A 55,309-nucleotide genomic window follows, 5' to 3' on the forward strand; every position below is an offset into this window, starting at 1 on the left:
CCATCGAGGCGCGGACCGTCTCGACCGCGAAGGGGTCGGCGCAGTCGTCGACGAGGATCAGCCCGCCCGCGCCGACCGCGTCGGCGGTGCGCAGGATGGTGCCGATATTGCCCGGATCGCGCAGTTTCTCGCCGACGAACCAGAGATCGGCCTTCGCGCGGTCGAGCGAAGACAGCGCGGTGTCGGGCTGGGCATAGGCGGCGATCAGCGCCTGCGGATTGTCCTTGCCGCTCATCTTCGAGAGGATGTCGGGGGTGGTCAGGATCGCATCGCCGCCCGCCGCCTCGGTGGCGTCGATGATCTCGCGCGCGAGCGGGTGCGCGGCGCCCTGCGGGCCGAAGGCGATCACTTCGGGCAGCCGCCCTTCGTCGCGCGCCTCGGTGATGATGCGCAGCCCCTCGGCGAGGAACAGCCCCTCGGCGCGGCGCGCCTTCTTGTCGCGCAGGCTGCGCAGGAACTTGACGGTGCTGTTTGAGAAGGAGGTGATTTCGCGCGGCATGCGACCGCCCTAGGGCGTCGCGCGCGCAAGCTCAATCCTCGTAGAAGCGGTCCTTGACGAGCCCCGCCAGCTTGTCGAGCGCGGGCTTGGCGTTGGCGCCCTCGACATGGATGGTGATGCAATCGCCCATCGCGGCGCCGAGCATCATGAGCCCCATGATCGACTTGCCGGTGACGCGGTTGCCGTCCTTCTCGACCTCCACCGTCACCCCGTCGCCGATTTCGTGGACGAGGTTGACGAACTTGGCCGAGGCGCGTGCATGGAGCCCGCGACGGTTGGAAATCTTGATCTTCTTCGAAACGGTCATGACGGTCTTCAGGCGGCGGCTTCGCCGAGGATCTCGGACGCGACCGAGATATATTTGCGCCCCGCGTCGCGCGCCGCGGCGACCGCGTCGGCCACGCTCATCGTCTTGCGCGCGCTCTCGAGCCGGATCAGCATCGGCAGGTTGATCCCCGCGATCACCTCGACGCAATTGGCATCGCCCATCAGGCTGATCGCCAGGTTGGAGGGGGTGCCGCCGAACAGGTCGGTGAGGATGATTACCCCTTCGCCCTGGTCGTTGCGCGCGATCGCCTCGGCGATGTCGGAGCGCCGTGCCTCCATGTCGTCCTCGGGCCCGATACAGATGCCCTCGACCGCCTGTTGTTCGCCGACGACATGCTCCATCGCCGTGATGAACTCGGTCGCCAGGCGGCCGTGGGTGACCAAAACCAAACCGATCATGAAACCGCTCTGTCCTTCTTCCGCTTCTCGAACCGGTCGTCGGGCTGCGCTGCAAGGTCGCGATGCCTGATCGACACGTCATGACCCCTCGACCTGAGGCGAATGGCCATGTCTTCCGCCGCTGCCACCGAACGGTGTCGGCCCCCCGTACAGCCGAATGCGATCGTCAGATAATGTTTGCCCGCTTCCCAATAGCGCGGAATAAGGTCAACCACCAATGTTTCAATCCGGTCCATGGTCTGGCCATAGGCTGGATCGGCAGAAACGTGAGTTTTCACGGCTTCGTCGCGCCCGGTGAGCGGTTTCAATTCGGGCACCCAGTGCGGATTGTCGAGGAATCGCATGTCGAAGGTGAGGTCGGCGGTGCGCGCGACTCCGCGCGCGAAGCCGAAGCTGGCGACGGTGATGACCGGCCGCTCGGCTCCGTCGCGAAAGCGGCTGCGCAGGTCCTCGCGCAGTTCGACCGGCTTCGTCGCGGTCGTCTCGATCACCGCATCGGCGCGCTCGCGCAGCGCCGCGAGCAGCCGCCGCTCGAGCCAGATCCCGTCCTCGGCCGGGCGGTCGTCGGCGAGCGGGTGGCGCCGCCGGGTCTCGTCGTAGCGTCGCGCCAGCTCGGTCGAATCGCAATCGAGGAACAGCAGTTCGGCCTCGATCCCCTCGAGCCCGTCGAGCGTCTCGAGCAGCGCGTCGGTCGAGAAACCGCGGCTGCGCATGTCGATCCCCACCGCCATCGGCGGCGGGTCGGCGCCCACGTCCTGCGCGACATAGGGTTCGAGCATCGCCACCGGCAGGTTGTCGACGATGTCCCAGCCCCAGTCCTCGAGCGTGTCGAGCGCGGTCGACTTGCCCGCCCCCGACATGCCGGTGACGACGAGCAGCCGGCGGCGGCGGCGTGGCGCGGGGGCGGGGGTCATTGGCCGACCTCGCGGCGCAGCGCCTGTTCGACGAGGATCGGCGCCGAGGGGGCGCGCGCATCGAGGGCAAGGAGCGGGACGCGACAACCGAGCAAGGTCATTTCCTTTTCGTCGAGGGGGAATCGTTCGATCGGGCTGTCGAGCCCGATCGCCAGCGCGACGGGGACGTCGGCGACATGGGGCAGGTCGAGGATGCCGACCCCGCGGGCCTCGAGCTTGCCCGCGATCGTCGGCGGGGGCGAGGCGTGGAGCGCGTCGTGATCGAGGTGGACGATGGTCCGATCATCGGCGATCAGCTGGTGCCCGCGGTCGATGAGCCGCAGCGCGAGGTCCGACTTGCCTGACCCCGAGGCGCCGAGGAACAGCACGGCGTTGCCGTGGATCGCCACGCTCGTGGCGTGGACGATGTCGCTCGACCCGTTCCTCATGCGCCGTCCCACCCCGGCAGGAGGATGGTGAAGCAGGCGCCCTCGGCGCCGTCGTCGCGATCGCACACCATGATGTCCCCGTCATGGCCCTCCACGATCGCGCGCGCAATAGCCAGTCCGAGCCCCGAATGGCGCCCGAACTCGCGCGTGTCGGGGCGGTGCGAGTGGAACCGGTGGAAGATCGCGTCGCGTTCGTCCTCGGGCACGCCCGGTCCCTCGTCGGTGATGGTCAGGCGGATCATTCCGCCGTGGCGCACCAGCGTGATCGCGATGCAGCCCCGGGGCGGCGAGAAGCTGACCGCATTGTCGATCAGATTGTCGATCGCGCGGGCGAGCCGGGTCGGTTCGCCGAAGACGAGGAAGGGGCCGCTGCCCTGCGTGGTCAGCGAGAAGCGCGCGTTGCCCGTCTCGCGCCGCTCCTCCCACGCGCGGATCAGCTGGCGCGCCAATTCGTCGAGCGGCACCGGCTCGAGCTGGGCCCGGGTGAGCTCGGCGTCGGTCCGCGCTGCCTCGGCGATGTCGCTGATCAGCCGGTCGAGCCGGTTGACGTCCTGCCGGACGACATCGAGCAGTCGGTGGCGCACCTTGGCATCCTCGACCCGCTCGAGGCTGTCGACCGCGCTACGCAGCGAGGCGAGGGGGTTCTTCAGCTCGTGGCTGACATCGGCGGCGAAGGCCTCGATCTTGTCGATCCGTTCCTGGAGCGCGCCCGACATGTCGCTGACCGCGCGCGCGAGCGCGCCAACCTCGTCGTGGCGGCGCGGCAGCCGCGGCACGTTGACCTGCCGGGCGCGCCCGGTGCGCACACGGTGCGCGGCGAGCGCGATCCGGCGCAGCGGCCGCGCGATCGTGCGCGCGAGGAACAGCGACAGGCCGATCCCGATCGCCAGCGCGAAAGACAGGAGGATGGCGAGCGTCGAGCGCTCGCGCCGGACCCGGTCGGTATAGTCGCGGTCGTTGATGGTGGCGAGCAGGCTGCCGCCGCGCGGGGTCGGGACGGCGGCGGAGAAGACGGGGGTGCGGTCGGGCGCCTCGCGCACCCGCGTGACCACCTCGCCGCGGGCCCTGGCGGCGGCAATCTCGGGCCACGCCGCGGCCACGTCGCGGGCGGGTTCGGCGAAGGGCTCGATCGGCGGCGCGGCGACGAGCGCGTTGAACCCGCGGTCGATCACCCGCGCCGCCTTCTTGGTCCAGCGCTGGGTGGCGGGATCCTGCAGTTCGTAGGTGGGCGCGCCGCCCTCCCAGCTGTCGGCGACGAGGCGACCGTCGGGACCGTAGATGCGCAGCCGCGCGCCCTCCGCCGAGCCGAGCGCGGCGAGCAGGTCGAGCCGTTGCTGCTGCGGCACCCGCGCGCTCGCCAGTGCCGCGGCGGCAGCGTCCTTGGCGAGGCTGTCGACCCGTTCCTCGCGCAGCTGCGTGCGATAGGCGTCGAGCCACAGGATGCCGAGCGCGACGATGAGGATCGGCAGGATGTTGACCGCGAGGATACGGTGAACGAGCGTCCAGTAGCGCCAGAAGGCGGGGACATCGCCGCGGGCCCGCCTGCTCGATCCGGTGAAGGGCGGCGCGATCATTCCTCGCCGAACCGGTATCCGACCCCGTAGAGCGTCTCGATCGCGTCGAAGCTGCCGTCGATCGCGCGAAACTTGCGGCGGATCCGCTTGATGTGGCTGTCGATCGTGCGATCGTCGACGAAGACATCGTCCTGGTAGGCGGCGTCGAGCAGCTGGTTGCGCGACTTCACCACCCCGGGGCGCTGCGCGAGGCTGTCGAGGATGAGGAATTCGGTCACCGTCAGCGTCACCGGCTCGCCGTCCCAGCTCACCTTGTGGCGGGCCGGGTCCATTTCGAGCCGCCCGCGCCGGACGAGCGCGCCGGCGTCGTCCTCGCCGCCCTGCTCGCCGTTGCCGCGCGCCAGCTCCTGTCGCCGCAGGAGCGCGCGGATGCGCGCGATCAGCAGCCGCTGCGAGAAAGGCTTGGTGATATAGTCGTCGGCGCCTGCGCCGAGCCCCTCGGCCTCGTCGAGCTCGTCATCCTTTGAGGTCAGGAAGATCACCGGCATGATGCTGAGCGGGGGCTCGGCGGCGCGCACGCGGCGCAGCAGTTCGAGCCCGTCCATCTGCGGCATCTTGATGTCGAACACGCCGAGGTCGGGCGGGTTCTCGGCAAAGGCCCGCAGCGCCGCGGCGCCGTCGGAATAGACGCGGGTCCCGAACCCCTCGGCCTGGAGGGCGATCGACACGGAAGTGAGGATATTCCGGTCGTCGTCAACGAGCGCGATCATCTGCGTCATTGTCATCGGCCTTGGCGGTTTCGCGACGGGAACACAAGATTCTTCGGCGCGTGAACGTTCACAGCCTAGACCCGTCGGGGTGATGGTGCCAGTAGGCGGCTGCACGCGTATGCGGCGGCCGGGACGGCGTCGCCGACTGCAAAAGTTGAAAGGAAATCAAGTGACTGACCGGACGCCGAAGCACCAGCTCGACGATCAGGGATTTGCCACCAGTGCATCGATCCATTGGAACCTCACCACCGCGCCGCTGGTCGAGCAGGCGCTCGCCCGCGACGAGGGCAAGCTCGCCAAGCACGGTCCGCTGGTGGTCGAGACGGGCAAGCACACCGGCCGGTCGGCCAAGGACAAGTTCATCGTCAAGGACAGCGTTTCGGCCGACACCGTCTGGTGGGGCAAGACCAACAAGTCGATGAGCGAGGAGCATTTCGCCAACCTGCTCGCCGACTTCAAGGCGGCCTTGAAGGACAAGGACGAACTGTTCGTCGCCGACCTCTATGGCGGGTCGCAGCCCGAGCATCGCGTCAAGGTCCGCGTCATTAACGAATATGCCTGGCACAATTTGTTCATCCGCACGATGCTGGTGCGTCCCGAGAGCGACGAGCTTCCCGGCTTCACCCCCGAATATACGATCATCGACCTGCCCAGCTTCCGCGCCGACCCCGAGCGCCATGGCTGCCGCAGCGAGACCGTGATCGCGGTCAGCCTCAAGGAAAAGCTGATCCTCATCGGCGGCACCGAATATGGCGGCGAGATGAAGAAGTCGGTGTTCGGGCTGTTGAACTTCCTGCTGCCCGAGGACGGCATCATGCCGATGCACTGCTCGGCCAATATCGGCGCGCAGGGCGACACCGCCATCTTCTTCGGCCTGTCGGGCACCGGCAAGACGACGCTGTCGGCCGACCCCAAGCGCACGCTCATCGGCGACGATGAGCATGGCTGGTCGGACAGCGCGGTCTTCAACTTCGAGGGCGGCTGCTATGCCAAGATGATCCGCCTGTCGGAAGAGGCCGAGCCCGAGATCTACGCCACCACCAAGAAGTTCGGCACCGTGCTCGAGAATGTCGTGATGGACCCGGTCACCCGCGAACTCGACCTCGACGACAACAGCCTCGCCGAGAACAGCCGCGGTGCCTATCCGATCGATTACATTCCCAATACCTCGCAGGATAATCTCGGCCCGGTCCCGCAGAACATCATCATGCTGACCGCCGATGCCTTCGGCGTGCTGCCCCCGATCGCCAAGCTCACCCCCGACCAGGCGATGTACCACTTCCTGTCGGGTTACACCGCCAAGGTCGCGGGCACCGAGATCGGCGTGACCGAGCCCGAAGCGACCTTCAGCACCTGCTTCGGCGCGCCCTTCATGCCGCGCCACCCGACCGTCTACGGCAACCTGCTCAAGAAGCGGATCGCCGAGGGCAAGGTCGATTGCTGGCTGGTCAACACCGGCTGGACGGGCGGCAAATATGGCGTCGGCAACCGCATGCCGATCAAGGCCACCCGCGCGCTGCTCGACGCCGCGCTCGACGGGTCGCTCAACGACGCCGACTTCCGCAAGGATCCCAATTTCGGCTTCGCGGTGCCGATCGCGGTGCCGGGCGTGGACAGCGCCATCCTCGACCCGCGCTCGACCTGGGCCGACAAGGAGGCCTATGACGCCACCGCGGCCAAGCTGGTCGACCTGTTCAACGAGAATTTCGCCGAATTCGCCGACCATGTGGACCAGGGTGTCCGCGAGGCGGGTCCGGTAAAGGCGACGGTGTAGGTCACCGACCGACCCCGTCAGGAGAGCGAGAGGCCCGGTGGAGCGATCCGCCGGGCCTCTTCCCTTGGTGGAGACGATGATGAGCGACGACGCGCCGCGCCTGTTCGCGGGCGATGCCGAGATCGAGCGGTTGGGGGAGGGACTGGTCGCCCGCGACCTCGCGCGCGAGGACTGGACGCACGAGGCGCATCTGGCGGCGACCACCTATCTGCTCCTGCGGCGCCGCGACCTCGACCTCGACGCTGAGCTACCCGGGCTTATTCGCCGCTTCAACGAGAGCGTGGGCGGGGTGAATGACGACAGTCAGGGCTATCACGACACGATCACCAAGGTCTTCCTCGCGGGCATCCGGCACTATCTGGCCACGACGGGCGAGGGGGCGAGCCTTGCCGAAACGGTCAACGGGCTGCTCCAGTCCGACATGGGACGGCGCGACTGGCCGCGCCGTTTCTATAGCGAGGAGCGGTTGTCGAGCGTGGCGGCGCGGCGCGGGTTCGTCGTCCCCGACCTCGCGCCGCTGCCCTAGGCGCGGCGCATCAAAAAGGCCCGCCCGTCAGCGACGACGGGCGGGCCTTCTTTTTCCGGTTGATCGAATGCCTTAGGCGGCGGCCTTCACTTCGCGCAGCGTGATGTCGAAGGTCAGCGTCTCGCCCGCGAGCGGGTGGTTGCCGTCGGCCTTCACGCTGTCGTCGCCGACCTCGATGATGACGAGGTTGATCGGCTGCCCGGTCGGCGCCTGCGCCTGCAGCCCCATGCCGGGCTGGGGTGCCATCTCGGCGGGCAGGTTGGCGCGCGGGATGTCGATGATGAGTTCGGGGCGGCGCGGGCCGAAGCCGTTCTCGCAGGCCAGTTCGACGGTCTTCTGTTCGCCTTCCTCCATGCCGGTCAGCGCGGCCTCGATCGGCGGGAAGATCTCGCCCCCGCCGAGCGTGATGGTCTGCGGCCCGTCCTGCTGGGTGTTGCCGACAATGGTCCCGTCGTCCTTCTTGACGGTGAAATCGATGGTGACGGTGTCACCTTCGCGTGCAGTGGTCATGATGATCCTTCGATGTTCGGGGATGGTACTGGCCCGGGTCGGGGGCGGAGACGCGTTCTCCGCTCCAGGAGCCTTAGGGGCCATTGTCGCAAGCCGGGGGGGCGGGTGTCAAATCGGCGCCCCTAGCGCTGCGTGTCGGGGCATGCCGGCCAGACCGTCTGGCCCGAAATGGCCTTGCGCAGCTGCCCATAGGACCATGTGTTGCCGTCGATGAAGAAGGCCTTCATCGCGTCCCACGCCGGACCCGATCCGTAGCCCAGCCCCCAGCTCACCAGCCGCGTCCTCCCGGAAGCCTCGGGATGGAACTCGATCAGGTTGAACAGATTGCCGCGCGCCGAATAGACCGTGTCATTCATCCAGTCGGCCTCGCGAGCCACGTCGAGATCGGACTGGAGGGTGAGCATGCGCCGGGGCACGTAGTTGACGATCCGGAGCGTGATCGTACCCGGGTCGCCGATGCGCGCGCAGGGATCGTAATGGGTTCGGATCGATCCCCCCGGACGCAGGTCGACAGCGGCAACCGGCGCCATCCAGGCGCCGACCTTGTCAGCTTCGGTGAAATAGGCCCAGGCGTCCTCCACCCCGACGTCGAGCTCGACCTCGTGCCGCACCAGGTCCTGCTGCGGCGCGGCGGTCTGGGCGATGGCCGATGCGGGCAGGAGGGCGAGGGGCGCCAAGGCATTTCGCATCCGTCGCACCATCATCTCGGCCTCCTCGCGCACCTCGAGTGCCGCCGCTTACCATGGCGGGGGGGGGCAGATGAAGGGCCGCGCGCGGCCTCAGCCCGCCGCGATATAGCGGCTCACGTTCTTGGCGAGCACATCCATCGGCACGTCGCCGCCCTTGATGACCGCATCGTTGAAGCCCTTGAAGCGGTAAGCGCTGCCCATCTCCGCTTTGGCCCGGTCGCGTTCGCGGTTGATGGCGATGTGGCCCACCTCGTAGCTGCACGCCTGCCCGGGCCAGCTACAATAGCGGTCGATCTCGGGGGCGACTTCGGCGATCGGGTTGCCATTGGTCTCGTGGAACCACTGCACCGCCTGGTCGCGGCCCCAGCCCTTGGCGTGGAGGCCGGTGTCGACGACCAGTCGACAGGCGCGGAAGGCGATCGACTGGAGATAGCCCAGCTTGAAGACCTCGTTGCCCTTGTAGACGCCGAGTTCGTCGGCGAGCTGCTCGGCATAGAGCGCCCAGCCTTCCGAATAGGCACCGAAGGCGAGCAGCGTGCGGATGAGCGGCAGCTGGTTGGCATATTCGCCCTGCCAGACATGGCCGGGGATCGCCTCGTGGTGGAGCAGGCTCGGGAGCGAGAACTTGGGGTGGATGCTGGTGTCGAGCAGGTTTATCCAGAACTTGCCCGGCACGCTGCCGTCGATCGACCCCGCGCCGCCATAGGCGCCCGGCGCGCCCGGCTCTTCCTCGGGCGGCAGGCGGCGGATCTCTACATTGCCCGGCGCCAGCGTGTCGAAGGCATTGGGCATCTCGGCACGGATGATCTCGAGCCGCTCGTCGAGGAAGGCGAGCAGCTGCTCGCGGCCCGCGTCGGTGTTGGGGAAGAGATAGTCGGGGTCCTCGCCGAGCGCCTTCATCCGCTCGCCCACCGTGCCGCTGGTGTAGCCGACACCCTTCAGGATCGTGTCCATCTCGGCGTAGATCTCGTCGAGCCGGTCGAAGCCGAGCTGGTGGATTTCGTCGGGCGAGAGGGTGGTGGTGGTCGCGGCCTTCAGGGCCCAGCCGTAGAAGTCGCTGCCGTGGGGGCGCGCATCGATACCGGGGGCGCTAGCGGCGAGGGGACGCTGGCGTTCCATCTCGGCGATCTGGCGCTGCATCGCGGGGGCGACCTGCTGCGCGGCGATCGCATGGGCGCGGGCAGCCCAGTCGCCCGCGAAGTCGGCGCGGCGAGCGAGCGAGGTGACGAGCGTGCCGTCCTCGGCGAGCATGTTGGCGCGCGCGGCGCGCATCTGCGGCAGCGCCTTGTCGATGAGGAAGTCGGGGGGGACGAGCCCTTCGTCCTCAGCCGCCATCCGCATCCGCAGCGTCTCGCCGTCCAATTGCTCGGCGAAGCTTTCGAGGCGCGCGAGATAGGCTTCGGCATCGGCCGGCGTCTCGACCGTGTGGCTGCTGTCGAGGAAGCGGGGCACGTCGAGATAGGCGCCCACATTCTGGATCACGACATAGGGGGTGTTGCGCCAGCTGCCGACGGTGGCGTCGCCATAGGGCAGCGCCATCCCCTCGAGCGCGGTGGCGTAGGCCGAGCGCACCACCTCGACGCTGGTGCGCGTGTCGGCATCGAGCGTATCGGGATCGACACCGTCGAGGCTGCGAAGATCGGCGGCGATGCGCGCCTCGAGCGCGGCGCGGCCCGCGGGACTGCGATCCTCGAGCCGCGACTTGAGCGGCGCGCGCGACCCCTCGTCGATGCCCAGCGTGGTCGCTTCCTCGGGCTTGAGCCACAACAGGTTCTCGGCGATGCGGTCGAGCAGCGCGGGAACCTCGTCCGCCGCGAGCGCGCGCGTCGGGGCGAGCGCCGGGGGCGCGGCGCACCCCGCCAGCACGAGGGTGGAGGTACCGGCGGCGAGCGCCTCGCGGCGGGTGAGGTCGAGCGACATCGAGGTCTCCTAGAGGAACAGCAAGGTCAGGCGGGGGGCAGCGCCTCGGGAGCGGCGACGATCAACCGGGTGCCCTCGACCGCGCGGATCTCGAGCCGGTCGCCCGCCTTGGCGCCGACCGGGCCGCGCGCGTTCCACTCGCTGTCGCCCAGTTTCACCCGGCCCTCGCCATGCGGGAAATCGGTCGCGGCGGTGACGCTGCGCCCGATCACCTGCATCGAGCGCTCGTTGAGCATGCCGTCCGATTCATCGATCGCGGGGCGGGCATAGACACGTCGCCCGATCAGCACCGCGACGCTGGTATAGACCGCGAACAGCACCAGCGTCTCGGTGGTGCCGAGGTCGAAGCCCCAGGCGAACAGCCCCGCCGCGATCGCGGCGAGCCCGACGAAGGCGAGGAAGACGCCGGGCAGCATCAGTTCGGCGGCGAGCAGGAGGATGCCGCCGATCACCCACCAGCCGCCGGGCGGGATCTCGCCCAGCATCAGTCGCGCCCCGTCTTGGGCAGCCCGGTGCCGCCCGCGTTGCCCGAGATGCGCGCGGCGACGTCGCCGTCCTTGCCGAGCACTTCCTTCGACAGTTCGGCGATCCCGCCGAGCGAGCCGATGAGGTTGGTCGCCTCGACCGGGAAGAGGATGGTCTTGGCATTGGGACTGGTGGCGAACTTGCCGATCGCGTCGACATATTTCTGCGCGATAAAATAGTTGATCGCCTGCTTGTCGCCGCTCGCGATGGCTTCCGACACGACCTGCGTGGCCTTGGCCTCGGCCTCGGCGAGCCGCACGCGCGCCTCGGCTTCGGCGAAGGCCGCCTCGCGCTCGCCCTCGGCCTCGAGGATCTGGCCCTGCTTCTCGCCCTCGGCGCGCAGGATCTCCGACTGGCGCTCGCCCTCGGCCTCGAGGATGGCGGCGCGTTTCTCGCGCTCGGCCTTCATCTGGCGGGTCATCGCGTTGACGATGTCGGCGGGCGGGCGGATGTCCTTGATCTCGACGCGGGTGATCTTGACCCCCCACGCCTCGGTCGCCTGGTCGACGACGCTCAGCAGCCGGGCGTTGATCTCGTCGCGCTTGGACAGCGTCTCGTCGAGGTCCATCGAGCCCATCACGGTCCGCAGGTTGGTGGTCGAGAGCGCCATCAGCGAGGAATAGAGGTCGCTCACCTCATAGGCGGCCTTCGCGGCGTCGAGCACCTGGAAGAAGACGACACCGTCGACGCTGACCATCGCATTGTCGCGGGTGATGATTTCCTGGCCCGGAATGTCCACGACCTGCTCCATCATGTTGATCTTGTGGCCGACGCGATAGAAGATCGGCGGCACGAAGTTGAAGCCCGGGGTCGCGGTGCGGGTGAACCGCCCGAAATGCTCGATCGTATAGCGATAGCCCTGGCGCACGATCTTGATCGCCGCGGCGAAGTAGAGAAACACGAAAAAGGCGAGTACGCCGACAATGAGTTCCATCGAAAGTCCCCCGGAATGGTTGGTCGCGGGCATGATGCAGGAGGGGTGCACGTGACGCAAAGAAAATTCGGTAACCGCGCGGCGCTGTTCGACCGCCCGGCGGTGCTGTTCTGCCCGGCGAACCGCGAACGGGCGGTGGCCAAGGCGCGCGACAGCGGTGCCGACATGGTGATCCTCGACCTCGAGGACGCGGTGGCCGAAGCCGACAAGCCGGCCGCGCGCGAGGCCGCGGTCGCGGCGGTGGCGGACGACTGGCCGATGCCGGTCGGCATCCGCGCCAACGGCAGCGGGCACGGAGCGCACGCCGCCGACGTCGCCGCGATCGGGGCGAGCGCGGCGGACTTCCTCGTCCTCCCGCTGGTCCACGAGGCGGCGAGCATCACCGCGGTCAAGGCGCAGTGCGACCTGCCGGTGGCGGCGATGGTCGAGACCGCGCGCGGGGTGGTGGCGGCCTCGGCCATCGCCGAGGTCGCCGCGATGCTGATCGTCGGCACCAACGACCTTGCCGCCGACCTGCGGCTGCCCGCGGGGTCGGGGCGTGGGGCGATGGGCTATGCGCTGCAACGGGTGCTGCTGGCCGCGCGCGCACGCGGCATCGCCGCCTATGACGGGGTCTGCAACGTGATCGAGGCGCCCGAACAGCTGCGTGCCGAGGCGGCGGAGGCGCACGCGCTCGGCTTCGACGGCAAGACGCTGATTCACCCCAGCCACATCGCGCCGGTGCAGGCGGTATTCGCGCCTTCCGAGGCCGACATCGAACGGGCGCGCAAGGTCGTCGCGCTCGGCAAGGAACCGGGCGGGGCGATCAATTTCGAGGGCGAGATGGTCGAGGCCATGCATATCGCCTCGGCAAGGCGGCTGCTGGCGCGCGCGGGGCTTGGCGAATCGGACTGAGTTTGCAAGGGGAGGGGATGGCCCAAGACATCCCCCTCGCACTCACCTTCGACGACGTCCTGTTGCAGCCGCGCAAGAGCGCGGTGCTGCCCAGCCAGGTGTCGACCCGGACCCGCTTCACCCGGCAGATCGAGCTCGCCATCCCGATCCTGTCGGCGGCGATGGACACGGTCACCGAGGCCGACATGGCGATCGCGGTCGCGCAGCTCGGCGGCATGGGGGTGCTCCACCGCAACCTGTCGATCGGCGAGCAGGCCGCGGCGGTCCGCGCGGTCAAGCGGTTCGAAAGCGGGATGGTGGTCGAACCCATCACCATGCGTCCCGACCAGTCGCTCGCCGAGGCGCTCGAGCTGATGAAGGCCAATCGCATCAGCGGCATCCCGATCGTCGAGGGCGACGGCAAGCTCGTCGGCATCCTCACCAACCGCGACGTGCGCTTCGCCGAGAACCCGGCGGTGCCGGTGAGCGAGCTGATGACCAGCCAGGACCTGGCCACCGTGCCCGTCGGGGTGAGCCAGGAGGAAGCGCGCAAGCTGCTCCACCAGCGGCGCATCGAGAAGCTGCTGGTGACCGACCGCGACGACAGGCTCGTCGGGCTCATCACCACCAAGGACATCGAGAAGGCGGTGGCCAGCCCGCATGCCACCAAGGACGAGGGCGGCCGCCTGCGCGTCGCCGCGGCCTCGACCGTGGGCGAGAAGGGATTGAAGCGCGCCGAGGCGCTGATCGAGGCGGGGGTCGACTGCATCGTGATCGATACCGCGCACGGTCACAACGACGCGGTCGGCGAGGCGGTCGCGGCGGTCAAGGCGCTGTCCGACGAGGTCCAGGTGGTGGCGGGCAACGTCGCCACCCCCGAGGCCACCCGCGCGCTGATCGAGGCGGGCGCCGATGCGGTCAAGGTGGGCATCGGCCCGGGCTCGATCTGCACCACGCGGATCGTCGCCGGCGTCGGGGTGCCCCAGCTCACCGCGGTGATGCAATGCGCCGAGGAGGCGGCCAGGGCGGACGTGCCGATCATCGCCGACGGCGGCATCCGCACCTCGGGCGACATGGCCAAGGCGCTGGCGGGCGGGGCCAGCGCGGCGATGGTCGGCAGCCTGCTCGCGGGGACCGAGGAAGCACCGGGCGAGACCTTCCTCTACCAAGGGCGTGCCTACAAGAGCTATCGCGGGATGGGCAGCGTCGGGGCGATGAGCCGCGGCTCGGCCGACCGCTATTTCCAGCAGGACATCAAGGATCACATGAAGCTGGTGCCCGAGGGGATCGAGGGGCGGGTGCCCTTCAAGGGACCGGCGCGCGACATCGTCCACCAGCTGGTCGGCGGGGTGAAGGCGGCGATGGGCTATACCGGGTCGGCGACGATGGCCGATTTCCGCGAGCGCGCGCAATTCGTGCGGATCACCAATGCGGGCCTGTCGGAAAGCCACGTCCACGACGTGTCGATCACGCGCGAGGCGCCCAACTACCCGACCCGATGACACGCGTCGCATGACCCCGGCAGCGCGCCTCCAGGCGGCGATCGAGATCGTCGATACGGTGATCGACGCGGCGCGCGGCGGCGGGGCGCCTGCCGATGTTATCGTGCGCGACTATTTCCGTACCCGCCGGTACGCCGGCTCGAAGGATCGCCGCGCGGTTCGTGCGCATGTCTATGCGATGATCCGCCGCCATGCCGCGCCGCCGCCGAGCGGCCGCGCCGCCGCGCTCGGGCTCGCCGCCGACGACCCCGCGCTCGCCGCCTTGTTCGACGGCAGCGCGCATGCGCCGGCACCGATCGCGCCGGGCGAGGCGGCGCCCGCCGCGGGGCAGGTGCCCGACTGGCTGGTGCCGCGGCTGTCGCCGCTCGTCGATGCGAGCGAGCATGCCGCGCTGCTCGAGCGCGCGCCGCTCGACGTCCGGGTCAACATCGCCAAGGCGACGCGCGATGCGGTGCGCGACGAGCTCGGTGGCGAGCCGACCCCGCTGAGCCCGTGGGGACTGCGGTTTGCCGCCGAGACGCGGCTCGACGACACCCCGGCCTTCGCGGCGGGGCGGATAGAGGTGCAGGACGAGGCGAGCCAGCTGGTCGCGCTCGCCTGCGCGCCCGCGCCGGGGGCGCGCGTGCTCGACCTGTGCGCGGGCGCGGGCGGCAAGAGCCTCGCGCTCGCCGCGATGCAGCCCGCCGCGCGGCTCGTCGCCGCTGATGTCGACAAGCGCCGTCTCGGCCAGCTGCCGCGCCGCGCCGCGCGCGCGGGGGCGGCGATCGAGACGCTGCTGCTCGATCCGCCGCGCGAGGCCGACGCGCTCGCCCCCCTTGCCGGGCAGGTCGACTGCCTGCTGGTCGATGCGCCGTGCAGCGGCTCGGGCACGTGGCGGCGCAACCCCGAACTGCGCTGGCGGCTGACGCCCGAGCGGCTCGACGCCTTCACCGCGATCCAGGCGCGGCTGCTCGCGCTCGCCGCCCCGCTGGTGCGCCCCGGCGGGCGGCTCGTCTACGCCACCTGTTCGCTGCTCGAGGCCGAAGGCGCGGCGCAGGTCGACGCCTTCCTCAGCGCGCATTCAGCTTGGTCGGCGCAGGATCCGCTCGCGGGTGGACGGCGGTCGGGCGCGGGACGATTGTTCACCCCGGGGCACGATGCGACCGACGGATTTTTCATCGCCTGCCTCGAAAAAGGCTGATAGATTACCGGTTTGACGTGGAGATGTTAATGCGCCTTTCGCCCTTGCTGATCGCCCTTGGACTGACTGCCTCGACGTTCGCCGGTCCGGGGCTGGCCCAGCGCGCGGCCGACGATGCCATCGCGCCCCAGTCGGTGGCGCTGGTCGAGGAGGGGCGCGCCGCGCTCGCGGCGGGCGATCTGGTCGCTGCCGACAATGCGTTCGAGGCCGCGCTGGTCGCCGACCCGCGCAACCGCGCCGCCTATGTCGCGATGGCCCGGGTGGCGATCAAGCAGTCGCTCTACGGGCAGGCGATCCGCCTCTCGCGCAAGGCGCTGACCATCGAGCCCACCGACCGCGCCGCGCTGGCGGTGCAGGGCGAGGCCTATGCCGCGCTCGGCGCCAAGGCCAAGGCGGAGGCCAATCTCGCGCGGCTCGATCGGCTCTGCAGCGACGGCTGTGCCGAACAGGATGCCATCGAGGCCGCCATCGCGCGCGGACCGGTGCTCGCGGCGAACGACAATCGGGCCGAGGTTGCCAACTAGGCGGGCAGCGCGCGCGCGAGCGCGACGAATTCGGCAACGCTGACGGTCTCGGCGCGCCGCGTCGGGTCGATCCCGACCGCCTCGAGCGCCTCGAGCCCGCCCGCGATTCCCTTCAACGACTGGCGCAACATCTTGCGCCGCTGGCCGAAGGCGGCGGCGGTGAGCCGGCTCAGGCGCGCGGGGTCGACCCCGTCGGGCTGCGCGGCGGGGGTGATGTGGACCACTGCAGAGGCCACCTTGGGCGGAGGCACGAAGGCCGCGCGCGAGAGCTTCATCGCGATCCGGGGCTGGCTGCGCCACTGGCCGAGCACCGAGAGCCGCCCGTAGGCCGAGGTGCCCGGGGCGGCGACGATCCGCTTCGCCACCTCGAGCTGGAACATCAGCGTCAGCGACTGCCAGCGCGGCGGCCACTGCGGGCTTTCGAGCCAGTCGGTGAGCAGCTGGGTGCCGATATTGTAGGGAAGGTTGGCGGCGATATGGAACGGGCCGTCGATCTCGGCAGCGGGGTCGATCTTGAGCGCATCGCCCTCGATCACCCGCAGGCGACCGTCATATTCGGCTCCCAGCTCCTCAAGCAGCGGGTAGCAGCGCCGGTCGCGCTCGACCGCGACGACCGAGGCGCCGGTGTCGAGCAGCGCGCGGGTCAGCCCGCCGGGGCCGGGGCCGACCTCGAACACGGTGCCCCCCTCGAGGTCGCCGGGCAGCAGTGCGGCGATGCGCGCCAGCAGCTGCCGATCGAGGATGAAGTTCTGGCCAAGCGCCTTGTCGGCGCGCAGCCCGTGACGGGCGATTACCTCGCGCAGCGGTTCGACCTCGCTCATGCGGGGGCGCTGATCGACTGGACCGGGGGATCGCCCTGCGCGCGGCGGTGCCGCGCGGCGGTAGCGGCGGTGCGGATCGCGGCCGCCATCGCGTCGGGGGTGGCGCTGCCCGTGCCGGCGATGTCGAAGGCGGTCCCATGGTCGGGGGCGGTGCGCACGATCGGCAGCCCGAGCGTGATATTGACGCCCTCGTCGAAATGCAGCGCCTTCAGCGGGATCAGCGCCTGGTCGTGATACATGCACAGCGCCGCGTCGTAGCGAGCCCGCGCGCGCTCGTGGAACATCGTGTCGGCGGGCAGCGGGCCGATCACGTCCCAGCCTTCCTCACACAGTCGCTCGATCGCGGGAACGATGACGTCGATCTCCTCGCGCCCGAGCGCGCCATCCTCGCCCGCATGGGGGTTGAGCCCCGACACGGCGAGCCGTGGGCGCTCGATCCCGAAATTGCGGATCAGCCCGCGCAGCGTGGCGCGCGCGCGCGCGGCGACGAGGTCGACCGACAGCGCGGCGGGGGCCGCGGCCAGCGGGACGTGGGTGGTCACGGGCACGCAGCGCAGCGTGGGGCCGGCGAGCATCATCGCAACATTGGCCTTGGCCACCCCGCAGCGCTCGGCAACGAATTCGGTCTGGCCGGGGTGGCTGAAGCCGATGGCGTAGAGCTGCGCCTTGGACACCGGGCCGGTCACCACCGCGGCGATCGACCCGGTCCGCGCGAGCCCGACCCCCATCTCGAGCGCCTGCAGCGCGCAGCGCGCGCCGGCGGGGCTGGGCCGTCCGGGGGTGTCGGCGCGCTCGGCGCGGATCGGGATCACCGGCAGCGCGGTGGCGAACTGCTCGACCGCCTGGGAAAGTTCGTCGATCGGCGCGACCGGGCCGTCCCAGACCGCGGCGAGCGCGGCGGGATCGCCGATCGCGACGAACGGGGGCAGGTCGAAGGCCGTGCGCTGCTGCCAGCAACGGGCCACGATTTCGGGACCGATTCCGGCCGGATCGCCGAGCGTGACGCCAAGCGGGAGGTCGGCCACCGGCGCGATCAGCGGTAGTCGATGATGGCGTCGCGGCGCAGGTCGCGCAGGTAGCGGCGCGCGCGCAGCGTGATCCGCTCCTCGCGCTTCTGCTGCTCGATCTGGTCGCGGCTCGGCATCGAGACCTGCTGCTCGTCGCGCCCGCACAGCACCAGCGCGCGAACCGCCTCGTTGAGGTCACCGAAGGGGCGCGTCGCCTGCCCGATCTGCATTTCCATCATCATCGGCTGCAGCGCCGGGGGAAGGTCGCGCACCAGCGTGCCGTCGGCACTCAGCACCGTGCCCCCGAAATCGGCGGCCAGCCGTTCGGCACCACCGCAGCCCTGCACCTCGGCGGCGGCCGCGGCAAAGCGGTCGACCAGCGCGTTGGCCGCCTGCGTCGTGCTCCCTTCGGGGATCGGTACGGTGACCTGCTTGAGGCTGAGCACCGCGTTGCGCGGGTCCGCCATCAGGATCTGGCGTTGGTCCTGCAGCGCGAGGATCGAATAGCCGCCCGGGATCTTGATCGGCACGCTGACGGCGCCCGGCGCCATGTTGCGCAGCGCGCTCCCGAGCGCCTCGGGCAGCTGTTCGGGGCGCACCCAGCCGAGGTCGCCCCCGACCGCCGCGGTCGAGGCTTCGGAGAACTGGCGCGCATAGGCTGCGAACGAGCCGCCCTGCCGCAGCGCGTCGAGGATCTGGAGCGCGGTCTGGCGGACCTGCGCCTCGTTGGCGGGGGTGGAGGCGAGGAAGATCTCGCCGACCCGATATTCGGTGGTCCCGCGCGCGCTTTCCATCTTGTCGATGATCGCCTGGATTTCCTCTTCGCCGACGCTGATGAAGTCGGCGATCTTGACCTGCTGGAGCCGCTGCCAGGCCAGTTCGGCGCGGATCTGGCGGGTGATCGAGCGCAGCGAGCTGCCGTTTTCCTCGAGGAAGGCCTCGAGCTGGTCGACCGTCTCCATCTGCGCGTTCTGGACGACCCGCTCGAGCGCGCGGGCGATGTCGGCGGCGGGGATGTCGATCTCTTCCTGCGCGGCGGCCTGGATCTGCAGCGTCTCGTCGATGAGGTTGCGCAGCACCTGCTGCTGGAGGAGGCGATATTCCTCGGCCGACGGCGGGGGCGAGCCGACGAGGGTCAGCGCGACGCGCTGGTCGATGTCGGTCTGGGTGATGATCTCGCCATTGACGATCGCGGTGGCCTTGACCACCGGCGGCAGCGTGTCGCCGAACAGGGTGATATTCTCGGGCAGCTGGAGGACCCGGGCGCTGCGGCCATCCTGCGCCGAGGCGGCGGTCGGCAGCGCGGCCAGCGCGGCGGCGCCGGCGATCCCGCAAAGCAGTGTCGAGAACTTGGTCATAAAACAGTCACCCCAGATTAAGGTCTTGGCATTGCCTAGCAATTTCGCCTGAACGCACGCTTAGCGGCCCAGGCCCTTGAGATTGAAAATGATCGAAAAGGTCGAGCCCTTCCGAAATGCCCCGATGCGCTCATAGTCGCGCTTCCACGAAAGCCCAAGCTCAATATAGTCGTCCTCGTAGGCGAGCCCGAGGCGATGACGCGCGGGCTCGAAGCCGTCGGACAACGACAGCGGATCCTCACCGGCGTCGGTGAGGTCGAGCACGGTCGAACCGAAGAGCGAATAGTGATCGGCGAAATGCAGCCGCCCGGCGAGCCGCAGTTCCTCCTTGTCGCGCAGATCCTCGATCAGCGGGTCGATGTCGCGGTCGAGCCGGAGGTAGCCGATCGTGGCATAGGTCTCGATCGAGCCCACCGTGAGGTCGGTCTCGAGCCGGCGCGGCGCCAGATTGTCCTTGTCGAGCCGGTAGCGCGCGGTGAGGTCGACGAGGCGCCCGAAGCGCAGCCGGGTACGGCCGACGAAATCGCTCCACTGGTCGGTCAGCCCGGTGCCGTCGGGAAAGATGTCGGGCTCGTCGGTAAGCCGGTAGCTCTGCCCCAGGTTCGAGCGGATCGAGAAATTGGGCCGGTCGAGCAGATATTCGAGCCCGTAGGTGACGCGGCTGCCATCCTCCCAGCGGTCGTAGCCGGGAAAACGGTTGAGCGCGAACAGGTTGGAATCCTCGAGGTCGATGGCGCGCGCGTCCTCGTTGGGGATGGCGAGGTTGGCGGTCGGCGGGGTGAGCACCAGCTGGACCCGCGGCACCAGTCGCTGGGTGCCCCCGAACGCCTCGCCGATCAGCGGCCAGCGCATGTCGGCCGCCAGCGCGCCGATGCCGCGCGCGTGCCAGCCATCCTCGCCGCGATAGAAGGGGATCAGCGTCTCGCCGCTCTCGTCGGTGTGGTAGACGTCGCCGCGTGCATAGCCGGTCAGCGTGAGTTCCTGGCCGAGCGCGGTGAGGAAACGGCGATCCCAGCGAGCGAGCGCGAAGGCGCGCTGCGTGTCCTGGCCCTCGCGGCGCTGGATGGCGAGGCTGTTGCCGCGCAGCTCGAGCCGTCCGCCCGCGACGGGGTCGTCGAGCCGCCAGCGCGCGTCGATCGCGGGCAGCGCGATCGGCAGCCGGCTCTGGACGTCGTCGACGCGCAAGCCCTGGAAGGCCCAGCCGGCGATCGAGATGTAGCTGTCCTCGTCGAGCCGCTCGAGCTCGACGACGTTGCGCAGCCGGTCGTCGCGGGTGAGGTCGAAGCGGCGGGTTACGGTCTTGTCGGTGGCCCAGCGCAGCGACCCGGTGGCGCGCCAGTGGGGATCGAACTGGAACCGCCCGTTGCCCTCGAAATAGCCGCGGAAATTCTCGCCCAAGGTGGCATCCTCGGCATCGCGATCGGGGTTGTCGATCTCGCCGTAGGTGACGAACCCGCCGACCTGGTAGGCGCCCGTGTCGACCAGCTGGCGCCAGCGCGCCGACAGGCCGGGCAGGTTGCCAGTGTAGAGGTGCGGGGTGACCGTCAGGTCCTGGTGGCGGTCGAAGCGCCAATAATAGGGCAGCGACAGTTCGAGCCCGTTGATTCCCGAGATGCTGATGTCGGGCACGAGCGCCCCCGTCACCCCGCCGAGCGGCCCGGGGTCGCCGACGCTGAACAGCGGCAGGAGCGGCAGGTCGAGTCCGAAGATGTGGAGCTTGGCGCCGCGAAACTCGAGCCGCCCGGTCTCGGCATTGCGCACCACCCGCGCCGCGGTGATCCGCCACGGCACGTCGCTGTCGCACCCTTGCGGGCCGGTGACCGGGCAGGGCGAATAGACCGCATCGTCGACGACCACCTCGCCGCCCTCGGTGCGCCCGGTCGCGCCGGCGATCCGCCCCCCGGTATCGAGCGCGAGGAGGAAATTGTCGATCGCGCCGCGGCGCAGCGCCTCGTCGAGCCGGATCCGCTCGCCGATCAGCCGGTCGCCGGTGGGGGCGAGCAGCACGACATTGCCGTGCGCCTCGATCTCGCCGCTGGCGCGGTCCCAGTCGATCCGGTCGGCGGCGAGCCAGTAGCCGTCGCTGGCGAGCCGCACCTGGCCCTGGGCGCTGACGCGCTGCGCCTCGGGATCGTAGACGATCTCGTCGGCCGAGAAGGCGATCTCCTCGAACTCGCCCGCCAGCGCGAAGCGGTCGGGCTCGGGCTCGGGCGACCCCGGGCTGGTCTGGGCGGCGACCGGCATGGCGGGCAGCAGCGCGCCCACCGCCACGCCCGTCCACAGGCCGAACCGTTGCTTCCATCCGCTCATGACGGGGGAGCCTATGCATGGAACGGCCCCCGGCGGCAATCCGCCTTTGCCTTTTTCGGGTAGCCCGTTCTAAAGGGCGGCGAGCCTGTCATTCCCGGAAGAGGATCCCGCCGATGAAAATCCAGTTCGCCACCGCCCGTCCCGACGCCGATTATGCGCTCGTCCTGCCCGCCACCGGCAGCGGCGATGCCGCGCTCGCCGGGCTGGTGGGCGTGTCGGACACGCTCGCGCGCCAGCGCTTCGAGGGCAAGCGCGGCAAGGCGGCGACGGCATGGCTTGCCGACGATGGCGGGCGTCGCCTGCTGGTCGTCGGGGTGGGCGAGGGCGAGGGGCTCGATCTCGAGGTCCTCGGCGCGACCATCGCCGCGCAGCTCGGGACCTCGGGCGAGACCCACGCCGTGCTCGACCTGTCGGCGATGGACATCGAGGCCGACGCCGCCGCGCGCGCCGCGCTCGGGGCGGTCGTGCGCGCCTGGCAGCACGACCATCGCACCAAGAAGAAGGACGAGGAGCGGGTCACGCTCGAGACGCTGACCATCGTCGGCGCGCCCAAGGGGGCGGCGGCGCGCTGGGAGGAACGCTATGCGCCGCTGTCGCGGGGCATCGCGCTCACCCGCGAACTGGTCACCGAGCCCGCCAACATCATCTATCCCGAAAGCTTCGTCGAACGCGTGCGCGCGCATGCCGAGGGGACCGGGCTGGTGATCGAGACGCTCGACGAGCGGGAGATGGCGGAGCTCGGCATGGGGGCGCTGCTCGGGGTCGCGCAGGGCTCGGTGCGCAAGCCGCGGCTGCTGGTGATGAAGTGGATGGGCGGCGAGGGCGATGACGTCCCGCTGCTGCTGGTGGGCAAGGGGGTGACCTTCGACACCGGGGGCATCTCGATCAAGCCCGCGCAGGGCATGGAATCGATGAAGTGGGACATGGGCGGCGCGGGTGCGGTCTCGGGCGCGATGCTCGCGCTCGCGGGGCGCAAGGCCAAGGCCAATGTCGTCGGCATCTGCGGCCTCGTCGAGAACATGCCCGACGGCAACGCGCAGCGCCCCGGCGACGTCGTCACCTCGATGTCGGGGCAGACCATCGAGGTCATCAACACCGATGCCGAGGGGCGGCTCGTCCTGTGCGACGCGCTGACCTGGGGGCAGCGCGAGTTCCGGCCGAAAACGGTGCTCGACCTCGCCACGCTGACCGGTGCGATGGTGATCAGCCTCGGGCATGAGCAGGCGGGCTTCTTCACCAACTCGGACGACCTTGCAGAGGATCTCATCGATGCCTCCAAGGCGTCGGGCGACAAGCTCTGGCGCCAGCCGCTCGGTGAGGCCTACGACCGGCTGATCGATTCGCCGATCGCCGACATGAAGAATGTCGGTCCGCGCGAGGCCGGCTCGATCACCGCCGCGCAATTCCTCCAGCGCTATATCGAGGACGGCGTCGACTGGGCGCATCTCGACATCGCCGGGATGGCGTGGAGCGACAAGGCGCGCCCGACCATCGACAAGGGCGCGACCGGCTTCGGGGTGCGCGTGCTCGACATGTACGTGATGCGCGAACTCGAGGACTAGGCTCCTGCGGGTCGATTTCTACCAGCTCGACGGGGGCGCCGCGGGCGTCCTCGTCGCGCTCGCCGCCAAGCTCGCCGAGAGGGGCGAGCGGCTGCTCGTGACCAGCGCCGACGATGCCCAGCTCGCCGCGCTCGACCGCCAGCTTTGGACCGAGGCGCCGGCGACGAGCTTCCTGGCGCACGGGCGCGTCGACGAGGGGCGCGACAAGGACCAGCCGATCCTCTTGTCGACGCGCACCACCGCGCCCAACGGCGCGCGCAACATCGCGCTCGTCGACGGGCAGTGGCGCCCCAGCGCGCTCGGCTTCGAGCGCGCTTTCTATTTGTTCAACGAGGAGACGATCGGCGCCGCGCGCGAGGCGTGGAAGGCGCTCGCCGAGGAGCCCGGGGTCGAGCGGCATTACTGGGCGCGCGAGGACGGCCGCTGGATCCGCAAGGCGTGAGGCTTGCACCGCGGGGCCGGCGCGGCTAGGGGCGCGCGCAACCCCTTTTGCCATCCAACGGAGACCTATCATGGCGGTGACCCGCACCTTCTCGATCATCAAGCCCGACGCCACCCGTCGCAACCTGACCGGCGCGGTCACCAAGAAGCTCGAGGAGGCCGGCCTGCGGGTCGTCGCCTCCAAGCGCATCCACATGACCCGCGAGCAGGCCGAGGGCTTCTACGCGGTGCACAAGGACCGTCCCTTCTTCGGCGAACTGGTCGAGTTCATGATCTCCGAGCCGGTCGTGGTGCAGGTCCTCGAGGGCGAGGACGCCGTCAAGCGCAACCGCGACATCATGGGCGCCACCAACCCGGCCGAAGCCGCCGACGGCACCATCCGCAAGGAATATGCGCTCTCGATCGGCGAGAATTCGGTCCACGGTTCGGACAGCGACGAGAACGCCGCGACCGAGATCGCCTTCTTCTTCGACGAAGACGAAATCGTCGGCTGAGCGCGGCGCGCTTGATCCGGCCATGAGGGGCGGCGGGCGCGAGCTCGCCGCCCCTTTTGCTTGGTGAAGCGCGCGGGAACGCGGCGCCGCGCGCCACCGTTGGGCGAGCGAAGGAGAGGCGCATGACCAGGGTGCTCGCGATCTGCGGATCGCTTCGTGGCGGCAGCTACAACAAGGCGGTGCTCGAGGCGGCGGCCGAGCTCGCCCCCGAGACGATGGCGGTGGAGGTCTTCGTCCCCGCCTCGGTCGCGCTGTTCAACGAAGAGCTCGAGGACGCGCCCCCCGCCGCGGTGAAGGCGATGATCGACAAGGCCGCCGCCGCCGATGCGATCCTCCTCGGCAACCCCGAATACAACCACTCGATGACCGGGGTGCTCAAGAATGCGCTCGACTGGCTCAGCCGCCCCTCGGCGGGGCAGCCGCTCAAGGACAAGCCGGCGATGAGCGTCGGCGCCTCGCCCGGCCCGGTCGGGACCGCGCGCGCGCATGCGCATCTCAAGGTCGTCGCCTGGACCATCGGGCTGCGGCTGTGGCCCGGCCCCGAGGTGCTGGTCGGCAATTGCAAGGACAAGATCGAGGACGGGCGGCTGACCGACGAGGCTAGCCGCAGGTTCCTCGCCAAGTCGCTGCGCAGTTTTGCCGACTGGATCGAGCGGCTCGACTAGCCCGCGCGCTTCAGCGTGGCGGCCGGAGCGCAGGCGCGCCAGCTGCGTCGCAGCCACTCGGCGACATGGTCCCAGTCGGTCTCGGGACGATCGACCCGCACCCCGATCCAGCCCGCCGGGGCGTAATAGGCGGGGCGGAAGTACAGCTCGGGGCGGTGGGCGACGAGGTCGGCCGCCTCCTCGGGACCCGCCCCCTTGACCAACAGCCCGATCGCCTCCTCGCCATGGTGGCGCACCGAGAGGATCGCGAACAGCTTGCCGCTCGACTTGGCGCCGACGTGCCAGGCGGGCGCGCCGTGGCTGGTCCTGGCGCTGGTCTCGGGGAGCGCCAGCGCGCGCGCGGCGACCTGCGCTTCGATCCACGCCGGATCGGTGAAGCGGGCAAGATGCGCGGACAGCACGCGGGGGTAGAGCTGGTGCTCGGCGATGAGGACGCGATCGGCGAGCCGCTCGGGGGTGTCGCCGGGCAGCACCGCGACCTCGACCTGCCCGAGGATCTCGCCCGAATCGAGCTCGGGGGTGACGAGGTGGACGCTCGCGCCGGTCACCGTATCGCCCGCCGCCAGCACCGCCTCGTGGACCCCCGTCCCCTTGTAGCGCGGCAGCAGCGAGGGGTGGATGTTGGCGATGCGCCCGGCCCAGCGCGCGAGAAAGTCCTCGGGTATGATCCGCATGAACCCCGCCAGCGCGACGAAGTCGGCCCCGGCCTCGCGCAGCGCGGCGTCGAGATCGTCCCAGAAGGTCGCGCTCCTGCCGTCGAGGCGGCGGACCGGGACGCCCTCCGCCTCGGCGAGATCGAGCCCCGCCGCCCGCGGCTTGTTGCCGGTCACGAGCACCGGCCGATAGGGGCAGTCGTCGGCCTGCGCGGCGTAGAGCAGCGCGGCCATGTTCGACCCGCGCCCTGAGATCAGGATCGCGAGGCGCTGCCGGTCACTGGCCATGGGTCGCCGACCAGCCCTCGCCGGTGACGGTGCAACCGCGCTCGCCGGCGCGGACCTCGCCGATGCGGACCGTCTCGACCCCGGCGCGCCCGAGCTCGAGGATCAGCGCCTCGGCCTCGTGCGCCGGAACGATCGCGACCATGCCGATGCCGCAGTTGAAGGTCCGCGCCATCTCGGCCTCGGCGACGTTGCCGCCCTCCTGCAGCAGGGTGAACAGCGCGGGCCGCTCCCACGCCGTCATGTCGACATGGGCATGGCATCCTTGCGGCAGCGAGCGCGGGATATTCTCGAGCAGTCCGCCGCCGGTGATATGCGCCAGCCCGTGGATGCGACCGGCGCGGATGGGGTCGAGCAGCGCGCGGACGTAGATGCGGGTGGGGGCGAGCAGCGCCTCGCCGAGGCCGCGACCATCGCCCGGCACCACCATGTCGAGGTCCCAACCCTCGCGCTCGATGATCCGCCGCACCAGCGAGAAGCCGTTCGAATGCACCCCGTTCGAGGCCAGCCCGAGCAGGACGTCGCCCGCCGCCACGCGCGAGGCATCGATCAGCTGGCCGCGCTCGACCGCGCCGACGCAGAATCCGGCGAGGTCGTAATCGTCGGCAGCATACATGCCGGGCATCTCGGCGGTCTCGCCGCCGATCAGCGCGCAGCCCGCCTCCTGGCATCCCTCGGCGATCGAGGCGACGACCTGCGCGGCGACATCATTGTCGAGCTTGCCGGTGGCGTAATAGTCGAGGAAGAACAGCGGCTCTGCGCCCTGGACGACGAGGTCGTTGACGCACATCGCGACGAGGTCGATGCCCACTCCGCGGTGCCGCCCGCAGTCGATCGCCAGCTTGAGCTTGGTCCCGACGCCGTCGTTGGCGGCGACCAGCAGCGGGTCCGTGAACCCGGCCGCCTTGAGGTCGAATAGCCCGCCGAAACCACCGAGGGCGGCATCGGCGCCGGGGCGCGCGGTGGCGCGGGCGAGGGGGGCGATCGCCTTGACGAGCGCATTGCCCGCCTCGATCGAGACCCCCGCGTCTTCATAGGACAGGCCGGTCTTGTCGTTCATGGCGTCACCGCTAACGAGATGAGGCTTGGAAATCCATGTCCAAATCGCCACAAGGGCGCTCGATATGCCATTTCCTCGTGTCTTCCTGCTGATCGTGCCGCTGCTCCTCCTTGGCGGCTATGCCGCCGCGCAGATGGAGGATGGCGACCGCGGCATCCTGCCGCGCGATACCGAGCAGGTGCTCGAGGTCACCGGGATCGCGGTCGACGTCGCCGGCGAGGATGCGCAGGACGCGCGCTTCAACGGTTGGCGGATTGCCCAGCGCGAGGGCTGGCGGCGGTTGTGGGCGCAGACCACCGGGCGTCCGGCGCGGGAGGCGCCGCGGCTGTCCGACGCGACCCTCGACGAGCTCGTCGGCGCGGTCGTGGTCGAACGCGAGCAGATCGGCCCGACGCGCTATATCGCCACCCTCGCGATCCAGTTCGACCGCGCGCGCACCGGCGAGCGGCTCGGATTGTCGGGGTCGCAGCGCCGCTCGGCGCCGATGCTGCTGATCCCCGTCACGGTGACCGCGGGCACGGTGACCACCGTCGAGACCCGCAATCCGTGGCAGCGCGCCTGGGCGCTGTTCCGCACCGGGGACAGCCCGATCGACTATGTCCGCGTCTCGGGGCTGGGGGTCGACCCGCTGCTGGTCAACGCCGCCGCCACGCGCCGCCCCGGGGCCGAATGGTGGGCCAATGTCGCCGACCTCTATGGCGCGAGCAACATCCTCATCGCCGAGGTCACGCTGCACCGTCTCTACCCCGGCGGCCCGGCCGAAGGGCGCTTCGTCGCGCGGGTCGGCCGCGACCGCACCCCGCTCGGCAGCTTCACGCTGCGCGTCGCCAGTTCGGAGGCGATCCCGGCGATGATGAACCAGGCCGCCGCGCGGATCGACCGGATGTTCGCGCGGGCCTTCCGCGAGGGCACGCTGCGCCCCGACCGCGCCCTCGTGATCGAGGCGGCGCCGCCGCCGGTGGTCGCCGAAGAGACGGTCGCGCCGGTCTCGACCTACCAGATGCGCATCTATGCCGGCTCGGGCGAGGATCTGCGCGCGGCGTTGGGCGCGCTGCGCGGGACCGCCGGGGTCGAGGGCGTGACCGAGCAGAGCCTCGCCGCGGGCGCCATCTCGAACGTGCTCGTGACTTACCGCGGCGATGTCGATGCGCTGCGCGCCTCGTTGCTCGCGCGGGGGTGGTATTCGACCTATGTCGCCGGGGTGCTGCAGATCCAGCGGCAGGCGATCAGCCGCCCCGCCCCCAGCCCCGAGCCCGCGCCCGCCCCAACCCCGGCGCCTGCGGAGGCGGAGGGCGACGACGGGTGATGGCACCCGCGCAGATCGCCCTCCCGCTCGATTGGCCGCAAGGCGACGCCACGCGCCGCTTCATCACCAGCGACGCCAACCGGCTCGCGGTCGCGGGGCTGGCGGGCTGGCGCGACTGGCCGGTGCGCGCGGCGATCCTCACCGGGCCGCGCCGCTCGGGCCGCAGCCTGCTCGCCCGTATCTTCGCCGCCGAGGTAGACGGGCGCGTGTTCGACGATGCGCAGGACCATGACGAGGAAGCGCTCTTCCACGCCTGGAACCGCGCGCAGGAGGAAGCGCGCCCGCTGCTCCTCGTCGCCGACGAGTCGCCCCCGCACTGGGCCCCCGCGCTGCCCGATCTGGCGACCCGGCTCGCCGCCTCGCCGGTGTGGCGGATCGAGGCTCCCGACGATACGCTCCTCGCTGCGCTCTTCGCGCTGCACTTCGCCGATCGCGGGCTGGCGCTGCCCCCCGAGGCCCAGGCCTATCTGGTGGCGCGCGCCGAACGCAGCTATTGGGAGGTCGAGCGGTTGGTCGAGGCGATCGACCGCTTCGCCATCGCCGAGCGGGCCCGGATCACGGTCCCGACGATCCGGCGGGCGCTCGAGGCGAGGGGACAGGCGGCATGAGCGAGGCCGACCCGCAGGTTGACGAGACAGCCGGCGCCGACGCGGCGGCGCGGCTCGAGGGCTTCGGGCCCGACCGCTTCTTCAACCGCGAGACCTCGTGGCTGGCCTTCAACCGGCGCGTGCTCGAGGAAGCCGCCAATCCCGCGCACCCGCTGCTCGAACGGCTGCGCTTCCTCGCCATCGCGGGCTCGAACCTCGACGAGTTCTTCATGGTCCGGGTCGCCGGGCTCAAGGGGCAGCAGCTGCAGGGGATCGAGGAATATTCGATCGACGGACGCACCCCGGGACAGCAGCTCGAGGAGATCGCGGGCGCGGCCGACGCGCTGACCGCGGCGGCGCAGGCGCTCTGGGTCGACCTGCGCGCGCAACTCGAGGCGGCCGGGCTCGACGTCATCCATCGCGGCGAGCTCACGCCCGAGGAACGCGACTATCTCGCGCAGCGCTTCGATGCCGAGATCCTGCCGGTGGTCACCCCGCAGGTGGTCGACGGGGTCAACCCCTTTCCCTTCGTCGCCAACGCCGGGTTCGGGCTGATCTTCGACCTCCACGATCGCAAGACCGGCGAGGAGCTGGTCGAACTGCTGATGATCCCGCCCTCGCTGCCGCGCTTCATGGAGCTGCCGGGCAACGGCGCGGGGACCCGGGTGATCGCGATCGAGAGCGTCATCCGCGAATTCTTCGGCCGGCTCTTCCCCGGCTTCGAGAAACGCGCCGCCGGCGCCTTCCGCGTACTGCGCGACAGCGACATCGAGATCGAGGAGGAGGCGGAGGATCTCGTCCTCACCTTCCGCTCGGCGATCAAGCGGCGCCGGCGCGGGCGGATCATCCGCCTCGAGCTGGCCGCCGACACCCCCGACGGGCTCGAGGACGTGGTGCGCGAGGGGCTCGGGGCGCACAATGCGCTGATCGTCGAGACCTCGGGGATGATCGGCATGGCCGACCTCGCGCAGGTGGTCGAGGTCGATCGCCCCGACCTCAAGTTCGAACCCTACAATCCGCGCTTTCCCGAGCGTATCAAGGAATATGGCGGCGACTGCTTCGCCGCGATCCGCGCCAAGGACATCGTCGTCCACCACCCCTATGAGGCGTTCGATGTCGTCGTCTCCTTCCTGCGCCAGGCGGCGCAGGACCCCGATGTCGTGGCGATCAAGATGGCGCTCTACCGCGCCGGCAAGCAGTCCGAGATCATCGAGGCGCTCGCCACCGCCGCCGAGGCGGGCAAGTCGGTCACCGCGGTGGTCGAATTGAAGGCGCGCTTCGACGAGGAGCAGAACCTGCTCTGGGCGGCGCGGCTCGAACGCGCGGGCGTGCAGGTGGTCTACGGCTTCTTCGAATGGAAGACTCACGCCAAGGTCGCGATGGTGGTGCGCCGCGAAGGCGAGAAGATGCGCACCTATACGCATTGGGGGACGGGCAATTACCACCCGGTGACGAGCCGCATTTACACCGACCTCAGCTTCTTCACCGCCTCGACCCGCGCCGCGCGCGATGCCGCCAAGATGTTCAACCTCGTCACCGGCTTCGTGCGCCCGCGCGGGCTCGAGCTGGCGACCTTCAGCCCGGCCGGGCTGCGCGCGCGGATCCTCAAGCTGATCGACCGCGAGATCGAGCATGCGCAGGCCGGGCGCCCGGCGGCGATCTGGGCCAAGATGAACCAGCTCGTCGACCGCGAGGTGATCGACCGGCTCTATGCCGCGAGCATGGCGGGGGTCTCGATCGAGCTGGTAGTGCGCGGCATCTGCTGCCTGCGCCCCGGGGTCGAGGGGTTGTCCGAGAATATCCGCGTCAAGTCGATCGTCGGGCGCTTTCTCGAGCACAGCCGCATCTTCGTCTTCGCCAACGGCGAGCGGCTGCCGCACGACAAGGCGCGGGTCTACATCAGCTCGGCCGACTGGATGCCGCGCAACTTCGACCGCCGCGTCGAATATATGCTGCCGCTCGAAAACCCCACGGTGCACGCGCAGGTGCTCGAACAGGTGATGATCGCCAACCTCATCGACAACGAGCAGAGCTGGGTGCTGCGCGAGGATGGCGAATATGAGCGGCTCCAGCCGGGCAAGCGGCGCTTCAACTGCCACCATTATTTCATGAACAATCCCTCGCTCTCGGGCCGCGGCGCCGCGCTCGCGGGCAAGAAGATCCCCAAGCTGAAACTGACCCAGCGCGGCGGATGATCGGCGATCTCGACTTCGGTCCGGTCGGGATCCTCGACATCGGCTCCAACTCGGTGCGGCTCGTCGTCTATGGCGGCAATGCGCGCGTGCCCTCGATTCTGTTCAACGAAAAGGTGATGGCGGGACTGGGGCGCGGCCTCGGCGCCGACGGGGCGATGGACGAAGAGGCGATGACGATGGCGCTCGATGCGCTGCAGCGCTTCAAGGCGATCGCCAAGCTGATGCGGGTCAAGCGGCTGCGCACGGTCGCCACCGCCGCGGTGCGCGATGCCTCCAACGGGCCCGATTTCCTCTACGCCGTCGCGAGGATGGGGCTGAAACCCGCGCTGCTATCGGGCGAGGAGGAGGCGGTGGCCTCGGCGCTCGGGGTGCTCAGCGCCATCCCCTGGGCCAAGGGCGTGGTCGCCGATCTCGGGGGCGGGAGCCTCGAGTTGGCGGGCGTGGCGCGCGGCCATGTCGGCGCGGTATCCTCGGAACCCATCGGCGTCCTGCGGGTCGGGGACCCGCCCGACGCCGACCTCATCGCCGAAAAGCTCGACCATGCGCTCGCCGACGGACAGCTCGCGCGCGCCGCCAAGGGGGAGGGGCTCTACCTCGTCGGCGGCAGCTTTCGCGCGATCGCCCATCTCGACCTCGCCGCCTCGGGGCACCCGCTGATGATCGCGCACCAGCATCGGATCGACCCAGGACGGCTGCCCCAACTGTCGGGGATCGTCGAGGCATGGGGCCCCGACCGGCTGAAGGCCGAGGCGCAGATATCGAGCCAGCGCATCCCGCACCTGCCCGCCGCCATCGCCATCCTGTCCGCGCTCGTCCGCACGCTCCGGCCCGACCGCGTGATCATCTCCGCCGACGGGCTGCGCGAAGGGCTGCTCTACCAGGACCTGCCCGCCGAGGAGCGCGGGCACGACCCCTTGCTCGCCGCCGCGCTCGAGGTCGGGCGCAGGCTCGGGCGCTTCGGCGACATCGGCGCGCTGCTCGACCAGTGGATCGCGCCGCTCTTTCCCGATGACGGCCAGCACAAGGCGCGCCTGCGGCTCGCCACCTGCCTGCTGGGCGACATCGCGTGGAACGCGCATCCCGACTATCGCGCCGAACGCGCGGTCGACCTTGCGCTGCACGGCAATTGGGTCGGCATCGATGCCCAGGGACGGGCGCTGATCGGGCGCGCATTATTCACCGCCTTCGGAGGCGGTGGCGATTTCGATCCTGCGGTGGCCACGCTCCTGAGCGAAAGGAACATCGCGCGCGCCGAGGGATGGGGGCGCGCGATCCGGCTTGCCATGCGGCTGTCGGGAGGGATCGAGACGGTGCTGCGCCAATCCTCGATCGCTCGCGCCGGGAAGCGGCTGGCGCTGCGCCTGCCCGAGGCGCAGGCGCGGCTGTACGGCCCGGCGGTGCGCAAGCGCCATGACCAGCTCGCCGCCGCGCTCGACCTCGAGGCGGGGCTCGAGCTGGCCTGAGCGCGCGCGCCGCGTCAGTCGGTCCGCGTCATCTTGAGCTTGCCCTGCTCGGTGGCGAAGGCGAGCCTTCCCTCGACAAGGTCGAGCGCGTCGCGCCCGAATTCCTCGAACCGCCAGCCCGAGAGGATGTCGAGCCCCTCGCGCTCGCCCGCCGCGAGCAGTTCGAGCTCCTGCGCGCGCGCGATCAGGCGGGGGGCGACCCCGGCCTCCTTGGCGCGGATCTTGAGCAGCAGCTTCAACAGGTCGCTCACGAGGCTGGCATCCTTGGTCAGCCCGGGGCGCCGCGGCGGCTTGGCGGGCATTTCCTCGCTCGGCAGCGGTTCGGCCGCCTCGATCGCCTGCATCAGCCGCGCCCCGATCTCGTTGTCGCGCCAGCCCTTGGACAGCCCGCGCACCTTGACGAGGTCCTCCTGCCGCTTGGGCGGGTGGTTGGCGAGTTCGCCGAGCGTGTCGTCCTTGACGATGCGCCCGCGCGGCAGGTTCTTCTGGCGCGCCTCGCGCTCGCGCCACGCGGCGATCGCCTTGAGGCGCCCGAGCACCTCGGGCTTGCGGCTCGGCAGCTTGACGCGCTTCCACGCATCCTCGGGCGCGAAGGCGAAGGAGGAGGGGTCGGCGAGCCGCGCCATCTCCTCGTCGAGCCAGGCGCCGCGGCCGGTCTCGACCAGCCGCTCGAGCATCTGCGGGAAGATCTTGGCAAGGTGGGTGACGTCGGCGATCGCATAGTCGAGCTGGCGCTGGTCGAGCGGGCGGCGCGACCAGTCGGTGAAGCGCGCGCCCTTGTCGAGCTGGTGCCCCAGCGTGGCGGCGACGAGGTTGGCGTAACCGACCTGTTCGCCATAGCCCAGCGCCATCGCCGCGATCTGCGTGTCGAACAGCGGCATGGGCACCTTGCCCGTGAGGTTGTGGAAGATCTCGAGGTCCTGCCCGCCGGCGTGGAAGACCTTCAAGACCTCGTCGTTGTTGACCAACAGGTCGAGCAGGGGGTCGAGGTCGATCCCCTCGGCCAGCGGGTCGATCGCGGCGGCCTCCTTGCCGTCGGAGATCTGGATCAGGCACAGGATCGGCCAATAGGTGTTCTCGCGCATGAACTCTGTATCGACGACGACGAAGTCGGCGCCTTGCATGCGGGAGACGAGTTGTTCGAGTTCCGCGCTGTCACGGATAAGGTCATGGATTTTCATAGCTGGGAATGCGCCCTAGCCCAAGCGTCACGCCTTGACAAAGACAACCTGCAAGGCGAGGTGCTGCACCGACCGCGGCACCGTCCGCTCCACATCCATTTCCCGAGACGATCATGCACGCTTATCGCACCCACCATTGCGCCGCCCTCACCAAGGATCACGTCGGCGAGACCGTTCGCCTGTCGGGCTGGGTCCACCGCAAGCGCGACCATGGCGGCGTGCTGTTCGTCGACCTGCGCGACCATCACGGCCTGACCCAGATCGTCGCCGACGAGGACAGCCCCGCGCTGCCGATCCTCGACAAGCTGCGGGTCGAGAGCGTCGTCACCATCGACGGCGAGGTGAAGGCGCGCAGCGAGGGAACCGTCAACGACAAGCTGCCGACCGGCGCGATCGAGGTGTTCGCGCGCGGCGTGACGATCCAGTCGGAAGCCGCCGAATTGCCGATGCCGGTCGCGGGCGAACAGGAATATCCCGAGGATATCCGCCTCAAATATCGCTATATCGACCTTCGCCGCGAGACCATGCACGCCAATATCATGCTGCGCTCGAAGGTCATCTCGAGCCTGCGTCGGCGCATGCAGGACCAGGGATTCACCGAGTTCCAGACCCCGATCCTGGGCGCCTCGAGCCCCGAGGGCGCGCGCGACTATCTGGTGCCCTCGCGCCTCCACCCGGGCCGTTTCTATGCGCTCCCGCAGGCGCCGCAGATGTTCAAGCAGCTGCTCATGGTCTCGGGGTTCGACCGCTATTTCCAGATCGCCCCCTGTTTTCGTGACGAGGATCTGCGCGCCGACCGCAGCCCCGAATTCTACCAGCTCGACTTCGAGATGAGCTTCGTCACGCAGGAAGACGTGTTCCAGGCATTGGAGCCGGTGCTCGCGGGCGTGTTCGAGGAATTCTCGGGCGGCATGAGCGTGACCCCGGCGGGCGAATTCCCCCGCATCCCCTATCGCGAAGCGATGCTCAAATATGGCACCGACAAGCCCGACCTGCGCAACCCCATCGTCATCGCCGATGTCGGCCATCATTTCGAGGGCTCGGGCTTCGGGCTGTTCGCCAAGCTGGTCGCGGCGGGCAAGACGGTGCGCGCCATCCCCGCGCCGGGCACTGCGGGCAAGAGCCGCAAGTTCTTCGACGAGATGAACGATTGGGCGCGCGGCGAAGGCTTCCCGGGCCTTGGCTACGCCACCCGCAAGGGCGGCGAGTGGGGCGGCCCGATCGCCAAGAACCACGGTCCCGACAAGATGGACAAGCTGGCCGACGAGCTGGGCCTCGGCCCCGACGACGGCCTCTTCTTCGCCGCGGGCGATGAAAAGGACGCCGCCAAGCTGGCGGGCGCGGCGCGCACCCGCGTCGGCGAGAGCCTCGGGCTGATCGAGGAAGGCACGTTCAAGTTCTGCTGGATCGTCGACTTCCCGATGTACGAGTTCGACGAGGCGCAGCAGAAGATCGACTTCTCGCACAACCCCTTCTCGATGCCGCAGGGCGAGATGGAAGCGCTCGAGACCAAGGACCCGCTCGACATCCTCGCCTGGCAGTATGACATCGTGTGCAACGGCTACGAACTGTCCTCGGGCGCAATCCGGAACCACCGGCCGGACATCATGTACAAGGCGTTCGAGATCGCGGGCTATTCCAAGGCCGACGTCGACGAGAATTTCTCGGGCATGATCGAGGCGTTCAAGCTGGGCGCGCCGCCGCACGGCGGGTCGGCGCCGGGCATCGACCGCATCGTCATGCTGCTCGCCGACGAGCCCAACATCCGCGAGGTCATCGCCTTCCCGATGAACCAGCGCGCGCAGGACCTGATGATGGGCGCCCCCAGCCTCGTCACCGACCGCCAGCTCGACGAATTGTCGATCGCGGTCACCGCCGAGCCCGAATCCGAGGACGAGGACGCGCCGGTCGAACCCGCGCCCGAGACGCTGGTCGAGGAGCGCTAGGACGCCAACGCGCCATATTGTCCCAAAAAGGGATCGGCTCGGCTCGCAACCCTTTGCGCAGGCGAAACGGCCTCGTTAAAGCCGCGTTCGTGCCGATCGAATTAACAGAAGGTCGACCGGGGGCGGTCAGGGACGAAGCGGCGGCGAGCCTTGCCGAGCTGTGCGCGCGGCTGATGCCGCTCCAGCTGCGGCTGCTCGCGCATCGCCAGCGGCTGATCCTGCTGGTCGAGGGGTGGGAGGCGAGCGGCAAGCGCGGCTTCCTGCGGCAGGTGCTCGGCAACCTCGACCCCTGTTCGACGCACTTGATCTGCCTGGCGCCGACGCCGATCGGCAGCGAGGACCGGCATTGGCTCGCCAAATATTGGAACGCGCTGCCGGGCGCGGGGCACGCGAGCCTCTTCTATCGCAGCTGGTACCGCGCGCTGGTCGACGAGCGCGTGCTGCGCGCGATGAACGACGACAAGTGGAACCGCGGCGGCGACGAGATCAACGAATTCGAGGCGCAGCAGCGCGACCATGACACGATCATCGTGAAGCTCTTCTTCCACTGCTCGGCGGCCACGCTCGAGCGGCGGATGGCCAGCCGGCTCGCCGATCCGTGGGAGCGGCAGCTCACCCATGAGGGCGAACAGGAAACGCGCGACCGCCGCGACGACTATGTCGCGGCGTGGAACGCGGCCTTTGCCGATACCGACACGCGCTGGGCGCCGTGGAAACTGGTCGACGCCGAAGAGCCCGAGGGCGCGATCCGCGCCGGCGTCGCGCATCTCGTCGCGGTGCTCGACAAGGCGCTGCCCGACACGGTGCCGGGGGAGCGGGCCGCGCACAACGAGGTGATCGACTTTCCCGGCAAGGCGCTGCGCTGAGCGGGCGCCATCGCAAGAAGGGCGACCTGCCCGAAAAGACCTGCGCGCGCTGCGGGCGCCCCTTCGCCTGGCGTCGCAAGTGGGCGCACGTCTGGGACGAGGTGCGATACTGCTCGGACCGCTGCCGGGGCCAGCGCGGTCAGCCCCCGGGGTAGGCGATCTTCTCGATCTCGTAGAACATCTCGCCCGCCGGCAACCGGACCGAACGTTCCTCGCCGACCCGAGCGCCGATGATCGCGCGGGCGATCGGCGAGGACCAGCCCACGCGCCCGTCGCCCGCCTCGGCCTCGTCGTCGCCGACGATGGTCAGCACGCGGGTGCGGTCCTCCTCGTCGACCAGCGTCACGGTCGCGCCGAAGCGCACCTCGTCGCGCCGCTCGGCGCGCGCCGGGTCGACGATCTTGGCCTGCTTCATGACCTTCGACAAATAGCCGAGCCGGCGGTCGATCTCGCGCAGCTTCTTTCGGCCGTAGATATAGTCGCCATTCTCCGAGCGGTCGCCATTGCCCGCCGCCCAGGCGATCGTCTCGACCAGCTTGGGGCGTTCGGTGCCGAACAGCGTCTCATATTCGTGGCGGATGCGCGCGAAGCCCTCGGGCGTGATATAGCGCGCTCGCTTGCCCCCCGCGGCCATCAGCCGGGGCGACCCGGCTTGCCGAGGTGGCGCGAGACATGGACCGCGCCATAGGCGGGGACATAGGGATTGAGCCGGTCGTAGACGGCGGCATTCTCGATCACCCGCTGGACGTAGCTGCGCGTCTCGCCGAAGGGGATCTGCTCGATCCACTTGAGCGTGTCGACCGACGGATCGCGCGGGTCGCCGTAGCGCCGCACCCATTTCATCGCATTGCCGTGGCCGGCGTTGTAGCTCGCCGCGGCGAGCGCGAGATTGCCCTCCCAGTTGCGCAGCCGCAGCGCCAGATAGTCGCTGCCGAGCCGGACATTGTAGGCCGGGTCGCTGGTCAGCCGGGCATAGCTGTAGGGTAGCCCGCTGCGCCGCGCCTGGTCGCGCGCGGTGGCGGGGAGCAGCTGCATCATGCCGTGCGCGTTGGCGTGGCTCACCGCCGAGCGGTCGAACGAGCTTTCCTGCCGGGCGATCCCGTGGGCATAGCTCCACAGCTGGCCGCCGGGCACGCCCTCGTGCAGCGTCGGCCAAGCCGAGCGATAGTAGAAGGCGGTGCCGTTGTTGCGCGCCACCCGCGCCACCCAGACGCCGAGGTCGGGGCGGTCGATCGTCTCGGCATAGCGGCTCGCGAGGATGCGTTCGCCCTCGCTGTCGAGGCTCTCGGCGAGCGCGCGCACGAACAGCGCCTGCTCGTCGCGGCTGTTGGCCAGCCGCCCGGTCGCCGCCACGATCGGGCGCGCGTAGAATTGCTGCGCCAGCGCCGGGTCAACCTGGGTCGGCAGCGGCGGGGGCGGGGGTATCTCGCGCCCCAGCCGCTCGAGCGCGAGCTGGCTGTAGAACAGCTCGGGGCTCTGCGCGGCGCGTTCGAACAGCGCGTTGGCGCGCGCCGTATCGCCGGCCTCGAGCGCGGTCCGTCCGGCCCAGTAGAGCCCCTTCGAATAGACCTGGAGCGAGCGTCCGCCGCCGGCATAGAGTTCGAACAGCGTGCTCGCCGCGGCGGGGCGCTCGAGGCGGTCGCGCGCGATCGTGCCAGCGAGCCAGGCGAGGTCGGTATACTTGTCGCGCACCCCGAACGGCTGCAGCGTCTTGTCGTCGCCGGGGACGAAGGCGTCCTCGATCTGGCGCGCGATGTTGAACGCGGTCGACCAGGCCCCGCGCGCCTCGGCACCCTGCGCCGCGAGCAGCAACATCTCGAACCATTTGTCGATGTCTGTGGGGCGCGTGGCCAGCGCGTGTGGCTGCGCGAGCAGCGCCTGCGCCGCTTCCTCGTTGCCGTTCAGCCGGAAGTAGCGCGCGCGGTCCATCAGCAGCCCCGCATGGTCGTCGACCCGGTCGGCGACCGCCGCGAATTTCTGGTTGGCATCGCCGTCGCCGCGTTGCAGCGCGACCCGCGCCTCGGCGATCGGGCGCTCGCTCGACGGGAGCAGCGAGACATAGGCGGCGGCGCGGCTCGCCTGCTTGTCGAACAGCAGCGCATCGACGCGGCGGGCATGGTCGTCGGTGGTCAGCCGGGTCCAATATTGCGCGCGCACCAGCGTTTCGTCGTCGGGGCCGAGGTCGGCGCTGCGCCACGCCGAGCGGGCCGCCGCGAGCGCCTCGATGCCGCGCCCCTGCCGGTCATAGGCATAGGCGAGCCGGGTCCAGCCGCGCGCGGTCTTCGGCGGGGCGGTGCGGAAGAAGGCGATGACCTGCGCGTCATCGGCGCGCGCGTCGAGCGCGGCCTCGGCGCGGGCCCGGATGGTCGCGACCTCGGGCCAGTCGGGATAGGCGATCGCGAAGCGCGCCGCGCGCTCGAAGCTTGGGGCGTTGTCGCGCCGCAGCGCGCGCCATTCGCCGATCGCGGCGTCGACCACCGCGATCGGGGCGGGGGCCTGCGTGGCGACCGCAATCGCGGCCGCGCTCGCTTCGGGGCGCACCGGCGGTTCGACCACCGAGGAGGAGGCCATCCCCGACAAGGTGGCGACGGCGATGAAAAGGGCGGGCTTCCTCATACTGGACATGCTAGGCAGGGGCTTCTTATCAGACGCTGAACATATACCCCTGAAAAAGGGTTGGGACGGCAAGTCGTTCCAGAGAAAGGATGAATGCATGTTTCGTGGCTCGATTCCCGCGTTGGTGACCCCGTTCGACGAGGAGGGGGCGCTCGATCTGGAGGCGTTTCGCGCGCTTGTCGACTGGCAAATCGACGAAGGCAGCCACGGGCTCGTGCCGTGCGGCACCACCGGCGAGGTCGCCACCTTGTCGGGATCCGAACATCGGCAGGTCGTCGCCGCCTGTGTCGAGCAGGCTCGCGGACGGGTGCCGGTGATCGCCGGGTGCGGGGGGTATGACACCGCCGCAGTGGTGGCCGCGATCGAGATGGTCGCGGAGGCGGGCGCCGATGCCGCGCTGTGCGTCGTGCCCTATTACAACAAGCCTAGCCAGGCGGGGCTGGTCGCCCATTTCACCGCCTGTGCCGAGGCCTCGCCGATCCCGATCGTGGTCTACAACGTGCCGAGCCGGACCGTCGCCGACATCGGCGTCGAGGCGCTCGCCGAGGTGGCGAGGCACGAACGGATCGTCGCGATCAAGGATGCCACCGGCAACCTGGCCCGCGTCACCGCGCAGCGGCTCGCCTGTGGCGAGGATTTCATCCAGCTGTCGGGCAACGACGACATGGCGCTGGGCTTCAACGCGATGGGCGGGACGGGGTGCATCTCGGTCACCGCCAACGTCGCGCCGCGACTGTGCAGCCGCTTCCAGGAAGCGATGCTCGAGGGGCGCTGGGACGAGGCGCTCGAGCTGCAGGACAAGCTCTACCCGCTCCACGCCGCGCTCTTCACCGACGCCTCGCCCGGTCCGGCCAAATATGCGCTGTCGAAGGTCCGCCCGGGCAGCGGGACCGCGCTTCGGCTGCCGCTGACCGAGCCCTCGGCGGCCTCGAAGGCAGCGGTCGATGCCGCGCTTGAGCATGCGGGGTTGGCCGGATGAGCAAGGCCTTCAACAAGGTCAAGGTCGTCGCCGACAACCGGCGCGCCCATTACGATTATGCCATCGAGGAGCGCTTCGAGGCGGGCATCGTCCTGCAGGGCACCGAGGTGAAGGCGCTGCGCAATTCGGAAGGCTCGATCAAGGAAAGCTATGCCACCGTCGAGGATGGCGAGGCGTGGCTGATCAACAGCCACATTCCCGAATATAGCCACGGCAACCGCCTCAACCACGAGACGCGGCGCCCGCGCAAGCTGCTGCTCCACCAGCGCGAGATCAACAAGATGATGGGCGCGGTGCAGCGGCAGGGCATGACGCTGGTGCCGCTGTCGATCTATTTCAACGGCGAGGGCAAGGCCAAGGTCGAGCTCGGGCTCGCCAAGGGCAAGAAGGTCCACGACAAGCGCCAGGCGATCAAGGATCGCGACTGGAAGCGCCAGCAGGCGAGGATCCTGAGGGATCGTGGGTAAGCACGCCCCCGGCCCGATCAAGCGCTTTCTCCAGCGCAACGCGCCGACGCGCGACGAATTGATCGAATCGCGCTGGCTCAGGCCGGTGCGGCGCTACATCGCGGCGCATGAATATTGGCGCTTCACCCGGCGCTCGGTGCCGCGCGCGGTGCTCGTCGGCATGTTCATCGGCATCTTCCTGATGATCCCCGGGCTGCAGATGTTCGCCGCCGCCGCTCTGTCGATCCCGCTGCGCGCCAATATCCCGCTCGCCGCCGCGATCACCTGGGTGAGCAACCCGGCGACCACCCCCGTCTTCCTGCTCGCCGGGCTCGAGATCGGCAGCCGCGTCGGCTTCCATACCGACGTGGACAGCTTCCTCGCCCTGTTCGAGCGCGGCGCCTCGCTCGGCGAATGGGGGCGCTGGGCGCTGTCCGATGCCGCGCCCGCCGTCATCTTCGGGTTGTTCGTCATCGCGCTGGGCCTCGCGCTCGTCGCCTATTGGGTGTCGCTGATCGGATGGCGATTGTGGATTGCGCGGCGCTGGCGGCAGCGTAGTGTCGATGACCAATCAACCTGATGCTGGAGAGATGATGAAGACGTTGACGATCGCGCTGGCCGCCTCGAGCGCGCTGGCGGGCTGCACCCAGACCACCGCGCCCGACCTCGCCCCTGCCACTGCTGCCGCCACTGCCACCGCCAGCGCCACCGCCGAACCGTTGCCCGAGGGCGCGGCCGCGCTGGGCGATGCGCCCGCCGGCGAGGCCGAACTGGGCACCTACGGGTTCGACACCAGCGGGATGGACCGCTCGGTCGACCCCGGCGATGATTTCTACGCCTACGCCAACGGCCGTTGGGCGGCGGCGACCGCCATTCCCGCCGACAAGTCGAACTACGGCATGTTCGGCGCGCTCGACGACCTCTCGCGCGAGCGCACCAAGGCGATCATCCTCGAGGCGGCCGCGGACCCCGCCAACCGGGTCGGCGCCGCCTATAACAGCTTCCTCGATACCGACCGGATCGAAGCCCTCGGGATGGCGCCGATCGCGCCGCTGCTCGCCGACATCGCCGCGATCGACAGCGTCGAGGACTATGCCACGATGCTCGGCCGCGCCGACCGCCTCGGTTTCGGCGGGGGGCCGATCGGCTGGTATATCGGGCAGGACGACGGCGACAGCACGCGCTACATCATGAACGCCTACCAGTCGGGGCTCGGGCTGCCCGACCGCGATTATTATCTCGAGGACAGCGAGCGCTTCGTCACCGTGCGCGCCGCCTATGTCGACTATCTCGCCGACTTGCTTGGGCATGCGGGGGTGGCGAGCGACGAGGCGCGCGCGCGGGCCGAGGCGATCCTCGCCTTCGAGACCGCGCTGGCGAAGGTGCATTGGGACCGCAACGCGCTGGGCGACAGCGAGAAGACCTACAACTTGGGATCGCGCGCCGAACTCGAGGCGCTCGCCCCCGGCTTCGCGTGGGACGCGATGTGGGCCGCCGGCGGTTACGACTTCGACGAGATCAACGTGATGACCCCGAGCGCGATCGAGGCGGGGATGGCGCTCGCCGCCGCGGCCGAGCTCGACGTCCTCAAGGACAAGCTGGCGGTCGCGGCGCTGCGCAGCTTCGCCCCCGCGCTGCCCGCCGCGGTCGATGGCCGCGTGTTCGATTTCTACAGCCGCACACTGTCGGGCGTCCCCGAGCAGGAGGAGCGGTGGAAGCGCGGGGTCCAGTTCGTCTCGCGCGCGCTGCGCGACGATGTCGGGCAGGTCTATGCCGCGCGCCACTTCCCGCCCGAGCACAAGGCGGCGATGCAGGAGCTCGTCGACAATGTGATCGCGGCGATGCGGCAGCGCATCACCACTGCCGACTGGATGGCCGAGGCGACCAAGCGCCAGGCGATCGACAAGCTCGAGCGGTTCACCGTCAAGATCGGCTATCCCGACCGCTGGGAAAGCTACGAGGGGCTGACGATGCAGCCCGACGACCTGTTCCGCAACATGCTGCGCGCGCGCGAGTGGCAGCACCAGGACGCGCTTGCCAAGCTCGACGAGCCGCTGCGGCGCTGGGAGTGGGGCATGGCGCCGATGACGGTCAACGCCTATGCCAATTTCGGCCAGATGGAGATCGTCTTCCCCGCCTCGATCCTCCAGCCGCCCTTCTTCGATCCCAATGCAGATCCGGCAATCAACTATGGCGGCATCGGCGCGGTGATCGGTCACGAGATCAGCCACCATTTCGACGACCAGGGCGCGAAATATGACAGCTCGGGCAATCTCAACAACTGGTGGACCGAGGCCGATTACGCCAATTTCGAGGCGCGCGGCAAAGCGCTGATCGACCAATATGGCGCCTATGAGATCTTCCCCGGCGAGTATATCGACGGCGAGTTCACGCTGGGCGAGAATATTGGCGATCTCGCCGGTCTCGCGATCGCCCATGACGCTTACCGGGCGTCGCTCAATGGCGAGGACGCCCCGGTCATCGACGGCACCACCGGCGACCAGCGCTTCTTCCTCGGCTGGGCGCAGGTGTGGCGGCGCAACTATCGCGACGAGGAGCTCAAGCGCCGGCTCAAGACCGACAGCCACTCGCCCTCGATCCAGCGGGTCTGGGTAATCCGCAACATGGACGCCTGGTACGACGCCTTCGCCGTCGACGCCGCGGACGCGATGTATCTCGCGCCCGCGCAGCGGGTGACCGTCTGGTAGATGCTCGACCGCCACGCCGCCCTGGCCGCCGAGCTGCCCGAACCGCGCCAGCGATGGCTCGGGCCGCTGCTGGTCGGGGCCGCGTTGCTGTCGATGCTGCTGCTCGCCTGGCAGGACGAGCTCGGGCTCGCGGGTGGGGCGGTGCTGCTCGGGGCGCTGCTGCTCGGCGCGCTCGCGCTCGACCGCGCGCGCCGCGACCCGGTCGCCGCGAGCCCGCCCGCGCCGCGCGCCTCGGCGGAGGAATTCGCGCTCGCCGCGGCGGCGCTGCGGCTGGTCGGCGAGGCCGCCGCGGTGACCGATGCCGAGGGGCGACTGCTGCTTGCCAACCCGCAATTCGACAAGCGTTTCGCGGGGGACGTCCAGCCCTTCGCCGCCGCGATCGTGGGGGTGCATGAGCGGCTGCGCGGGCTGGCGCTGCGCGACGGGCAGGCGAGCGACACGCTGGCGCTGGGCGATGAGCAGGTCGAGGCCGTGCTGGTCCGCGTTGGGGTCGGGGCCGAACGCCTCCTGCTGTGGCGCTTCCCCGTGGTCGGCAAACCCGACCGGCTCGAGATCTCGGCGCAGCGCGTGGCGGGCGAGACGGGGGATCGGCTCGCCGCCGCCGGGGTGCTCGCGGCGCTGATCGACGATGCCGGCCGGCTGGTCGCGGCCAACCGCCCCTTCAGCCAGCGCGCGATCCCCGTCAAGCCGCGCCCCAACCTGAGCCTCGGCGAGCTGATCGAGCAGCGCGACGACGGCCATCTCCACCTCGTCGAGGAAGGCGAGGGCGCCGTCCCGCTGCGCGGCGTCCACGTCCCGCTCGATCCCGCCGCCGAGGGCGGGGCGGGGACCCTCCTCCTGTTCGAGACCGCCGAGGCGGGCGGCACGGCGACCAGCGACAATGTCCAGGCGCTGCTCGAACTGCTGCCGCTCGGCCTCGCGCTGGTCGACCGTGACGGGCGCTTCCTGACGATGAACGCGGCCTTCCGGCTCGCCGGCGGGATCGGCGAGGAGCGCGTCTCCTACCCCGGTGACCTGGTGGTCAAGGAGGACAAGGCGATCGTCGCCGACACCGTGCGTCGCCACGCCCGCGGTCCCGCCATGTCGGGCGACATCGCGGTGCGGCTGTCGATCAACCCCAAGGAGCCGGTCGCGCTGACCGTCGCCGGGCTGCGCGGGATCGGCGATGCTGCGGTGCTGCTGTTGCTCAAGGACAATAGCGAGGAAGCCAAGCTCAAGCGGCAGATCGCGCAGGCCACCAAGATGCAGGCGGTGGGCCAGCTCGCGGGCGGCGTGGCGCACGACTTCAACAACATCCTCACCGCCATCATCGGCCATTGCGACCTGATGCTGATGCGGCACACGCCGGGCGACAGCGATTATGGCGACATCCAGCAGATCAAGTCCAATTCCAACCGCGCCGCGGGGCTGACCCGCCAATTGCTCGCCTTTTCGCGCCAGCAGACGCTGCGCCCGCAGGTGCTCCAGCTGGCCGATGTCGTCGCCGAGGTCAGCCACCTGTTGAAGCGGCTGCTCGGCGAAACGGTCGAACTCAAGGTCAAGCACGGGCGCGACGTCGGGCTGGTGCGCGCCGACCCGGGCCAGCTCGAGCAGGTCATCGTCAACCTCGCGGTCAACGCGCGCGATGCGATGATGGAGAAGGGCGGCGGCATCCTGACCATCCAGACCTACCCGGTGCGCGCCGATCAGGTCGCCGACATCGGCAGCGAGATTCTGCCCGTGGCCGACTATTCGGCGCTCTCGATCTCGGACACCGGGTCGGGCATCCCGCCCGCCGTGCTCGGCAAGATCTTCGAGCCCTTCTTCACCACCAAGGAGGTCGGCAAGGGCACCGGGCTCGGGCTCTCGACGGTCTACGGCATCGTCAAGCAGTCGGGGGGCTACATCTTTGCCGATTCCAAGGTCGGCGAGGGCACCAGCTTCGTCATCTACCTGCCCGTCCACGAGGTCACCGAGGCGGCGCCGGTGCGCGCCGGGGGCAAGACCAAAGACGAGCAGGAAGAGGAACTGTGGGGGCAGGGCACGATCCTCCTCGTCGAGGATGAACCGATGGTGCGCACGGTGGCCGAACGCGCGCTCACCCGGCACGGCTATACCGTCCTGACCGCCACCAATGGCGAGGAGGCGCTCGAGATCCTCGAGAAGACCGACGAGGAGATCGCGCTGCTGGTGTCCGATGTCGTCATGCCGATGATGGACGGTCCGACGATGGGGCGCGAGGCGCGCAAGGATCGCCCGGGGCTGCCGATCCTCTTCATGTCGGGCTACGCCGAGGAACAGCTGCGCAAGTCGATCGACATCGACAATGTCGACTTCCTCCCCAAGCCCTTCTCGGTGCAGGAGCTGGCCGAGGCGGTGCGCGACGTGCTCGCCGACGAATAGGCTTGGCGCGCGCGCCGTGGCGCGATACCGCTAGGGGATGACCGATTCCCGTACCATCCTCGTGGTCGAGGACGAACCGCTCATCGCGATGATGCTCGAGGACTTTCTCGAGACGCTCGGTCACGAGTGCGCGGGCGCCTGCGAAACCGTCGCCGAGGCGCTCGAGGCGGTCGAGAAGGGCGGGTTCGACATGGCCATTCTCGACGTCAACCTGGCGGGCGAACCCGTCTGGCCGGTCGCCGAGGCGCTGCGCGCGCGCGGCATCCCCTTCGCGCTGGCCACCGGTGGGCACCTGAGCGCGCCGCCGGCCGACTTCGAGACCACGCCGACGCTGGCCAAGCCCTTCACCATCGACCGCGTCGAGCCGGTGATCGCCGCGACGCTCGGCCAGTAGGTGGCGGCACGGTTCGTGCCGTCGCGCTCGCCGGGCTCGTCTTCCTCCTGGCCACGCTGAGCAGCCTGATGCTGCTCGAGGAACGGCTGCTGTTTCCCGCGCATGCGGTGGGCGAGGCGGGGCCGCTGCCCGCCGGGGCGCGCCCGCTCGAGACCGGCGCCGCGAGTGGCGAGCGGCTCGTCGGCATCCACGTCCCGCCCGCGGGCGGCGCGGCGAGCGACCTCCTCGTCCTCGGCTATCCGGGCAATGGCTGGAACAGCGCCGATGCGGCGAGCCTGTTGCACGCGCTCTATCCCGACGCCCATGTCGCCAGTTTCCACTATCGCGGCTATCGCGCCTCCGAAGGGCGCCCGACGGCCCCGGCGCTCATCGCCGATGCCCCGTTGACCCATGACGCCGCACTCGCGGCGAGCGGGGCGCGCCGCGTCCTTGTCGTCGGCGTGAGCATCGGCACCGGCATCGCCGCCCACCTCGCCGCCGAGCGCGCGGTCGAGGGGCTGATCCTCGTCACCCCGTTCGATTCGCTGCGCAAGGTGGCGGGCGAGGCCATCCCGCTGCTGCCCGCGGGCGCGTTGCTGCGCAACGAGATCGCCGCCGCCGACGCGCTGCGCCCGCTCGCGGTGCCGGTCGCCATCATCGAGGCCGAGCGCGACGAGATCATCTCGGCGGCGCGGACCGAGGGGCTGCGGCGGGCCGCGCGGTGGATCGTCCTCGACCGGCGGATCGCGGGGGCGGGGCACAACGACCTCTACCAGCGCGCCGACTTCGCCGCCGCGATGGCCGCCGCCCGCGCCGCGATCGAGGGGCGGTAGAACCTAATCCGTTCCCCCCTTGTTCTTTTGGAACAAACCCGGTACAGCGGGGTCATCGCAGGGTCGAAACGGACCCGATGTTGACGAAAGGGGCTGGATGATGGCAGCGCAGCTGAAAGTCGTAAAATCGAAGGACGAGAAAATGACCAGCGACCGACAGAAGGCGCTCGACGCCGCGCTCGCCCAGATCGATCGCGCGTTCGGCAAGGGTTCGGCGATGAAGCTGGGCAGCCGCGAGAAGATCGAGATCGAGACGATCTCGACGGGCAGTCTTGGGCTCGACATCGCTTTGGGCGTCGGCGGGCTGCCGCGCGGTCGCATCATCGAGATCTACGGACCCGAGAGTTCGGGCAAGACCACGCTCGCGCTTCACGCCATCGCCGAGGCGCAGAAGACCGGCGGCACCGCCGCCTTCGTCGATGCCGAACATGCGCTCGATCCGGTCTATGCCAAGAAGCTCGGGGTCGACATCGACGAGTTGATCGTCTCGCAGCCCGACACGGGCGAACAGGCGCTCGAGATCACCGACACGCTGGTGCGCTCGAACGCGATCGACGTACTGGTGGTCGATTCGGTCGCCGCGCTCGTGCCGCGCGCCGAGATCGAGGGCGAGATGGGCGACAGCCACGTCGGGCTCCAGGCGCGGCTGATGAGCCAGGCGCTGCGCAAGCTCACCGGCTCGATCAACCGCTCGAAGACCACCGTGATCTTCATCAACCAGGTGCGCATGAAGATCGGCGTGATGTATGGCAACCCCGAGACCACGACCGGGGGTAATGCGCTCAAATTCTACGCCTCGGTCCGGCTCGACATCCGCCGCACCGGGCAGATCAAGGATCGCGACGACATCATCGGCAACGCCACCCGCGTGAAGGTGGTCAAGAACAAGGTCGCGCCGCCCTTCAAGCAGGTCGAGTTCGACATCATGTACGGCGAGGGCGTGTCCAAGATGGGCGAGATCCTTGACCTCGGGGTGAAGGCGGGGCTGGTCGACAAGTCGGGCAGCTGGTTCAGCTACGATTCGACTCGCATCGGGCAGGGGCGCGAGAACGCCAAGACCTTCCTCAAGGAAAACCCCGAGATCGCCGCGCAGATCGAGGCGGCGATCCGCGGCCAGAAGAAGGACGAGGTCGAGGAAGCGATGATGACCGGCCCCGAGCCCGACTGATCGCCCCATCCTCGTCGAAACGCGAAGGGCCCGGTTGTCGACCGGGCCCTTCTTGCATGGGGCCCGCTAATGCGAGCGGGAGGCCCTTGCGGCGGGCTTGGCGCGCCGGCGCGTGTGGCGGCGCGACGCTACTGGTCGGCGGGCAGCGGCGGCAGCGGGCAGTAGCGGCGGTGGAACAACCGGCCGCGCTCGGTGACGAGGGTGAGCGCGAGCGCGGCGAGCCCGCTCAGCGTGATCCCGACGAGGAAGGGCAGCAGCGTGCCGTCGAAGGCCTGCCCGATGGCGAAACCGAGCACCGCCGCGCCGACCGTGCTGGCGGTCCCCTGGACCGAACTCGCGATGCCCGCGACGGGGGCCATGTTGGTCATCGCGAGCGTGCCGAAATTGCTCGTGGTGAAGGCAAAGGCGACCAGCACCAGCGCCATCAGCACGACAAAGCTCTCGAGGGTCGATCCGACGAGCAGGTGCCAGCCGAGGTGGAACAGCGCGGCGCCGACGAAGGCGACCAGCCCGGCGTGGCCGACCCGGCGCAGCCCGAAGCGCCGCACGATGCGGCTGTTGGTGAAGCTGGCGAGCGCCATCGGCGCGGCGATCATCGCGAACACCGTCCCGAGCCGCTCGCCCGCGCCGAACAGCGTCCCGATGATCTGCTGGACCGAGGCGAGATAGGCCACCAGCGTGGTGAACACCGCGGTCAGCGCGAGCGTGTAGCCGAGCGACAGCCGGTCGGTCGCGGTGATCATGAGGCCCTGCGCGAGACTGGCCGGGCGGATGGCGCGGCGATGCTCGGCGTGGAGCGTCTCGGGCAGCCGCGCCGCGCTCCACGCGAACAGGAGGACGCCATAGGCGGCGAGCCCGTAGAAGATCGCGCGCCACGGCGCGATGGCGAGCACCAGCTGGCCCAGGCTGGGCGCGATCACCGGCACGACCATGAAGGTCATTTGCGTCAGGCTCATGATCCGCGCCATTTCCTCCCCCTCGTAGAGGTCGCGCACGATGGCGAGGACGAGGACCCGGCTGACCGCCCCGCAGGCCCCCATCGCGAAGCGCGCGGCGATCAGCAGCGTGAAGTCGCCCGCCGCTGCCGCGAGCAGCCCGAACAGGACGTAGAGCGACACCCCCGCGAGCAGCACGGGGCGGCGTCCGAACCGATCGGCGAGCGGCCCCCACAGCAGTTGGCTCGCCCCGAAGCCGAACATGTAGGCGACGATCACCAGCTGGGTGCGGTTGGCCGCCGCGATGCCGAGATCGGCGCCGATCGCGGGCAACGCGGGCAGCATGGTGTCGAGCGCGAGCGCGTTCATCGCCATCATCCCCGCCAGCAGCGCGACGATCTCGTGCGTGCCGCGGCGATGGGCGACGATCGCGCGGGCGGGGGCGGGGGCGTCCATCGCCGGGTGCTGGCGCATGAGCGGCGAACATGCAACACGCATCGCTTCGCAACCAGTCCACGGGGCCGCCATGATCATCGTCCACCATCTCGAAAACAGCCGCTCGCAGCGCATCCTCTGGCTGCTCGAGGAACTCGGGCTCGACTATGAGGTGCGGCGCTATGCGCGCGATCCCAAGACCATGCTCGCCCCGCCCGAACTGCGCGCCATCCACCCGCTGGGCAAGTCGCCGATCCTCGAGGAAGAGGCGGTGACTTATGTCGAGAGCGGGGCGATCATGGCCCAGCTCGCCGAGCGCCATGGTCGCTTCGGCCCGCCCGAGGACCCCGTCGGCGCGCGCCGCTGGCACCAGTATATGCATTATGCCGAGGGCTCGCTCCTCCCGCCGCTGTTCGCCATGCTCGTGGTGCGCAAGCTCGGCCTGCTGGGGCTGCCCGCGCGCAAGCCGATCGCGGGGCGGATCCACGAACAGCTCCGCTTCGTCGAGGGCGAGCTCGAGGGGCGCGATTGGTTCTGCGGGGACGAGCTCACCGCCGCCGACATGATGATGAGCTTCCCGCTCGAGGCGGCGGGCAGCCGGATCGACGACATGGCGGCGACCTATCCCGCGATCCGCCGCTTCCTCGAGCGCTGCCACGCGCGCCCCGCCTACCAGCGCGCGCTCGCGCGCGGCGGCGAATATGCCTATGCCGGTTGACCCGCCGGGCGCGTGGCGCTCTAGCTAGGCCCGAACCAAAACCAAGGGGGTCCCACCTGATGGACGTGCATTTGAAGACCGGGCGGCTCGCCCTCCACTGGCAGATGCTGATCGGCTTCCTGCTCGGGTTGGGGGCCGGGCTGAGCGTCTACCTCACCGCGCAGGACGCGGCCTGGGTCGAGACGGTGAGCGACGTCACGGGGTTCATCGGGCAGGTCTTCCTGCGGCTGCTCTTCATGCTCGTCATCCCGCTGCTGTTCTCGGCGCTCGTTGTCGGCATCGCCGAGATGGGCGATGCGCGCTCGCTCAAGCGTACCGGGCTGCGCACGCTGGCCTTCACCGTGATCGTCTCGGGCATCGCGGTGGTGCTCGCGCTCACCGTCGCCAACGTTTTCCAGCCGGGCGCCGGGGTCGATCGCCAGATCGCCGAGACGCTGCTCGCCGATGCGCGCGACAATGCCGGCGCGATCATCAGCCGCAACGCCGAGACCCCGAGCGGGCTCGACGCGTTGCTCGCGATCATCCCCTCGAACGTCTTCGCCGCGATGAGCGCCAACGACATCCTCGCGGTGATGTTCTTCGCGCTGTTCTTCGGGATCGGGCTGCTGTTCGCCGACAGCCCGCAGGCCGAAGTCCTGCAGAAGGGCATTGAGGGGGTCTTCCACGTCACGATGAAGCTGATCATGTGGGTCATCCGGCTCGCCCCGATCGCGATCGCCTGCTTCATGTTCAACCTCGCCAGCGCCTTTGGCTGGGACATCCTCATCCGCCTCGGCGCCTATGTGCTGGTCGTGCTCCTCGCGCTCGGGCTGCACATGTTCGTGGTCTATCCGCTGGTTCTGCGCTTCTGGGCCGGGGTCAGCCCGCTGTGGTTCTTCAGGAACGTGCGCGAGGCGATGCTGATCGCCTTCTCGACAGCCAGCTCGAACGCCACCTTGCCCTATGCGCTCAAGGTCGCCGACGAAAATCTCGAGCTGCCCCGCGCGCCCGCGCGGTTCGTCCTGACCATCGGCGCCACCGCCAACCAGAACGGCACCGCCATCTTCGAGGGGATCACCGTGCTCTTCCTCGCGCAGTTCTTCGGGGTCGATCTGGGCATCGGCGAACAGCTGGTGGTGCTCCTGATGTGCATCCTCGGCGGCATCGGCACCGCTGGCGTGCCCGCCGGATCGCTGCCCGTCGTGGCGCTCATCCTCGCGATGGTCGGGGTGCCGCCCGAGGGCATCGGCATCGTCCTCGGGGTCGATCGCCTGCTCGACATGTGCCGCACCACGCTCAACGTCACCGGCGACCTCGCCGCGGCGACGGTGGTCTCGAAGGGGCATGTCGACGACGCCGAACTGTCCGACCTCCAGGCGGCATGAGCGGCGATCTCGACGCGCTACCGGCGCGCTATCGCACCGTCCTGTGCGATGTCTGGGGCGTGATCCACGACGGCGCGCGGCTGTTCCCGGGGGTCATCGACCGGTTCGCCCGGTGGAAGCGCGAGGGGCGAACGATCGTGATCGTCACCAACGCCCCGCGCCCCGCCGACCGCGTCGAGGCCGACCTCATCGCGATGGGGCTGCCACGCGAGAGCTGGGACCATCTGACCTCGAGCGGGCAGGCCGGCATCGAGGCGCTGACCCATCCGCCGCGCAAGGTGGGCTTCGCGGGCAGCCGCTGGGATCATGAGGACCTCGTCGCCCATGGGGTCGACATCGCCGATGCGGGCGAGCCGATCAGCGAGATCGCGCTCACGGGGCTCGATGAATATCGCTCGCAGGTATCGGAATGTGAGGAAGAAATCAGCGCTTGGGTGGCGCAGGACCTGCTCGTCCATTGCCTCAACCCCGATCGCATCGTCATCCACCGCGGCGAGGAAGTCGTCTGCGCGGGCGCACTCGCCGACGCGGTCGCCGCAAGGGGAGGGCGCGTCCAATTCTACGGCAAGCCGCACCGCCCCATCTACCAGCATGCGCTCGCGCTGGCAGGCGACCCCGACCCCGCCGACTGCGTGATGGTCGGCGACAATCCGGCGACCGACATGTGGGGCGCCTGCCGCATGGGGATGGCGGGGGTACTCGTTACCGCCGGGGTCGGCCATGCCGCATATGACTGGGGCGCCGAGTTCGACGACTGGCGCCCCTTGATGACGGTGCCGGGACTCTGACGCGCTGTTAGGCGGCGTCGTCGACGAGGTAGCGTTGCTCCTCGGCCATCTTGACGAGCGCGGCCTGCAGCTTCTCGAAGGCGCGCACCTCGATCTGGCGGATCCGCTCGCGGCTGACCCCGTAGACCTGACTGAGGTCCTCGAGCGTCTTGGGGTTTTCCGACAGCCGCCGCTCGGTGAGGATATGCTGCTCGCGCTCGTTGAGCGCGTCCATCGCCTGCATCAGGAGGTCGTGGCGCACCTGCCGCTCCTCCGCGTCGGCGACCAGCTCGTCCTGCAGCGGTTCCTCGGAATGGAGCAGGTCCATCCACTGCGATTCGCCGTCCTCGTCGCCGCTGCGCATCGGCGCGTTGAGGCTCGAATCGCCGCCACGCGCCATGCGCCGGTTCATCGACACGACATCGTCTTCGGAAACACCCAGTTCGGTGGCGATCTTGGTCACGTCGTCGGGGTGCAGGTCGCCTTCCTCGAAGGCCTCGATCTGGTTCTTCATCCGCCTGAGGTTGAAGAACAGCTTCTTCTGCGCGGCGGTGGTGCCCATCTTGACGAGGCTCCACGAGCGCAGGATGAATTCTTGGATCGAGGCGCGGATCCACCACATCGCGTAGGTGGCGAGGCGGAAGCCGCGGTCGGGATCGAATTTCTTCACCCCCTGCATCAGCCCGATATTGCCCTCGGAGATCAGCTCGGAGACGGGCAGGCCGTAGCCGCGGTAGCCCATCGCGATCTTGGCGACGAGCCGCAGGTGCGAGTTGACCAGCTGCGCGGCGGCCTCGGTGTCACCATGCTCCTTCCAGCGCACCGCGAGCATGAACTCGTCCTCGGGGGTGAGGATCGGGAACTTCTTGATCTCGCTGAGATAGCGATTGAGCCCGTCCTCGCCTCCGGTGGAGGGTATCGACAATGCCGCAGTCTTGGCCATGCTTGCTCCTTTTGCCGCCGCGCCAACCCGCGGCGCCCCGTTCAAGGGGGTCGGCCTCTATAGCCTTCCCCTTCCTATACGTGAAGTGCCGCCACCAGTTCCGCCATATCCGATGGAAGCGCACTTTCGAACGACAAACGGTCGCCGCTCGCGGGGTGGATGAACCCCAGTCGCGCGGCGTGTAGCGCCTGCCGCTGAAAACCCAGTGATTTCAAGGTCTCGCGATGCTCCTTTCGCGTGCGACCGTAAAAGGGATCGCCGACCAGTGGGTGCCCCAGATGCGCCATGTGCACCCGCACCTGGTGGGTCCGCCCGGTCTCGAGCCGGCATTCGATCAGGCTCGCCGCGCGCAGGTTCTCCAGCTTGGTCCAGTGCGTCACCGCGCGCTTGCCGCGGCCCGCGGCGACGACTGCCATCTTCTTGCGGTTGGCGGACGAGCGGGCGAGGGGGGCATCGACCGTCCCTTCCCCCGCGAGCAGGAGCCCCGAGGCGACCGCGATATAGCGCCGCTCGATCGAATGCGCCGCGAACTGCCGCGCCAGCCCCTCGTGCGCGACGTCGGTCTTGGCGACCACGAGCAGCCCCGAGGTGTCCTTGTCGATGCGATGGACGATGCCGGGGCGCGCCACCCCGTTGATCCCCGACAACCGGCCCCGGCAATGGTGGAGCAGCGCGTTGACCAGCGTGCCGTCGAGATTGCCCGCGGCGGGGTGGACGACCAGCCCGGCGGGCTTGTCGACGACGAGCAGCTGGTCGTCTTCGTGGACGATGTTCAGCGGGATGTCCTGCGGCACCGCGTGATGCGGGACGGGCGCGGGCACGTGCAGAAGGTAGCGTTCATCGCCGCGCACCTTGATCGCGGGATCGCGCACCGCCGCGCCCGCGGCCTCGAGCGCGCCCGCGCTGATCAGCTTCTTGACGCGCTCGCGCGACAGGCCGCCGGCTTGGTCGGTGACCGCGCGGTCGAGCCGCCAGCCGGCATGGCGCGCCTCCAGCTCAATCTCGATGTCCCCGCCCATGCGCATCGATATGGGGGGCGGACAAGCGGGGTCAATAGGGGTTGCGTGGCGCCGCCGCGCTCGCCATGCCTTGGGGCCATGAACCAGACCGAATTCGCCGCCCTCCTGTGCAGCCGCCTGTGCCATGACCTCATGAGCCCGGTGGGGGCGCTCAACAACGGGGTCGAACTGCTCGCCGACGAAAACGACCCCGAGATGCGCGATCGGGTGATCGAGCTCATCGGCGAGAGCGCGGCGGCAACCGCCAACAAGCTCAAGTTCTTCCGGCTCGCCTTCGGCGCGGGCGGGGGCTTTGGCGCCGAGATCGACACCGGCGAGGCGAGGGCGGCGCTCGCGGGGCTGTTCGGTCCCGACCGCCGGGTCGAGTTGGGCTGGATGGTCGAGGAAGCGCGGTTGCCCAAGGATGCGGTCAAGTTGTTGCTCAACCTGGCGCTGATCGCGGGCGATGCGCTGGTGCGCGGCGGCAAGCTCGACGTCGGCGCCGAACGGCGCGAGGGCGAGGTCGAACTGGTGATCCGCGCCGAGGGGCCGCGGCTGATCCTCGACCCCGCGATCCGCGCCACGCTCGAGGGGGTGGACGGGGGCGAGGGCGAGGGCGAGCCGCGCGCGGCCGGCGCGCTGCTCGCGCGCCAGCTCGCCGCCGCGCAGGGCGGGGCGATCCGGTTCAGCGCGCCCGGCGAGACGGTGGCGATGATCGGCGCCACGCTTTCGGCCTGACCGTCACACCCCATCTTTGGCGCCCGGCGTTGCTAACGCGGCCTTAACCCTTTGCGCCTCATAGGCGGTGGGGACAGTCGCAAAGCTTGTGGGGCCCCGATGGAAGACCTGATCGCCGATTTTGTCGCGGAAAGCCGTGAAATGCTCGAATCGCTCGGGGGCGAGATCGTCGCCTGGGAGGCCGAGCCGCACGATCGCGCCCGGCTCGACAGCATCTTCCGCTTCGTCCACACCGTGAAGGGCAATTGCGGCTTTTTCGACTTTCCCCGGCTCGAAGCCTTGAGCCATGCCGCCGAGGACGCGCTCGCCGACGTGCGCGCGGGTCGGCGCCAGCCCGATGCCGCGCTGGTCAGCGCGGTGCTCGGCATCATCGACCGCATCGGCGAGATGATCGAGATCATCGATCGCGGCGACCCGCTGCCCGAAGGTGACGATAGCGCGCTCATCAACGCGCTGTCGGCCGACGCGATCATCGAGGCCGTCGCCGCGCCGGCGCCCGAAACCGAGGATGCGGCGCGTGCCACCACGATCGGCAGCAGCCCGACCGCCGCGCCCCGCACCATCCGGCTGTCGGTCGAACTGCTCGACCGCGTGATGAGCGGGGTGTCCGACATGGTGCTCGCGCGCAACGAACTCGCCCGCCGCCTGCGCGAGGCGCCCGAGGACGTCGCCGTCCAGGGTGCCTTCGAGCGGCTCTCGGGCATCATCGCCGAGATGCGCGACAGCATCACGCGCACCCGCATGCAGCGGATCGAGAACCTGTTCGTCGCGTTGCCGCGGATGGTGCGCGACCTGTCCAACGAGCTGGGCAAGCAGGTGATGATCGACATCGACGGCGGCGACGTCGAACTCGACCGCGAGATGATCGAGATGATCCGCGATCCCCTGACCCACATCA

54 protein-coding genes (2 of these 54 only partly in view) are annotated in these 55,309 nt (G+C 69.6%); 30 read left to right on the forward strand and 24 right to left on the reverse strand.

Going from position 1 to position 55,309, the window contains the following annotated elements:
• The 7 genes in view from L8951_RS10320 to L8951_RS10350 are tightly spaced (at most 31 nt apart) and all read right to left on the reverse strand, a layout consistent with a single transcriptional unit that may run on beyond the window.
• Positions 1-499, reverse strand: the 5' portion of a protein-coding gene (locus L8951_RS10320; RefSeq protein ID WP_244382974.1) for a TrmH family RNA methyltransferase. Its footprint begins 305 nt before the window's first position; the window shows 499 of its 804 coding nt (coding positions 1-499); the start codon lies at positions 497-499; its stop codon lies off the left edge, out of view.
• A gap of 31 nt (positions 500-530) precedes the next feature.
• Positions 531-806 carry an HPr family phosphocarrier protein gene (locus L8951_RS10325; protein ID WP_244382975.1) on the reverse strand — a complete coding sequence of 92 codons (276 nt, stop codon included), beginning with the start codon at positions 804-806 and terminating at the stop codon, positions 531-533.
• An 8-nt stretch (positions 807-814) separates the two neighbouring features.
• Entirely contained in the window at positions 815-1,225 is a 411-nt protein-coding gene (locus L8951_RS10330) for a PTS sugar transporter subunit IIA (protein ID WP_244382976.1), read from the reverse strand.
• Complete coding sequence (gene rapZ, locus L8951_RS10335; protein WP_244382977.1) at positions 1,222-2,139, reverse strand: RNase adapter RapZ; 918 nt, start codon at positions 2,137-2,139, stop codon at positions 1,222-1,224. The genes L8951_RS10330 and rapZ overlap by 4 nt, the downstream gene beginning before the upstream one ends.
• Complete coding sequence (locus L8951_RS10340; protein WP_244382978.1) at positions 2,136-2,567, reverse strand: HPr kinase/phosphorylase; 432 nt, start codon at positions 2,565-2,567, stop codon at positions 2,136-2,138. The genes rapZ and L8951_RS10340 overlap by 4 nt, the downstream gene beginning before the upstream one ends.
• On the reverse strand, positions 2,564-4,141 hold the full coding sequence (locus L8951_RS10345; RefSeq protein ID WP_244382979.1) for a sensor histidine kinase: 1,578 nt from the start codon (positions 4,139-4,141) through the stop codon (positions 2,564-2,566). The genes L8951_RS10340 and L8951_RS10345 overlap by 4 nt, the downstream gene beginning before the upstream one ends.
• Positions 4,138-4,860, reverse strand: a complete 723-nt coding sequence (locus L8951_RS10350; RefSeq protein WP_244382980.1) for a response regulator transcription factor — start codon at positions 4,858-4,860, stop codon at positions 4,138-4,140. Before L8951_RS10350 ends, L8951_RS10345 begins: the two co-directional genes overlap by 4 nt.
• 160 nt (positions 4,861-5,020) lie before the next feature.
• Here L8951_RS10350 and L8951_RS10355 point away from each other — a divergent pair, with 160 nt between their 5' ends.
• Together L8951_RS10355 and L8951_RS10360 are read left to right on the forward strand one after the other, a co-directional pair.
• Positions 5,021-6,625, forward strand: a complete 1,605-nt coding sequence (locus L8951_RS10355) for a phosphoenolpyruvate carboxykinase (RefSeq protein ID WP_244382981.1) — start codon at positions 5,021-5,023, stop codon at positions 6,623-6,625.
• A gap of 76 nt (positions 6,626-6,701) precedes the next feature.
• Positions 6,702-7,151, forward strand: coding sequence for a hypothetical protein (locus L8951_RS10360; RefSeq protein ID WP_244382982.1), 450 nt, complete (start codon positions 6,702-6,704; stop codon positions 7,149-7,151).
• Positions 7,152-7,223: 72 nt separating this feature from the next.
• On the opposite strand, the gene L8951_RS10365 is transcribed toward L8951_RS10360, so the two are convergent.
• The 5 genes from L8951_RS10365 to L8951_RS10385 all read right to left on the reverse strand — a co-directional run bounded on the left by L8951_RS10365 (position 7,224) and on the right by L8951_RS10385 (position 11,729).
• Entirely contained in the window at positions 7,224-7,661 is a 438-nt protein-coding gene (locus L8951_RS10365) for an FKBP-type peptidyl-prolyl cis-trans isomerase (RefSeq protein ID WP_244382983.1), read from the reverse strand.
• Positions 7,662-7,783: 122 nt separating this feature from the next.
• Positions 7,784-8,338 (reverse strand): SRPBCC family protein, encoded by a 555-nt coding sequence (locus tag L8951_RS10370; RefSeq protein ID WP_244382984.1) that lies wholly within the window; start codon positions 8,336-8,338, stop codon positions 7,784-7,786.
• Positions 8,339-8,440: 102 nt separating this feature from the next.
• On the reverse strand, positions 8,441-10,270 hold the full coding sequence (locus L8951_RS10375; protein ID WP_244382985.1) for a DUF885 domain-containing protein: 1,830 nt from the start codon (positions 10,268-10,270) through the stop codon (positions 8,441-8,443).
• Between the two features lie 26 nt (positions 10,271-10,296).
• Positions 10,297-10,755: an NfeD family protein gene (locus L8951_RS10380; RefSeq protein ID WP_244382986.1), complete on the reverse strand. Its 459-nt coding sequence runs from the start codon at positions 10,753-10,755 to the stop codon at positions 10,297-10,299.
• Complete coding sequence (locus tag L8951_RS10385; protein ID WP_244382987.1) at positions 10,755-11,729, reverse strand: SPFH domain-containing protein; 975 nt, start codon at positions 11,727-11,729, stop codon at positions 10,755-10,757. The genes L8951_RS10380 and L8951_RS10385 overlap by 1 nt, the downstream gene beginning before the upstream one ends.
• Before the next feature lie 51 nt (positions 11,730-11,780).
• Here L8951_RS10385 and L8951_RS10390 point away from each other — a divergent pair, with 51 nt between their 5' ends.
• Genes L8951_RS10390 through L8951_RS10405 form a run of 4 tightly spaced genes read left to right on the forward strand, consistent with a single transcriptional unit; the run spans position 11,781 to position 15,808 of the window.
• A complete protein-coding gene (locus L8951_RS10390) occupies positions 11,781-12,623 on the forward strand; it encodes an HpcH/HpaI aldolase/citrate lyase family protein (RefSeq protein ID WP_244382988.1) in 843 nt (280 codons plus the stop codon).
• A gap of 17 nt (positions 12,624-12,640) precedes the next feature.
• Positions 12,641-14,104, forward strand: coding sequence for an IMP dehydrogenase (gene guaB / locus L8951_RS10395; RefSeq protein WP_244382989.1), 1,464 nt, complete (start codon positions 12,641-12,643; stop codon positions 14,102-14,104).
• A gap of 10 nt (positions 14,105-14,114) precedes the next feature.
• Positions 14,115-15,284: an RsmB/NOP family class I SAM-dependent RNA methyltransferase gene (locus tag L8951_RS10400; protein WP_244382990.1), complete on the forward strand. Its 1,170-nt coding sequence runs from the start codon at positions 14,115-14,117 to the stop codon at positions 15,282-15,284.
• Between the two features lie 29 nt (positions 15,285-15,313).
• The gene (locus L8951_RS10405; protein WP_244382991.1) at positions 15,314-15,808 is read left to right on the forward strand and encodes a hypothetical protein; all 495 of its coding nucleotides are present in this window, start codon (positions 15,314-15,316) and stop codon (positions 15,806-15,808) included.
• Here the strand turns inward: L8951_RS10405 and rsmA are convergent.
• From rsmA to L8951_RS10425, 4 genes are read right to left on the reverse strand one after another with little or no spacing between them, the layout of a single operon-like run.
• Positions 15,805-16,629 (reverse strand): 16S rRNA (adenine(1518)-N(6)/adenine(1519)-N(6))-dimethyltransferase RsmA, encoded by an 825-nt coding sequence (gene rsmA / locus L8951_RS10410; RefSeq protein ID WP_244382992.1) that lies wholly within the window; start codon positions 16,627-16,629, stop codon positions 15,805-15,807. The genes L8951_RS10405 and rsmA overlap by 4 nt on opposite strands.
• Positions 16,626-17,663, reverse strand: coding sequence for a 4-hydroxythreonine-4-phosphate dehydrogenase PdxA (gene pdxA, locus L8951_RS10415; RefSeq protein WP_407696413.1), 1,038 nt, complete (start codon positions 17,661-17,663; stop codon positions 16,626-16,628). Before pdxA ends, rsmA begins: the two co-directional genes overlap by 4 nt.
• Positions 17,663-18,994 (reverse strand): peptidylprolyl isomerase, encoded by a 1,332-nt coding sequence (locus tag L8951_RS10420; protein WP_244382994.1) that lies wholly within the window; start codon positions 18,992-18,994, stop codon positions 17,663-17,665. Before L8951_RS10420 ends, pdxA begins: the two co-directional genes overlap by 1 nt.
• A 60-nt stretch (positions 18,995-19,054) precedes the next feature.
• Positions 19,055-21,304: an LPS-assembly protein LptD gene (locus L8951_RS10425; protein ID WP_244382995.1), complete on the reverse strand. Its 2,250-nt coding sequence runs from the start codon at positions 21,302-21,304 to the stop codon at positions 19,055-19,057.
• 113 nt (positions 21,305-21,417) lie between these two features.
• Between L8951_RS10425 and L8951_RS10430 the strand changes: the two genes are divergently transcribed.
• The 4 genes from L8951_RS10430 (at position 21,418) to L8951_RS10445 (ending at position 24,466) form a co-directional block, all read left to right on the forward strand.
• The gene (locus tag L8951_RS10430) at positions 21,418-22,866 is read left to right on the forward strand and encodes a leucyl aminopeptidase (RefSeq protein WP_244382996.1); all 1,449 of its coding nucleotides are present in this window, start codon (positions 21,418-21,420) and stop codon (positions 22,864-22,866) included.
• Positions 22,867-22,870: 4 nt separating this feature from the next.
• Complete coding sequence (locus tag L8951_RS10435; protein WP_244383237.1) at positions 22,871-23,308, forward strand: DNA polymerase III subunit chi; 438 nt, start codon at positions 22,871-22,873, stop codon at positions 23,306-23,308.
• Positions 23,309-23,378: 70 nt separating this feature from the next.
• Positions 23,379-23,801, forward strand: coding sequence for a nucleoside-diphosphate kinase (ndk, locus tag L8951_RS10440; protein ID WP_244382997.1), 423 nt, complete (start codon positions 23,379-23,381; stop codon positions 23,799-23,801).
• A gap of 122 nt (positions 23,802-23,923) precedes the next feature.
• A complete protein-coding gene (locus L8951_RS10445; RefSeq protein WP_244382998.1) occupies positions 23,924-24,466 on the forward strand; it encodes an NADPH-dependent FMN reductase in 543 nt (180 codons plus the stop codon).
• Here the strand turns inward: L8951_RS10445 and purN are convergent.
• A complete protein-coding gene (gene purN / locus L8951_RS10450; protein ID WP_244382999.1) occupies positions 24,463-25,407 on the reverse strand; it encodes a phosphoribosylglycinamide formyltransferase in 945 nt (314 codons plus the stop codon). The genes L8951_RS10445 and purN overlap by 4 nt on opposite strands.
• The gene (purM, locus tag L8951_RS10455) at positions 25,397-26,464 is read right to left on the reverse strand and encodes a phosphoribosylformylglycinamidine cyclo-ligase (RefSeq protein ID WP_244383000.1); all 1,068 of its coding nucleotides are present in this window, start codon (positions 26,462-26,464) and stop codon (positions 25,397-25,399) included. The genes purN and purM overlap by 11 nt, the downstream gene beginning before the upstream one ends.
• Before the next feature lie 64 nt (positions 26,465-26,528).
• On the opposite strand from purM, the gene L8951_RS10460 reads away from it, so the two are divergent.
• From L8951_RS10460 to L8951_RS10475, 4 genes are read left to right on the forward strand one after another with little or no spacing between them, the layout of a single operon-like run.
• Entirely contained in the window at positions 26,529-27,770 is a 1,242-nt protein-coding gene (locus tag L8951_RS10460; protein WP_244383001.1) for a heavy-metal-associated domain-containing protein, read from the forward strand.
• The gene (locus tag L8951_RS10465; protein ID WP_244383238.1) at positions 27,770-28,378 is read left to right on the forward strand and encodes an HdaA/DnaA family protein; all 609 of its coding nucleotides are present in this window, start codon (positions 27,770-27,772) and stop codon (positions 28,376-28,378) included. Before L8951_RS10460 ends, L8951_RS10465 begins: the two co-directional genes overlap by 1 nt.
• Positions 28,375-30,552: an RNA degradosome polyphosphate kinase gene (locus tag L8951_RS10470; protein WP_244383002.1), complete on the forward strand. Its 2,178-nt coding sequence runs from the start codon at positions 28,375-28,377 to the stop codon at positions 30,550-30,552. Before L8951_RS10465 ends, L8951_RS10470 begins: the two co-directional genes overlap by 4 nt.
• The gene (locus L8951_RS10475) at positions 30,549-32,015 is read left to right on the forward strand and encodes a Ppx/GppA family phosphatase (RefSeq protein WP_244383003.1); all 1,467 of its coding nucleotides are present in this window, start codon (positions 30,549-30,551) and stop codon (positions 32,013-32,015) included. Before L8951_RS10470 ends, L8951_RS10475 begins: the two co-directional genes overlap by 4 nt.
• A 14-nt stretch (positions 32,016-32,029) precedes the next feature.
• Here the strand turns inward: L8951_RS10475 and rnd are convergent, their stop codons facing one another.
• Entirely contained in the window at positions 32,030-33,196 is a 1,167-nt protein-coding gene (gene rnd / locus L8951_RS10480) for a ribonuclease D (RefSeq protein WP_244383004.1), read from the reverse strand.
• Between the two features lie 113 nt (positions 33,197-33,309).
• Between rnd and aspS the strand changes: the two genes are divergently transcribed.
• The 3 genes from aspS to L8951_RS10495 all read left to right on the forward strand — a co-directional run bounded on the left by aspS (position 33,310) and on the right by L8951_RS10495 (position 36,163).
• On the forward strand, positions 33,310-35,142 hold the full coding sequence (aspS, locus tag L8951_RS10485) for an aspartate--tRNA ligase (RefSeq protein ID WP_244383005.1): 1,833 nt from the start codon (positions 33,310-33,312) through the stop codon (positions 35,140-35,142).
• An 89-nt stretch (positions 35,143-35,231) separates the two neighbouring features.
• Complete coding sequence (locus tag L8951_RS10490; protein WP_244383006.1) at positions 35,232-36,008, forward strand: polyphosphate kinase 2 family protein; 777 nt, start codon at positions 35,232-35,234, stop codon at positions 36,006-36,008.
• Between the two features lie 26 nt (positions 36,009-36,034).
• Complete coding sequence (locus L8951_RS10495) at positions 36,035-36,163, forward strand: DUF2256 domain-containing protein (protein ID WP_407696414.1); 129 nt, start codon at positions 36,035-36,037, stop codon at positions 36,161-36,163.
• On the opposite strand, the gene L8951_RS10500 is transcribed toward L8951_RS10495, so the two are convergent.
• Together L8951_RS10500 and L8951_RS10505 are read right to left on the reverse strand one after the other, a co-directional pair.
• Positions 36,148-36,642, reverse strand: coding sequence for a GreA/GreB family elongation factor (locus L8951_RS10500; protein WP_244383007.1), 495 nt, complete (start codon positions 36,640-36,642; stop codon positions 36,148-36,150). The two genes, L8951_RS10495 and L8951_RS10500, sit on opposite strands and share 16 nt — an antisense overlap.
• Complete coding sequence (locus tag L8951_RS10505) at positions 36,642-38,624, reverse strand: lytic transglycosylase domain-containing protein (protein ID WP_244383008.1); 1,983 nt, start codon at positions 38,622-38,624, stop codon at positions 36,642-36,644. The genes L8951_RS10500 and L8951_RS10505 overlap by 1 nt, the downstream gene beginning before the upstream one ends.
• A 97-nt stretch (positions 38,625-38,721) precedes the next feature.
• On the opposite strand from L8951_RS10505, the gene dapA reads away from it, so the two are divergent.
• The 8 genes from dapA to recA all read left to right on the forward strand — a co-directional run bounded on the left by dapA (position 38,722) and on the right by recA (position 47,513).
• Positions 38,722-39,603: a 4-hydroxy-tetrahydrodipicolinate synthase gene (gene dapA, locus L8951_RS10510; protein WP_244383009.1), complete on the forward strand. Its 882-nt coding sequence runs from the start codon at positions 38,722-38,724 to the stop codon at positions 39,601-39,603.
• The gene (smpB, locus tag L8951_RS10515; protein ID WP_244383010.1) at positions 39,600-40,070 is read left to right on the forward strand and encodes an SsrA-binding protein SmpB; all 471 of its coding nucleotides are present in this window, start codon (positions 39,600-39,602) and stop codon (positions 40,068-40,070) included. The genes dapA and smpB overlap by 4 nt, the downstream gene beginning before the upstream one ends.
• A complete protein-coding gene (locus L8951_RS10520; RefSeq protein ID WP_244383011.1) occupies positions 40,063-40,629 on the forward strand; it encodes a DUF2062 domain-containing protein in 567 nt (188 codons plus the stop codon). Before smpB ends, L8951_RS10520 begins: the two co-directional genes overlap by 8 nt.
• A 13-nt stretch (positions 40,630-40,642) precedes the next feature.
• Positions 40,643-42,757, forward strand: coding sequence for a M13 family metallopeptidase (locus L8951_RS10525; RefSeq protein WP_244383240.1), 2,115 nt, complete (start codon positions 40,643-40,645; stop codon positions 42,755-42,757).
• Positions 42,758-45,139 (forward strand): hybrid sensor histidine kinase/response regulator, encoded by a 2,382-nt coding sequence (locus L8951_RS10530; RefSeq protein WP_244383012.1) that lies wholly within the window; start codon positions 42,758-42,760, stop codon positions 45,137-45,139. It abuts the gene before it with no gap.
• A 37-nt stretch (positions 45,140-45,176) separates the two neighbouring features.
• The gene (locus L8951_RS10535; RefSeq protein ID WP_244383013.1) at positions 45,177-45,533 is read left to right on the forward strand and encodes a response regulator; all 357 of its coding nucleotides are present in this window, start codon (positions 45,177-45,179) and stop codon (positions 45,531-45,533) included.
• Positions 45,534-45,601: 68 nt separating this feature from the next.
• The gene (locus L8951_RS10540) at positions 45,602-46,345 is read left to right on the forward strand and encodes an alpha/beta hydrolase (protein ID WP_244383014.1); all 744 of its coding nucleotides are present in this window, start codon (positions 45,602-45,604) and stop codon (positions 46,343-46,345) included.
• A gap of 100 nt (positions 46,346-46,445) precedes the next feature.
• A complete protein-coding gene (recA, locus tag L8951_RS10545; RefSeq protein ID WP_279614852.1) occupies positions 46,446-47,513 on the forward strand; it encodes a recombinase RecA in 1,068 nt (355 codons plus the stop codon).
• 128 nt (positions 47,514-47,641) lie between these two features.
• Here the strand turns inward: recA and L8951_RS10550 are convergent, their stop codons facing one another.
• Positions 47,642-48,922 (reverse strand): multidrug effflux MFS transporter, encoded by a 1,281-nt coding sequence (locus L8951_RS10550; RefSeq protein WP_244383016.1) that lies wholly within the window; start codon positions 48,920-48,922, stop codon positions 47,642-47,644.
• 52 nt (positions 48,923-48,974) lie between these two features.
• On the opposite strand from L8951_RS10550, the gene L8951_RS10555 reads away from it, so the two are divergent.
• From L8951_RS10555 to L8951_RS10565, 3 genes are read left to right on the forward strand one after another with little or no spacing between them, the layout of a single operon-like run.
• Positions 48,975-49,601: a glutathione S-transferase family protein gene (locus L8951_RS10555; protein WP_244383017.1), complete on the forward strand. Its 627-nt coding sequence runs from the start codon at positions 48,975-48,977 to the stop codon at positions 49,599-49,601.
• 59 nt (positions 49,602-49,660) lie between these two features.
• Positions 49,661-50,965, forward strand: coding sequence for a dicarboxylate/amino acid:cation symporter (locus tag L8951_RS10560; protein WP_244383018.1), 1,305 nt, complete (start codon positions 49,661-49,663; stop codon positions 50,963-50,965).
• Positions 50,962-51,753, forward strand: coding sequence for a TIGR01459 family HAD-type hydrolase (locus L8951_RS10565; RefSeq protein ID WP_244383019.1), 792 nt, complete (start codon positions 50,962-50,964; stop codon positions 51,751-51,753). The genes L8951_RS10560 and L8951_RS10565 overlap by 4 nt, the downstream gene beginning before the upstream one ends.
• Before the next feature lie 7 nt (positions 51,754-51,760).
• Here L8951_RS10565 and rpoH read toward each other — a convergent pair whose 3' ends face one another.
• Together rpoH and L8951_RS10575 are read right to left on the reverse strand one after the other, a co-directional pair.
• The gene (rpoH, locus tag L8951_RS10570) at positions 51,761-52,675 is read right to left on the reverse strand and encodes an RNA polymerase sigma factor RpoH (RefSeq protein ID WP_244383020.1); all 915 of its coding nucleotides are present in this window, start codon (positions 52,673-52,675) and stop codon (positions 51,761-51,763) included.
• Between the two features lie 74 nt (positions 52,676-52,749).
• Positions 52,750-53,700, reverse strand: coding sequence for an RluA family pseudouridine synthase (locus L8951_RS10575; protein WP_407696406.1), 951 nt, complete (start codon positions 53,698-53,700; stop codon positions 52,750-52,752).
• A gap of 72 nt (positions 53,701-53,772) precedes the next feature.
• On the opposite strand from L8951_RS10575, the gene L8951_RS10580 reads away from it, so the two are divergent.
• Both L8951_RS10580 and L8951_RS10585 read left to right on the forward strand, forming a co-directional pair.
• The gene (locus tag L8951_RS10580; RefSeq protein ID WP_244383022.1) at positions 53,773-54,411 is read left to right on the forward strand and encodes a histidine phosphotransferase family protein; all 639 of its coding nucleotides are present in this window, start codon (positions 53,773-53,775) and stop codon (positions 54,409-54,411) included.
• 99 nt (positions 54,412-54,510) lie between these two features.
• Positions 54,511-55,309 carry the beginning of a chemotaxis protein CheA gene (locus tag L8951_RS10585; protein ID WP_244383023.1) on the forward strand. 1,571 nt of this gene lie beyond the right edge of the window, so the window shows 799 of its 2,370 coding nt (coding positions 1-799); it begins with the start codon at positions 54,511-54,513; its stop codon lies off the right edge, out of view.

Source organism: Sphingomicrobium astaxanthinifaciens (genome assembly GCF_022865105.1).
Taxonomy (GTDB): Bacteria; Pseudomonadota; Alphaproteobacteria; order Sphingomonadales; family Sphingomonadaceae; genus Sphingomicrobium; species Sphingomicrobium astaxanthinifaciens.

What these genes read in the sequence shown, in the direction of transcription:
- L8951_RS10325 (WP_244382975.1), bottom strand. Translation starts at nt 806, where the DNA reads ATGACCGTTTCGAAGAAGATCAAGATTTCCAACCGTCGCGGGCTCCAT.
- L8951_RS10330 (WP_244382976.1), bottom strand. Translation starts at nt 1,225, where the DNA reads ATGATCGGTTTGGTTTTGGTCACCCACGGCCGCCTGGCGACCGAGTTC.
- rapZ (WP_244382977.1), bottom strand. Translation starts at nt 2,139, where the DNA reads ATGACCCCCGCCCCCGCGCCACGCCGCCGCCGCCGGCTGCTCGTCGTC.
- L8951_RS10340 (WP_244382978.1), bottom strand. Translation starts at nt 2,567, where the DNA reads ATGAGGAACGGGTCGAGCGACATCGTCCACGCCACGAGCGTGGCGATC.
- L8951_RS10345 (WP_244382979.1), bottom strand. Translation starts at nt 4,141, where the DNA reads ATGATCGCGCCGCCCTTCACCGGATCGAGCAGGCGGGCCCGCGGCGAT.
- L8951_RS10350 (WP_244382980.1), bottom strand. Translation starts at nt 4,860, where the DNA reads ATGACGCAGATGATCGCGCTCGTTGACGACGACCGGAATATCCTCACT.
- L8951_RS10360 (WP_244382982.1), top strand. Translation starts at nt 6,702, where the DNA reads ATGATGAGCGACGACGCGCCGCGCCTGTTCGCGGGCGATGCCGAGATC.
- L8951_RS10365 (WP_244382983.1), bottom strand. Translation starts at nt 7,661, where the DNA reads ATGACCACTGCACGCGAAGGTGACACCGTCACCATCGATTTCACCGTC.
- L8951_RS10375 (WP_244382985.1), bottom strand. Translation starts at nt 10,270, where the DNA reads ATGTCGCTCGACCTCACCCGCCGCGAGGCGCTCGCCGCCGGTACCTCC.
- L8951_RS10380 (WP_244382986.1), bottom strand. Translation starts at nt 10,755, where the DNA reads ATGCTGGGCGAGATCCCGCCCGGCGGCTGGTGGGTGATCGGCGGCATC.
- L8951_RS10385 (WP_244382987.1), bottom strand. Translation starts at nt 11,729, where the DNA reads ATGGAACTCATTGTCGGCGTACTCGCCTTTTTCGTGTTTCTCTACTTC.
- guaB (WP_244382989.1), top strand. Translation starts at nt 12,641, where the DNA reads ATGGCCCAAGACATCCCCCTCGCACTCACCTTCGACGACGTCCTGTTG.
- L8951_RS10400 (WP_244382990.1), top strand. Translation starts at nt 14,115, where the DNA reads ATGACCCCGGCAGCGCGCCTCCAGGCGGCGATCGAGATCGTCGATACG.
- L8951_RS10405 (WP_244382991.1), top strand. Translation starts at nt 15,314, where the DNA reads ATGCGCCTTTCGCCCTTGCTGATCGCCCTTGGACTGACTGCCTCGACG.
- rsmA (WP_244382992.1), bottom strand. Translation starts at nt 16,629, where the DNA reads ATGAGCGAGGTCGAACCGCTGCGCGAGGTAATCGCCCGTCACGGGCTG.
- L8951_RS10420 (WP_244382994.1), bottom strand. Translation starts at nt 18,994, where the DNA reads ATGACCAAGTTCTCGACACTGCTTTGCGGGATCGCCGGCGCCGCCGCG.
- L8951_RS10425 (WP_244382995.1), bottom strand. Translation starts at nt 21,304, where the DNA reads ATGAGCGGATGGAAGCAACGGTTCGGCCTGTGGACGGGCGTGGCGGTG.
- L8951_RS10430 (WP_244382996.1), top strand. Translation starts at nt 21,418, where the DNA reads ATGAAAATCCAGTTCGCCACCGCCCGTCCCGACGCCGATTATGCGCTC.
- ndk (WP_244382997.1), top strand. Translation starts at nt 23,379, where the DNA reads ATGGCGGTGACCCGCACCTTCTCGATCATCAAGCCCGACGCCACCCGT.
- L8951_RS10445 (WP_244382998.1), top strand. Translation starts at nt 23,924, where the DNA reads ATGACCAGGGTGCTCGCGATCTGCGGATCGCTTCGTGGCGGCAGCTAC.
- purN (WP_244382999.1), bottom strand. Translation starts at nt 25,407, where the DNA reads ATGGCCAGTGACCGGCAGCGCCTCGCGATCCTGATCTCAGGGCGCGGG.
- purM (WP_244383000.1), bottom strand. Translation starts at nt 26,464, where the DNA reads ATGAACGACAAGACCGGCCTGTCCTATGAAGACGCGGGGGTCTCGATC.
- L8951_RS10460 (WP_244383001.1), top strand. Translation starts at nt 26,529, where the DNA reads ATGCCATTTCCTCGTGTCTTCCTGCTGATCGTGCCGCTGCTCCTCCTT.
- L8951_RS10465 (WP_244383238.1), top strand. Translation starts at nt 27,770, where the DNA reads ATGGCACCCGCGCAGATCGCCCTCCCGCTCGATTGGCCGCAAGGCGAC.
- L8951_RS10470 (WP_244383002.1), top strand. Translation starts at nt 28,375, where the DNA reads ATGAGCGAGGCCGACCCGCAGGTTGACGAGACAGCCGGCGCCGACGCG.
- L8951_RS10475 (WP_244383003.1), top strand. Translation starts at nt 30,549, where the DNA reads ATGATCGGCGATCTCGACTTCGGTCCGGTCGGGATCCTCGACATCGGC.
- rnd (WP_244383004.1), bottom strand. Translation starts at nt 33,196, where the DNA reads ATGAAAATCCATGACCTTATCCGTGACAGCGCGGAACTCGAACAACTC.
- aspS (WP_244383005.1), top strand. Translation starts at nt 33,310, where the DNA reads ATGCACGCTTATCGCACCCACCATTGCGCCGCCCTCACCAAGGATCAC.
- L8951_RS10500 (WP_244383007.1), bottom strand. Translation starts at nt 36,642, where the DNA reads ATGGCCGCGGGGGGCAAGCGAGCGCGCTATATCACGCCCGAGGGCTTC.
- L8951_RS10505 (WP_244383008.1), bottom strand. Translation starts at nt 38,624, where the DNA reads ATGAGGAAGCCCGCCCTTTTCATCGCCGTCGCCACCTTGTCGGGGATG.
- dapA (WP_244383009.1), top strand. Translation starts at nt 38,722, where the DNA reads ATGTTTCGTGGCTCGATTCCCGCGTTGGTGACCCCGTTCGACGAGGAG.
- smpB (WP_244383010.1), top strand. Translation starts at nt 39,600, where the DNA reads ATGAGCAAGGCCTTCAACAAGGTCAAGGTCGTCGCCGACAACCGGCGC.
- L8951_RS10525 (WP_244383240.1), top strand. Translation starts at nt 40,643, where the DNA reads ATGAAGACGTTGACGATCGCGCTGGCCGCCTCGAGCGCGCTGGCGGGC.
- L8951_RS10530 (WP_244383012.1), top strand. Translation starts at nt 42,758, where the DNA reads ATGCTCGACCGCCACGCCGCCCTGGCCGCCGAGCTGCCCGAACCGCGC.
- L8951_RS10535 (WP_244383013.1), top strand. Translation starts at nt 45,177, where the DNA reads ATGACCGATTCCCGTACCATCCTCGTGGTCGAGGACGAACCGCTCATC.
- L8951_RS10540 (WP_244383014.1), top strand. Translation starts at nt 45,602, where the DNA reads ATGCTGCTCGAGGAACGGCTGCTGTTTCCCGCGCATGCGGTGGGCGAG.
- recA (WP_279614852.1), top strand. Translation starts at nt 46,446, where the DNA reads ATGGCAGCGCAGCTGAAAGTCGTAAAATCGAAGGACGAGAAAATGACC.
- L8951_RS10550 (WP_244383016.1), bottom strand. Translation starts at nt 48,922, where the DNA reads ATGCGCCAGCACCCGGCGATGGACGCCCCCGCCCCCGCCCGCGCGATC.
- L8951_RS10555 (WP_244383017.1), top strand. Translation starts at nt 48,975, where the DNA reads ATGATCATCGTCCACCATCTCGAAAACAGCCGCTCGCAGCGCATCCTC.
- L8951_RS10560 (WP_244383018.1), top strand. Translation starts at nt 49,661, where the DNA reads ATGGACGTGCATTTGAAGACCGGGCGGCTCGCCCTCCACTGGCAGATG.
- L8951_RS10565 (WP_244383019.1), top strand. Translation starts at nt 50,962, where the DNA reads ATGAGCGGCGATCTCGACGCGCTACCGGCGCGCTATCGCACCGTCCTG.
- rpoH (WP_244383020.1), bottom strand. Translation starts at nt 52,675, where the DNA reads ATGGCCAAGACTGCGGCATTGTCGATACCCTCCACCGGAGGCGAGGAC.
- L8951_RS10575 (WP_407696406.1), bottom strand. Translation starts at nt 53,700, where the DNA reads ATGCGCATGGGCGGGGACATCGAGATTGAGCTGGAGGCGCGCCATGCC.
- L8951_RS10580 (WP_244383022.1), top strand. Translation starts at nt 53,773, where the DNA reads ATGAACCAGACCGAATTCGCCGCCCTCCTGTGCAGCCGCCTGTGCCAT.